The following is a 55,824-nucleotide window of genomic DNA, read 5'->3' on the forward strand; positions in this document are numbered from 1 at the left end:
CCACGTCACTCGACGCGACGTCGGTGACGATGACCGGTTTACGGGCGTCGGCCACCCGGCCGGCGAAACCACTGCCGATCGCGAGACGGAACCCTTGACGGACCTCGTCTTCCAGGCCGCGGGCGGCGGTGGTGACCAGCTGGCCGGCGTGGGCGTCGAGCAGCAGCACCGCGGCGGTGTCGGCGGCCAGCAGATCGATGACCCGGTCGAGCAGTTCCTCCAGCAGGTCAGGGGAGTCGAGCTGAGACAGCGCCGCATCGGTGACGGCTTCGATCCGGCGTAGCCGCTCACCATCGCGCAGTCCCTCAGTCACACCCGAAGCCTAAGGCGACATGGGCCGGCCGGTCATCATGTTCCCTTCGGACGGTCCTGGTCGCCCCCGCTGCCGAAGCCGCCGTCGACCAGGCCTGCTGCCTGATGCGGCTGCCCACCGTGCGTAACGGAGTCGGTGAGCTGATCGCCCTTGCCGAGAAAGAACAGCCGACCTCGACGCGTGTGTTTGCCGGTCACAGATTGAGGAAACACGGTCATCGTCGATCGTGCTCGTCGCAACCGACCCAAGCACCAGCATCCTGCGCGGGTCCATACCGGCGAGCCCTTGAACCCCCGGTACTTCACCGGCATCTCCAGGACTTCAGACACTCACCGAAGGGCACATAATGTCGTTCATCTGGGCCATCATCGCCGGTTTGATCATCGGTCTCATCGCACGAGCGATTCTGCCGGGCAGGCAGAACATCCCGATCTGGTTGACCATCATCCTGGGCGTGATCGGCGCCATCATCGGCAACCTCCTCGCCACGGCTCTGGGCGTCGAGGACACCGGGGGCTTCGACTGGATCCGCCACATCCTCCAGATCGCCGCCGCCATCGCCTTGGTCGCCATCGTCGCCCCCCTGTGGGCCAAGCGCGTACGCCGGTAACGCGGCTGCCTGTTCGGCGCGTTGGGTGCTGGACACCTTCGACAAGGTCGAGGACGACGTTGCCCTCATGGCCTTCAGCGTGCCCGCCGGCCCGCGGCATCCCGGCCCCTGATGTTCAGCATCGACGAGCCTGGCCGGTGCGGATCCTTGGTGGATGGAGCGCGCCTGCGTGCTGAGCGCCGACCTCTGCGACGAGGACGAGGAGAACTTCCTTGTGAGCCATGTTGCTCCTTCTCGAAGGGAAACCGCGTTCAGACAACCGCCGCGCCCATCGGTGGAGAAGATCGACGAGGCCGAACACCAGCACCTCACCGACCTGGCCCGCACCATCGGGCGGGCTGCCCGCCCCCGGCGCAGGCCGCCCGCCGCGCAGGTCCGGCGCAGCGTTACCCGGGTACTCGAGCTCTTGACTGACGTGCCCGCGTTCGTCGGCAACGGGCGCGGCGACATCCTCACCGCCAATCCGCTTGCCGAGGCCCTCTACGCGCCGATGTTCGACGATCCCGTACGGCCCGTGAATCACGCCCGGTTCGTGTTCCTGAGGCGACCTCGACCTGCACATCGAAATGGTGCATCTGATCGCCGACCCCGGCCTGAACATGGCAGTGCTCACCGCCCCGGCCGGCGATGACGCCCTGCGTCTGCTGGGCAGCCACCCGCCAGGCTGACGCGCGCACGACACCTCCGCCGGTGTGAACCGGCCCGGTGGGGCACCGGCGCCGCCCTTCCGTGGAAGCCGGCTTCGCTCGGTGCAAGGTTGCCGGTACGGCAGGGCAATGTGGCCGTGGGCTCCACCACCCGGCTCTTAGGGTTTGTCGTATGGACACTCTCCACCTTCTGGCTTCCGTGTCCGGCGTCAGGGTGCCGGTCTTCGTGGTCGCCGGCTCGCATCCGGCGGACGGCGTGTCGGTGGCCGAGTCGTCTTCGGTCCGCGAGGGCGAGCTGCTGATGATGGTGCCCCGGTGACGGCAATCCCCGACGACGCACGGGTCGCTGTTATCGGCGCAGGGTTCGGTGGACTGTGCATGGCGGTCGCCCTGCGCGAGGCGGGCTGCACGTCGTTCGTGGTCTTCGAGAAGGCCGGCGAGGTGGGCGGGATCTGGCGTGACAACACCTACCCGGGCTGCGGCTGCGACGTGCCCTCCCACTTGTACTCGTTCTCGTTCGAGAAGTACCGCAGCCGGAACGTGCGGTTCCCGGGGCAGCCGCAGATCCTCGACTACCTGCGCGGTGTGGCGGACAAGTACGGGTTGCGCGGGCACCTGCGCACGAGCACCGAGATCGTGGCGGCCGAGTACGCCGAGGAGACCGCCTCGTGGACGCTTACGACCGCCGCCGGTGAGCGGATGGTCTTCGACGTCGTCATCTCCGCGGTCGGCCAGTTGCACCGGCCGCACGTCCCGGTCATCGCCGGGCAGGAGAGCTTTGCCGGCCGTGCCTTCCACACGACCGGGTGGGACCACGGGCTGGAGCTCACCGGCAAGGACGTCGCGGTGATCGGCACGGGCTCCAGCGCGGCACAATTGCTGCCCGTCGTGGCGGAGCGAGCCAGACATGTCGACGTCTACCAGCGGACCCCGAACTGGGTGATCCCGAAGCCGAAGGCGGAGTTCGGCAGGGTCACCCGCTGGGCACTGGGCCGCGTTCCTGCCCTGCACGACGTCGTCCGAGCCGGCACCTATCTCGCGGCGGACCTGGCGCTGTCGCCGGTCATCAGCCGGGGATGGTCGTTCCGCCCCGCGCGGTGGGCGGCGCTCGCGCATCTGCGGCGCCAGGTGCCACAGGCCGAGCTCCGCCGCCGGCTGGTGCCGGACTACCCGATCGGATGCAAGCGGATCGTCATCGACAACGGTTTCTACCCGTCGTTGACCCGGTCCAACGTCGACCTGGTGACCGACGGCATCGAGCGGATCACGCCGAGCGGGCTGCGCACCGGCACGGGTGAGCAGCGGCGCGCGGACGTGATCGTCTATGCCACCGGCTTCCGGGCGACCGAGTTCCTCGTACCCATGAAGGTCGTGGGCCGCGGCGGACGTAGCCTGGGCGACCAGTGGTCGCACGGGGCGGACGCCTACTACGGCATGGCTGTGCCCGGCTTCCCGAACTTTTTCCTGGTGCACGGGCCGAACACCATCCTGGGCCACAACTCCAACGTCTTCATGATCGAATGCCAGGTCAGGTACATCATGAAGTGCTTGAGCCTGCTGCCCGGCGCGGTCGAGGTGACCGAGGCGGCGATGGCCGGCTACGGCCGCTGGCTGGCCCGCCGGATGCGCCGGACTGTCTGGTCGGCGGGGTGCTTGAGCTGGTACAAGACCCCTACTGGCCGGGTCACCAACCCATGGCCCGCCGCCACTATGCGTTACTGGTGGCTGACCTCGCGCAACCCGCGCCCGGCGTTCACCCGAACGGGCATCAGGTGACCTGCATCTTCAGGCGTCCCGGCTGGCGAGGAACCCGTGACCGATCGATCATGAGTCGACCGCTCCACGGGCTGACCGGCTCGGCGGGTGTTCTAAGGTTCCGTCCGGGGGGCGATGGCGACCAGCAGCTCGAACTGCGACGCACCCGGCACGCTGGTGGCTTGGAACTCCTCGATCACCTCGAGCAGGGCGTCGCGGAACCGGCCGGCGCGCTCCGGTGACATCGCGGAGGCGGAATAGCTGACCACCACTCGTTTGTCGTCCGGCGCCTCCCGGTGCATCACGGCGCTGCCGGACCGGAGTCCGGACAGGACGTTGGCGCGTGCTCCGTCGAACATGGTCGTGACGAGGGTTCCCATGTCGTCGTCGGGGTCGGGATGGTCGGCGCCGCGCTGGAACCGGATGCTCTCCTGAGAGGCTGCGTAGTGCTTCTCGATGATGCCGTTGATCACGGCGGTGTCACGCACGTGGAGCAGGTCGCGTTGTTCCAGCAGGCCCAGGTGATAGTAGATCTTCTTGATCGGCATCTGGATGGCGGCGGCGAGTTCCTTGGCCGTCCACGTGCGCGCCTGGTCGATCATCATGATCTCGAGGATGTTGAGGCGCGCCGGGTCGGCGAGGGCCTTGAGCGTCTCGACATCCTGGACGATTCGGGCGGAGATCATGGGCAAATTCCTCTGCGGGACGGGCAGCTGCTCAGCAAGATCCTAAACCTGAACGTCGTACTCGACCTTGACAGCCGAATTTATTGAGATGCTTGACTTTGTTGAAGCGTCTGGCAAGCTTTGGACATCTCGATCACGCTACCAAGAGGTGACCCGTGCTTTTCGAGTCCTGGTTGGTACTTCACGCGGCTGATCTGGTTCAGCAGGCCGCTTCTCACATCGCGATCACCGTCCACACCGTCCACACCGAGGCGGGTCTCCTGCTGGACGAGATCACTCAGCGACCCACCGATCTCCTGCAGGGGCCCGGTGGCACCAACGGGGGCTGCCAGGAGTCCTGATCTCTTCCCGGCCGATGCGACCCAGTCGATACGCCCTGGTCAGCGCGACCGTCTTCCGTCACCCCTCCGGGCGGGTCGTGCGTCCCGTCCTTCATACCCGGACCGCCCGGGTGTTCCTCGCGGATCTCGGCACGGCCGCCCGGCTCGAGGCGGCGACCGGGACGGAGGGGGAGAGCGGAGCGGAAGGGGAGCGTCGGCTCGCCGCGGCCGGTCTGCTCGTCGAGGCGGAGCGGGACGAGGCCGCCGAGGTGCTGGCGGCGGGCCGCGACGACGCCCGGGATCGGCGGGTCCGCGAGTTCGTCCTGATGCCGACCGCCTACTGCAACATGGGGTGCGGCTACTGCGGTCAGCGGCACGAGCGGCTCGCCGCCGGCGCGGCCCACAGGTCCGCGGTGGCGAGGCGGGTCGAGCGGGCCACAACCTCCGGCCGGTACGACACGGTGGCGGTGCGATGGTTCGGCGGTGAGCCGCTGATGGGCTACGCGGTGCTGCGGGATCTGTCCACCTGCTTCGTGGCCGCGACCGAGGCGGCCGGGGTCGGCTACACGGCGAAGCTGATCACCAACGGCACGTTGCTCGACGCGCGCAAGTTGCGGGTGCTGCATCGGCAGTGCCGGATCGATCGGATCGAGGTCACCCTGGACGGCCCGGCCGAAGTGCACGACGCCGCCCGGCCGCTCAAGCGCGGTGGCGGTTCGTTCCGGCGCATCGTCGAGGTGCTCGGGAGCGCGCTGGACGATCCCGAGCTCGGTGGTCTGCGGTTCACGGTGCGTACGAACGTGGGACGACACAACGCCACACTGGCGGAGGAGTTCGCCGCGACGCTGGCGACGGCCGGTCTCGCGCACGACCGCGTCCTCTGCTATCCGGCGCCGATCCACTCGTGGGGCAACCAGATCGACGACGTTGCCGTGACCGGCGAGGCGATGGCCGCCGTCGAGCTGGAGTGGTTTCTCGCGTACCGACGGCACGGGCTGCGCTTTCCGCTGCTGCCCTCCGGCCCGCGTACGGTCGTGTGCGCGGCGACGACGCGGCACAGCGAGGTGATCGCGCCCGACGGGCGGGTCTACGGCTGCACCGAGCAACCGCTGGTCCCGGGGGCCGGCGACGATCATCTCGGGCACGTGTCCGGGATGGACGCGGCTGCGCCCCGGCCGACCGGCGCCTACGACGATTGGTACGACGCGGTGAACGCGGGCGAGACGCCGTGCCGTACGTGCGCGATCCTTCCCCTGTGCGGTGGCGCCTGCCCGAAACTGTGGCGCGAAGGTAAGTCGCCCTGTCCTCCACTGCGCGACAATGTTCTGCAGCGGCTCGACCTGTACGCCTTGGACGCCGGGTACCTGCCGATCGTCGGTTCATGAGCGCCGGACCCGAGTGTCCGCTCGTACCAGGAGAGCGCGCAACAGGTTCGGCAGCCGCAGGGTGGTGACCGGTTCGCCGTGTGTGGCCTGGAGCAGGCCGCGCCCGACGAACAGATCGAGAGCGTCCACGACCTGATCCAGCGGGCGGCGCAGGACGGCGGCCGCGCCGGCGACCGTCCACGTGCCGTCGTCCTGGGCGAGCCGCCGCAGGATCGTCTGGCCCTGGGTGTCGAGCTGCCGGACCGTGGCGCCGATCAGGCCGCCGATCGTCGCGGACGGCTCGCCCGGGCGAGCGGGGACGGTCAGGTCGAGGAGGTCGGGCACGGGCATGTCGAGCAGGTGGTCGAGCCCGAGCACCCGCCCGCGTGCCGCCACGGTCTCCAGGGCCAGCGGCAGCCCGTCGAGCCGGCGGCACATCTCCGCCACGGCGCTCGCGTTGGCGGCGCTGAGCGCGAAGCCGGGCCGTACGTCGGTGAACCGGTCGGCGAACAGCCGGACCGCGGGCGTGTCGCGAGGGTCGCCGGCGTCGGGTGTGGCCAGAGGGGACAGCACCGTCGCCTGTATGCCCGGCACGTGCCAGGGTGCCCGGGACGTGCTGAGCACGTGCAACGCCGGGTAGCGGGCCAGGAGGCCGGCGGCCAGCACGGCGAGGGGTTCGGTGGTCATGCTGTCGAGCACGAGGAGGGCGGGCTGGTGGATGACGGAGTCGAGCGAGCCGGACATGTCGAAGGCGGGAGCGTCGGGGCCGACCCACAGCACCGGCCACTGGGCTTCCTCGCCGAGCCGGGCCGCGACCTCGGCGGCGACCCGGGTCTTGCCCACACCGGGCAGTCCGGACAGGCAGATCATGCGCCGCGCGCCGGACCGCAGCGCCGTGACGATCACCCGTACTTCGTCGTCGCGTCCGAGGAGAGCGTCGACCGGCTGGGGAGCGGTCGCGCCGCATCGGTCGCATGGACTGCTGCGCCGGCTCAGGCTGGCCTGGACGAACTGCTCGCGGGCCGTGCCGCGCAGACGCAGGCCGTCGGCGAGCAGGTGAATGGTCTGCGTCCGGGCGTTCGCCCGGCCCGCCTCGAGATCGCGGATCGTCCTCGGGCTGACCGTGGAGAGGTCGGCAAGAGTGCGCTGGGTGAGCCCGCTCCGGACGCGGTGGTGCCGCAGAAGGTCGGGAAAGGAGGTGCTGGCGGGCGGTAAGCCAGGGGGTTCGAGAAGGGAAGGTTCTCCGGCGAGCGGCATCGGCATGGTGCCTTCCTCCGGCCACGTGAGCGATCCTCAAGAAATGCGACATCCAAATTATCTTGGATGATGGGTGCGGGGGTCAAGACTCCGGGGCGGCCCGCTCGAGCAGATCCAAGGAGACCCCGAGCAGTGCCACCGCGAGCGGATCGGTCGAGTCCATGGCCGCGTAGTCGGACAGCCGCTCCACCAGGCTGCCGATCGGCGGCACCACCCGATTGACCTGCCGCCGTCTCAGCAGGGCCAGGCCCAGCGCGGCTTGGACGGCGAGCAGGTCCAGCATCTCCAGGTCATCGAGGTCGCGACCGCTCCCGTCGGTGCCGGTGGCGCCCCGGTCCAACACCTCGAGCACGCCGATGCACTCGCCGTCCACCAGCAGTGGCGCCGCCATGATGCTGGACGGCAGGAAGCCGGTGGACGCGGCCGCGTCCCGGGCGAACCGATCGGTCCGGGACACGTCGTCGGCGATCAGCGTCTGGCAGCTCGAGGCCACCCAGCCCGCGATGCCGGTGCCGGCCGGGAAGCGCATGCCGACAAGGCCCTGCTGACCCGTGCCGGCGACCGCCGCGAAGGTCAGCTCCCCGGTGTCCCGGTCGACCATGAACACCGACGAGGCAGCCGCGGCGTACACATGCCGGGCCACACCCACCACGGACTGGAGCAGGCGGCGTTCGGTGATCCCGTCAATACTGTCGTTCGACACGGACTTCATCGTCTTCCCCCTGGGTCGAGACGTTCGCGGCGCAGTGGTAGAGAACGGACTTGAGCTGAAAAGGCGTCAGCCACGGGTGTTTGCTCAGCGCGAGCGCGGCTATCCCGGCGATGTGCGGCGCCGCGAAGCTGTTGCCGCTGTTGCGCATTGTTCCTCCGCCCGGGGTCGCCACCGGCACCCGGACACCGCGCGCACAGAACTCCACCGGCGGTGCCGGGTTGTAGTAGAACCGCATCGGATCCGGTTCGGCGTGGCTGGCTACCGAGATCACCGAGGCGAAGTTCCACGGGAAGCTCTCGATCGGCAGGTTGTGCGCTGCCACCACCAGCGTGCAACGGCGGAAATAGGCTCGGTCGCACAGTTCGGAAAGCCGGCCGCGATACTCCGGCCGGGCCGTCGACAGACTCATGTTGATCACATCGAAGCCCTCTTCGACGGCGTGGTGCAGGCCGGCGAGCAGCGCCGCCGCGGAGCCGGAACGCCCACCGGCGAGCACCTTCATCGAGCTCAGCGACACCCTGGGCGCGAGCTGCCGGATGATGCCGGCGCAGGCGGTGCCGTGGCCCGCGTCGTCCCCCGGTTCGCACGGGCGCACCCGCGGCACCCGGCCCTCCTGGGTGACCACCTCCCAGGCCTGGTCGATCGGGCCGACCAGCGGATGCTCGCCCACACCGCTGTCCAGCACGCAGACGCGCACACCGGACCCGTCCGCGTCGTCCAGTGCCCAAGCCGGGCCCACCCCGCCGAAGAGGTTGGACCGCAGCGCGTGCGTCAGATCGTCGGCGGCCGGCATGCCCCAGGCGGGCAGGCCCGGCACGTGGCGCGGGCGTGGCCGCCGCCACGGCACATCGGTCAGATCCATGCCCGTACCGCCTCCATCGGCCGGGTCGCGCCGATCACGGCGTAGCTGTCGGTCGCCGCCGCGGCGAGGCGCCCGGCCTGCGTGGCGTCACCCCGTTTCCGGTACGCCCGGGCGAGATCGAACAGCACGTCGCCGCGCAGCCCAGGATCGTCCGTGACGGCCAGCAACTGCTCGACTCCCTCCGGAGGCGCAGCGCCCGTACGCGCCGCGACGGACAGGCTGAGGAGCCGCCCGCGAAAGTCCATCTCGGACATCCGGCCGAGCAGCGCCGCCAGTTCCCCGTCCCGCACCGGGTGCTCCCGGACCGCCTGGACCCGCAGGGTGAGCGCGACCGGCGTGTGGCCCGCCCGGTCCAAGGCATCAGCGGCGCGCCGGTACAGCCGTGCCGCGCGCAGGTGCGTGCCGTCGAGCGCCGCCGCCAGCCCGGCCACCTGATCGATCAGCACACGGCCCATGTGCAGGCGCAGCTCCGCGACGGCCACCTCCGCCTCAGCGAGCGCGGCGCGGGCACCCGGGCCGTCGCCGAGCAGAGCCAGGCACCGTGCCCGGGCGGCGAGAACGGGCACGAGCAGCACCCGGTCCCCGGCGAACCGCGCGGCCAGCTCGGCGCAGGACACCAGCTGGTCGGCGAGCCGGGTCGGCGCCCACTGCCGGATCTCGCAGAGCGCCACCAGGAGACGGTCCTGCTCGTACGAGTCGTCCATCGCCCGAGCCTCGGCCAGCCCGGAAAGGCAGGCGTGTTCCGCCGCGCCGAACCGGCCCTGCTCGAGGTGGACGAGCATCCGCACCTGGGCGAGACGCGTCCGGGCAAGCGGACCCTGCGTCTCGTCCGGCCCCCTCTCCGTGTGCGTTCGGCCGAGCGAGTCCGGCCCGTTGTCCGTGTGCGTTCGGCCGAGCGAGTCCGGCCTGTTCCCGAGGCGTACGTCGAGCAGCCGCAGCTGCGCGGTGCAGGCATCGCGTACTCCCGGATCGGCGGTGTCACGGGCAACCGCTGCGACCACCTCCATCGCCCGCCGGGTGTCGCCCATGAGCAGCAAGGTGTCGCTGAGCCGGATGGCCGCGACCGCCCGGTCGGGGCCGTCGGCCGCGTGCCGCACCGCCCGGTCGAGCAGGCCGGTCGCGGTGGGCAGGTCACGTTGCCGCAGCACCGCCGTGCCCTCGCGGAGCAGCGATCCGGCCGCCGCCGCGGCGAGCTCGCCCATGCCGGGATCGTCCGGCCGGATCGCGGCGAGCAGCCTCAGCGCGGCCTCGAGGTGTAAGGCGGGACTGACGCCCCGTTCCGCGAGTTCCCGGTGCCAGGCCAGACGCTGGCTCTTCTCCAAGCGCCCGTACGCGACCTCGTGCATCGGCTGCTGCACGAAGACGTACCGCCCCGCGCCGTCCGGCCGGATCACCTGCCGGGTGACGAGGTCGTCGAGTACCGCTGCCGGTGCCGGCACCCCCAGCAGTCCCAGCCCCGTCTCGTCGAAGACCGAGCCGATCACCGACGCCGGCCCGAGCAGGTCACGTGCCGGCCCGGGCAGCCGGTCGAGCAGGGCGCCCACCACGGCGGTGACGGTCGGCGGCACGGTGCCCGCGGCCAGGTCACCGGCCGACTCCACAAGGAGGCGGAGCAGCAGCGGGTTGCCGGCGCTCTGCACGATCGCCCGGTCCAGGTCCGCGAGGTCGTGCGCCTGCACCTCCGCCGAGATCCCGGTCAGCATGCCGGCCAGCCTCTGGCAGTCGTCCGGAGTCAGCGCGCCGACGTCGAGCGTCTCACCTGCGAGCAGCCACGCCGTGCCGCTGTCGACGGCTGGGCCGCCGGGCCGGTTGTTCCCGGGCCGGCCGGTGGAGACGGCCAGCAGTTCGGGGCGTCCCGCGCAGATGGTGAGCAGGGGGCGGTCGGCCAGTGCCGCGACCGTGTCGCCGAGGAGTCCGAGCAGCGACGGACCGGCCCATTCCAGGTTGTCCCACACCACCACCAGCGGCCGCTCGGTGGCGGCGGCGAGCAGTTCCCGCGCGAGCCGAGCCACCTCCTCCACCCCGGCGCCCGGCCCGGCCGTGTCCCGGCCGCCGCGGAGGCCGTCGAGCACCGCGGTCATCCGCCGGTCCGCATCGAGCAGAGCGCGTGCCGCCCCGGACGTCCTGGCCACGGCCTCCAGCACGTCGGCCAGCGCCGCGTGATCGCCGTCCGGTCCGCGTGGCGGGCAGACGCCGGCCACCACGGTCACCGCCCCCAGGCCGGCGAGAGCCTCCCGGACCAGCCGGGACTTGCCGATGCCCGGAGGTCCGAGCACCACGAGGGCCCGTGCCCGCCCGTCGCGGACGACCTGCCGGTACGCATCCTGAATCCGTCCGCGCTCGTCATCGCGGTCCACCATCGGCCCGTCCTGAGCCGCCGGCGTGCTGTCCGGCACCGGCCCGGACACCAGGAACGCCGGCACCGGCGCGGCCTTGCCCTTCAGCGACAGCGGCGCGACCGGGTTCAGCCGGACGTATCCCCGGACCAGCCGGGACATGGTCTCGTTCACCACGATCTCCCCGGCTGCCGCCGCGGACTGGAGCCGCGCCGCCAGATTGACCACGTCGCCGACCACTCGCATCCCGGCCCGCGGGGACCGCGTCACCAGGGCCTCCCCGGCCGCCAGGCCACAGTGGATCCGCGGCGGCCCCGTCGTGCCGGGCGTGACCAGGCCGGCCACGCCCGCCCGGATCCGGGCTGCGGCCCGTAACGCCCGCAGCGCGTCGTCCTCGTCCGCACGCGTCGCGCCGAACACCGCCATGACCGCGTCGCCGATGAACTTCTCGACCACGCCACCGTGCTGGCCGACCGTCACCGAGCAGATGTCGTAGTACTGCTCCAGCATCAGTTGCAGCGGCTCCGGGTCGACCTGTTCGGCGAGCCGGGTCCAGCCGACCAGGTCGAGAAACAGGACCACCACCAATCTGCGGCTCACCGTCGGCCGGCCCTCAGAGCATCTTCATGTCGTGGGCCACCACGTCGTCCTCGGCGTCGCGCAGCCGTTCCTGCACGGTCACGAGGACGTCCGTCTCCTTCTCGCTGAGCCCGGCCAGCACCGCTCGCTGCGGTTCACTGAGCTGGTCGACCGGTATGCCCGCGGCGCGCAACGTGGACAGTGAATCGTGCATGTCACTCATCTGCCATTCCGGGATAGTGGTACGGCGGAGGCCAGATGCCGGCGGGCAGCAGGCGGTGTACGTAGCAGTAGGCCACCAGTTCCGTCCGGTTGCGGCAGCCGAACCGGACGAGCAGGGCGCTGATCCCCTCACCGACCGTGTGCCGGCTCAACTGCAGCTGGCGGGCGGCGCGGTCGGTGGTGTGGCCGCGGGCCAGCATGGCCAGCAGCTGACGGTCCCGGTCGGAGAGCTGGTCAAGTGTCGGCGCGCTCATCGGCATGATCTCCCGTCGACGTCGTTCTGGCGAACAACTCCCGCACCATCACGGCGGCCGGAAGCGAGACGCCGTGCCATCGGGCGCGGCGTTCGAACCAGAGCCAGTCGCCGTCCGGGTTGGCCTCCAGGAACACCACCTCCGACGTCCGGGTGACGAGCAGATCGAACGCCGCGTACCGCAGGCCCCACCCGGAAGCCAGGCGCCGCACGACGGACGCCGCTGCGGGCGGGCACACCACCGGGGTGACCTCGACGCCGGCCGGGTCGGTCCACATCGCCGCGGGATCGTGCTTGGCGACCCGGAAGGCGCACAGCGTCCCGTCCAGGTGGTAGACGCGCAGCTCGTGGTCGTGCTCGATGTACTCCTGTACCACGACCGGCCGGCCCGGGGTGGCGGCTGCCACCTTCTCGGTGATCACCGGGAGGTACGGGGCCCAGCAGCGGGGATCCGGTTCGGTGAGGCGGAAGTCCGGGTGCTTCACGACCGTCCGCGGCGAGCCCGGCAGGCCGTCCGCCGGGCCGGTGGTGACCAGCGTGCGCGGTACGCGTACGCCGAGTCGCCGCGCCTGCGCCAGGTGCGGGTGGTGTCCGCGAGCCGGGCCGGGCAGCGCGGCGTCCGCGGCCGCGGTGAGCGCCGTGACCAGCCCGGACCAGGCGTCGGCGCCGGTGGCCGTGAGTGAGGCCCTAGCAACCAGCGTGCCCGGCGCGCAGTGCCGGGTCCAGACCACCGCCGGCCGGACCCGGCCGCCATCCACCGACAGCACCCCGGCCTCGGCGTCCCAGCAGACCGCGCTCCCCGCCAGCTCGGCCGGCCCGAGGAGAACCACCGGGATGTTCCAGGCGTCGGTGAGCGCATCACGGACCGCGCGGAATTCGTCGGCGCCGGCGCCGTCCACCAGCACCACGGCGCGACGCGCATCGCATTCCGAAATGGCCATAGCCGAATGCTAATTACCCGGACGCGGCCGCGATGGCAGATAAGAGGCAGCTTCGCGGCAGTTCCGTCGCACCACAGTGGAGTTCCCGTACGTTCCTCCCAAAGGTCGCGGAGAACGAGAAAGGAGGGATCGTGCCGGATGAAGTGGTGAGTGCGACAGCGTTGACCAAACGCTATCGCGGCAAGGCGACGCCGGCCGTGGACGGCGTCTCGTTCGGGATCGCCGAGGGAGAGACGGCAGGACTGCTCGGGCCCAACGGCGCGGGCAAGACCACCCTGATCAAGTTGATCTGCGGGGTGACACCGCCGAGTGACGGCAGCATCCGGGTGTTCGGCCGCGACCCCGCCCGCGAGCCGGTGCCCACCAAGCAGGACATCGGCGCCATGCATCAGACCGGACCGTACGACCAGATGCTGTCCGGTCTGGACAACTTGCGGATCGCGGCGAGGTTCCGGGGTCTGTCGTGGCGGGAGACCGAGCCCTGGGCGGCCGAGGTGGCCGATTATCTGGGGCTCACCGAGGCCCTGCCGCGCCTGGTCTTCCAGCTTTCCGGCGGCCAGCGGCAGCGCCTGCAGCTGGTCCGGGCATTGCTCACCATCCCGAGGCTGCTGGTGCTGGACGAGCCGTCGGCCGGCCTGGACGTGGCCGGCCGCCACCAGGTGGAGCGCTTCGTGCACTGGCTGCGCGGTGAGCACGGTGTGACCGTGCTGTGGACCAGCCATCACATCGACGAGATCGAACGCAACTGTCAGCGGGTGCTGGTGATCAGCAAGGGCCGGTTGCTGCGGTTCGCCGAGCCGCGTGCGCTGGTCCGGGAGTACGGCGGCGGCCGCCTCGTGGTGACCGGCGCCGACCAGGTGGCGGCGAAGGCCGTCGCCGCGTGGGCCGAAGCGGCCGGGCTCCGGGCCACGGTGGACGACACCGAGGTCGGCATCGACGGCGCCATCGGCAAGGACGTGATACCCGCCGTCGTCCGGCACTGCGCGGAGGCCGGAGTGACACTGACCGGCTTCGGCACGGTCGCCGACTCGCTGGAGAACGTGTTCCTGCGGATGACCGAGAAGGGCTGACCGTGTCCGAACTGTCTTTCACACATGCCGCGCCGGCCGCGCCGCGCCGGGCCGCAGACCTGTCCGCGGTGTTCTACCGCGAGTACGCCCTGCTGGCCCGCAACCGCGTCAACCTGATCTTCGGTCTCACCCCGACGCTGGTCTACCTGCTGCTGGTGAACACGTCGCTGGGCAACGTGGTCGGTGCCATCGAGTACCGCGGGGTGACTCTGCCGTTCGAGGTGTTCCTGCTGCCGATGGTGCTGGCGATGTCGGTGGTCAGCGCCTCCGGCACGGCCGGGATGGCGCTGTTCCAGGAGGAGATGAGCGGGGTGTCCACGCAGTTGTGGTCGTGGCCGCTACGCCGTTCCCGGTTCCTGCTCGGCAAGATCCTGGCCGGCGTGGCTCTGGTGTTCGCGCAGAGCATGCTCGCGCTGGTGGTGGCCGCGGTGCTGTTCCACTTCCCGTTTCCGGCCTCGCACTGGGCGGCGCTGCTGATCGCGCTGCTGCTGGCGGCGGTCGCGTTCAACGGGCTGTACCTGGCCGCGGCCGTCCTGATCCGCGACTACCGCACCTTCAGTGTGCTCAGCAGCGTGTCGACGCTGGTGCTGGTGTTCGCCGCGCCGTCCTTGTCGCCGGCCGAGCAGCTGCCCGTCGTGCTGCGCTGGATCTCGGTGGTCAATCCGGTGACGTACGCGATCGAGGGCATGCGCGACGCCATCGTGCTCGGCTTCGGCTCCGCCTGGCCCGACATGCTGATCCTGGTGGCGATGGCGGTGGTGGCCAATGTGGTGGCCGGCCGGGCGCTGCTGCGGCGTGCGGGGGATCTGTGATGCGCGCCGCCGTGCGTACCGAAAACGCCCTGGCCTGGCTCGCCACCGGCCCGGACCGAGAATCGGTCCTTTTGCCCGGCACCCGCCGGGCCTGCCCACCCGCCGCCACGGTCGCGATGGCGGAACGTGCCGCCGCGGCGGTGGGTGTCACCCGGGTCGCGGACATCACCCGGCTGGACACCATCGGCATCCCCACCTATCAGGCGATCCGTCCCCTGTCGACCACGCTCGCGGTCTCCCAGGGCAAAGGAGTGACCGCGGAACTGGCACGTGTCTCGGCGATCCTCGAGGCGGTCGAGATCTGGCACGTCGAGCAGCCGCTGCCACCGTGGCTGACCGCGCCGCCCCGGGAGGTGGCCGACCGGCTCGGCTACGACGTCACCGCGCTGCCCCTCTCGTCGCCGAGCCTGCTGCACGACGGCCTGCCGATCGGGTGGACGGGCGCGGTGTCGCTGGCCGACGGCGCCGAGACACTGGTGCCGGTCGAGGTGGTCCGGCTGTCACTGGAGCAGCGCACCGGGTGGCGCCCGCCCGCGTTCCTGGCCTCGACCAACGGTCTGGCCAGTGGCAACACGCGAGTCGAGGCGGTGCTGCACGGCCTGTACGAGGTGATCGAGCGGGATGCCACGACGGCCACGATCACCGGAGCGGCGTCGGGCGTCCGGGTGGACCCGGGGACGCTCGGCTCGCCCGTGGCCGATGATCTGTGCGAGCGGATCACCCGCGCCGGGGTCGTCGTCGAGGTCACGCTGCTGTCGTCGCCGACCGGCCTGCCCTGCTTCCTGGCCTGGCTGGCCTGCGATGACTACCCGGCCGCGATGTACGGCTTCGGCTGCCACCTCGATCCCGAGATCGCGTTGACCCGTGCGCTCACCGAGGCCGCACAGACCCGGCTCAGCTACATCGCCGGCGCCCGCGACGACCTGCGCGACGACATCGACGGCGGCGGCACCGCTCGCCGCAGGGAAGCCGCCGGCCCGGCCGCGGATCTGTCCGGCCTGCTCCCGCCGCCGATCGGGCACACCAGCCTGCTGGACGACCTGGCCGAGGTGGTGCGGCGTGCCACCGACGCGTTCGGACACCCGCCGCTGGTCGCCGACCTGACCCGCTCGCCGATCGGCGTGCCCGTGGTCAAGGTCGTGGCGCCCGGCAGCCGGATCACCCCGGAGGTGCTGTGAGATGAGCGGATCGGCGGTGGTGGTCTACACCGGCCCGACGATCTCGGCGGACGAGGTGCGGGCGGTGCTCCCGGACGCGGAGGTCCGCCCGCCGGCCGCCCGCGGCGACCTGCTCGACCGCGCATGGCGGCCCGGGGAGGTCGCGGTGCTGGTCGACGGGCACTTCCGGGAGAAGAGATCGGTGGGGCACAAGGAGGTTCTGCGACTGCTCGGCAGCGGCGTCGAGGTGGTTGGCACGGCCAGCATGGGCGCGCTGCGCGCTGCGGAACTGGCCGGGTGCGGGATGCGCGGCCTCGGCGAGGTCTTCGCGATGTACCGGTCCGGCGAGATCGACGGCGACGACGAGGTCGGGATCCTGCACGGACCGGCCGAGCGGGGCTATCCGGCCCGGACCGTGGCGCTGGTCAATCTGCGGCACGCCGTCGCCGCCGATGCGGTGCCGGCCGAGGCGGGCGCCCGGATCGTGGCCGCCGCGAAGGCGTTGCCGTTCACCTTCCGGTCCTGGGACGAACTGGCCGCGGTCGTCGCGGAGAGGGACCGTCCGGCGCTGCGGACGCTGCGCGACGGCATCGAGTCCGGGCGGTGGGACGTGAAGCGGCAGGACGCGGTGGCGGCCCTGCGGGCGATCGCGGCCGGCCTTCCACCGGCGCCGGCGCCGCCGTCGGTGACCTTCCCCGGCATCAGCGATCATCAGGTGCTGGTACGCAGATCGCGCCGGGAGTACGCGCCCGGCCGGTGGATGTCGGACATGGACGTCCTGAACGCGGCCCGGCTGTTCGACCCGGACCACCCCGCCCGTCACGAGCGGGTGCTGCGCCGGCTGCTCGACGAGATCGCCGGTCTGCCGGGCGCCGAGGCCTTCGCGCGGATCGAGCTGGGGGTCGACGGCCCGTTGCCCCCGGCGCTCGCGGCCTGGCTGACCGACGCGGAGAGGGCCCGGCTCGGCCCAGGGGAGCAGGCCACGACCGTCCTGCTGCGAGTGTGGCCGGTCTGGCAGTCCGCCGACTGGCGTCCCGCGATCCTGGCCGACCTGCGTGCCGGCCGGGACTGGGAGCGCTGGCGCGACCTGGTGGTCCGCGCCGACGCCGCCGCCGAACAGGCCCGGTACCGGCTCGCGACACCGCCACCGGCCGCCTGCGCGCACCTCTTCCTGCGCCATTGGCGGGCACCCGGCACCCGGCCGGAGATCGAGATGGCACGACGCGGATTCGCCGGGCCGGAGGAGCTCGGCGAGGTCGTACGCCGGTTCTTCGCGCTGGACATCGCCTCCCGGAGGGGCAGATGACCACCGCCGCGGTGTTCGACCCGGCCGCGGCACGGCATCGCCCCGACCCGCACCCGATGCTGCGCCGCATGCGGGAGCAGAGGCCGGTCTACCCACACACGAACCCGGGAACCGGCCGGGTGTGCTGGTACATCACCCGGTACGCGGACGTCCAGGCCGCACTGCGCCATCCGGATCTGGGCCGGCAGGTCGACCGGTTGCCACCGGACCTGGCCGCCGTGCACCGGCGGGCGATCGGCGACCCGCTGGCGATGCTGCGGCGCAACGTCTTCCACCTCGACCCGCCCGACCACACCCGGATCCGGCGCCTGCTGGCTCCGGCGTTCAGCGCCCGCAGCGCCGCGGAGATCGACCGGCACGTGCGTGCCGTGGTCGACGAGCTGGTCACGGCCATGGCGCGGGAGACCGGGCCGGTCGATGTGATCACGGCGCTGGCTCTGCCGCTGCCCGTTCTGGTCGTCGCCGAGCTGCTCGGCTTCCCGCTGGACGACCGGGACCTGCTGCGCCGGTGGAGCGACGAGATAACCCGCGGCGAGGACCCGCGCCGGGTGCACCTGGCCGGTGTCGAGTTCACCGCGCATCTGTGGCGGGCGATCGCGACGCACGGCGACCGCGGCCTGCTCGCCTCGCTCGTGCGGGCACAGCGGGAGGGCGTCCTGAGCCGGGCCGAGCTCGTCGGTGGCGTGTTCCAGCTGCTGCTCGCCGGCGACGAGACCAGCGTCAACCTGATCGGCAACGCGGTCCTGGAACTGCTGCGACACCCTGCCCAGCTCGCCCGGCTGCGTGCCGAGCCCGACCTGATCGACTCCGCGATCGAGGAGGTGATCCGGTTCAACGGACCGGTCGGGCACACCGGCCTGCTGTACGCCATGGCCGACCTGGAGATCGGCGGGGTGCCGATTCCCCGCGGGGACGCGGTCGTCCCGGTCCTGCTGGCAGCGAACCGCGACCCGGCGGTCTTCGCCGATCCGGACGTGCTGGACATCGGCCGCCGGCCCAACCGGCATCTCGGGTTCGGCCACGGCGCGCATTTCTGCCTCGGCGCCGCGCCGGCCAGGTCGCAGGCCCGGGCCGCGGTCGGCGCGCTGGTGCACAGGTTCCCGGCCATGCGGCTCGCGGTCGAGCCGGGCGAGCTGCGCTGGACGCGCGAGCTGTTCCTGCACGGCGTACGCGATCTGCCCGTCCTGCTCGGGCCGGAGAGGGGCGGCAGCCGATGACGTACACCGCACTGACCCGGATGGTGTTCGGCCACGTCGACGCCCGGGTGGTGTACGCCGCCGTCCGGCTGGGCGTCGCCGACGCGCTGGCGGCCGGCCCGATGCCGGTGGAGAAGCTGGCGGAGACACTCGACTGCGACCCGGACGGGCTGGCTCGGCTGATGCGTGCCCTCGTGGTGCTGGGCCTGGCCGAGGAGCCCGAGGCGGGCCAGGTCGCGCTGACCGGCCTGGGGCGGCCACTGTGCGCGGATCATCCGGAATCGCTGCGTTCCGCCGTGTTGCTGACCGGACATCCGGCGACGTGGCGTGCCTGGGGCGCGCTGACCGACGCGGTACGCGCCGGCGGGTCGGCGTTCCGGCACGCGCACGGCCGCCCGCTGTTCGATCACCTGCCCGGCGATCCGGACCTCGCCGCGGCATTCCACACCGCCATGGGTGACGGGACCGGCCAGGTCACCGAGGCGGTCGTCCGGGCGTACGACTTCGGGGCCGCCCGGACCGTGGTCGACCTGGGCGGGGGTGACGGCACGCTGCTCGCCGCCGTGCTGGGCGCCGCGCCGGACGCCCGCGGGGTGCTGCTCGACCGGGAGGACGGCGCCGCGCGAGCGGCCGAGACCCTGCGCCGGGCCGTGCCTCCCGGCCGTTGGTCGGTGCGGGCCGGTGACTTCTTCACCGCGGTGCCGGCAGGCGATCTGTTGCTGCTCAAGGGCGTGCTGCACGACTTCGGCGACCGGCGCTGCGTGGACCTGCTGCGCACGTGTCGCCGGGCGATCGCCCCGGACGGCCGCCTGCTGGTGCTGGAGTCGGTGCTGCCGCCCCGGTCCGCACCGGACGCCGCCGCGGTCGTGCTGAGCGACATCGCGATGCTGGCCTGGACCGGCGGCCGGGAACGGACCGTGGCCGGATTCCGTGACCTGCTGGCCGCCGCCGATTTCACGCTGTCCGGTGTCAGCCCGCCGCTGGCCGGCACGCCCACGCGCATTCTCATCGCCACTCCGTCCTGAATTCATCGCGTATCACAACGCTCACTGAAAAGAAACATCACCCACATTCGTGGGGTTGCTGGAAAGTCATTCCACTCAGCATTCTCAACGTACGACTCCCCGTTTATCGGGCGAATGGAGAGGAAACGAAATGGCTTACAACTCGGCGCAAGCCCTCCGCGAGGCCGGCATCATCAGCGGCCAGCTTCCGGCGGAGCTCGAGGAGTTCTACGGAACCCTCACCCAGCAGGAGACCGAGGTTCTGATCTCCACCCGCAACCGCCTCGTCGCGCTCTTCCCGGACGTGGTCACCCACAGCCAGCAGTGGTCCACGCCGGTGGCGGCCGAGCAGGCCTTCGACGCCACGATGCTCTGCGCGTGCGGCGCCTGGTCGGGGTCCGGCCAGAACTGACCACGAGTGCGCCGGCGCGGCCCACCGGGCCGCGCCGGCGCCGATCAGGAAGGAGTCGTCACATGCGCGGGCACCTGAGTCACCAACGCTCGCTGTTCGACGTGCCGGAGGACCTGACCTACTTCGTGCACGGCGACACTCACCTGGTGGTCAACCCCGAGGTGGGCGCCCGGTGCGTGCTCACGCCGGCCGAGTTCGGGGTCCTCCGGGCCTTGGCGGCCGGACCCGCATCCCCGCTGCCGGACGGCTCGCAGACCGAGCGGGCGCTCGCCAAGCTGATTCTGAGCTGGGTCGTCTACTTCAACGGCCACCGGCCCACCGTCACGGTGAGCGAACCGCCGCTGTCGATCGCCTACTACGCCATCACCGACGGGTGCAACCTGCGATGCCCGTATTGCTACGCCTCCTCGGAGAAGTGCCTGCCGGGCGAGCTGTCTCACGCCGAGTCGCTCGACCTGGTCTCCCAGATCGCCGCGATGGGCACCCGGACCCTGGTCTTCACCGGCGGCGAGCCAATGCTGCGCAAAGACCTGTTCGACGTCGTCGAGCATGCCCGCACCAGTGGCCTGCTGCCCCGGATCATCACCAACGCCACCATGATCCGTACCCCGGAGACCGCACAGCGATTCGCCGACCTGTTCGACGCCGTCACCGTCAGCCTCGACGGCGGCACCGCCGAGACGCACGACCGCACCCGTGGCAAGGGCGCCTTCGACAAGACCTTCCGTGCGCTGCGCCTGCTCAACGACGCCGGCGTGGTGCCCCGCATCAACCACATCGTGACCTCGGAGAACATCGAGGAGCTGGAGGACTTCGCGCGGTTCCTGGAGACCGTCGAGGTGCACAGCGTCCGGCTGATGAACCACAATCAGCTCGGCCGCGGCGTCCAGGACGACTACGACTTCGGCTGGAACGACCACCTGCGGGTGCAGCAGATCGTCTGGACCTCGCCGATGGCCGGTACGCTGCGGCCGGACGGGCCGCGCCCGGTCACGCCCTGCTCGGTCAGCGGCAACTGCGGACTGGGCGGCAACGAGATCTACATCAACTCGCTCGGCGACGTCTATCCCTGCAAGTTGGTCACCGAACGGCCGCACCACGCCGGCAACGTCCGCCGGCAGCCGCTGCACGAGATCTTCGCGAGTCCGGTGCTGGCCGGAATGCGCCGCAGCACCGTCTACGGCGGCGAGTTCCACGGCGACTGCCGCAGCTGCTACATCCGGTCCAACTGCGGCGGGGGCTGCCGCGCCACACACATGTCACTCTCCGGCGACCTGCGCCACAACGACCGGCACTACTGCCGCATCCTGCGCCACGGCATGGTCACCCAGCTCTGGCAGGAGAGCGGGGTGAGCCGGGCCGAGATCGCGGCCGGCGACCTGGCGATGACGGTGCCACGGATGGTCGCGGACGGCTCCGTGCACGCCGCTCACGAGCAGTGGCGGACGTACGTTCCGCCGGCCGTGCCGACGATCAGCCCCGGCAAGCTGCTCCCCATCACCCCGGTGACCAGGAGGTCGGACAATGTCCCTGCACATCAGTGAGAACGTGATCTGGCACGAGATGGCCGACGGTGTCTCGCTCTACCACATCGAGAGCGGCGAGTTCCGGTCGCTCAACGCGACCGCCGCACAGATCTGGGCACTGGTGGCCGACGACGGCGACCGCCACGCCGTGGCCACCAGGTTGGCGTTGATCCACGCGGCCGGGAACGGCGCCATCGCCGCACGCATCCGGTCCGATGTGGATGCCTTCGTCGACGCCATGGTGGAGCAGGGCATGCTCGTCGAGGCCGTACCGGCATGACGTCGCCGGCCGGCACCCGCGCGGTGGTCCTCGGCGGCGGCTTCGCCGGGGTGCTCGCGGCCGGGATGCTGGGCCGGCACGTCGACGACGTCGTCCTCGTCGAGGCGGGCCGGTATCCCGGCGGGCCGGCCGTCCGGACCGGCGTTCCCCAGGCACACCACAACCACATCCTGGTCGCCGGTGGTGCCCAGGCGCTGGACACGCTGTTACCGGGTGTGGTGGGGGAGTTGCTCGCGGCCGGAGGGCAGCGTCGTGGGCTGACCGGTGACGCCCTGATCCGAACCGCCGGCGGCTGGCTGCGGAGGCAGGAGACCCCGGCGTACGTGGTCTCGGCGAGCCGATGGCTGATCGACCACGTGGTACGCCGGCGGGCGCTCGGCGTCGGCGCGGTGACCGTACGCGAAGAAACCCGGGCCGTAGCTCTCACCGGAACCACCGCCCGCGTGACCGGCGTCGTCCTCGACGACGGTGAGGTCATGTCGGCGGACCTCGTGGTCGATGCCACCGGCCGGCGGTCCCGCACACCGGCGTGGCTCGCGGACCTCGGCGCGGACCCGGTCGACGAGGAGACGATCGACTCGGGCCTCTGCTATGCCACCAGGATCTACCGCGCTCCCGCCGAGCTGGTCGCGGGCATCCCAGCGATCATGCTGCATCCGCGGGTGGACGACGGACGGGAGTCGCACGGTGCGACGATCTTCCCGATCGAGGGCGATCGGTGGATCATGACGCTCACCGGGACGCAGGGCAACGTCCCGCCGGCTGATCCGGCCGCCTTCACCGACGCGGTCGCGGCACTCGCCCCGATCGTCGCGGGCCTGGTGGACGCGGCCGAGCCGCTGAGCGGGGTGCGGCCGTACCGGATGACCGCGAATCGCCGCCGCCGGTTCGAGCTCGGCGGGCACCCGGCCGGGCTGGTCGTGCTCGGCGACGCCGTCTCCGCGACCAACCCCGTGTACTCGCACGGCATGTCCGTGGCCGCGCTGAGCGTGCTCCGGCTGGTCCGGGAACTGGACCGGTACGGACCGGACCCCGGCGCCTGTCCGCGGTTCCAGTCGGCGGTGGCCGACGAGGTGGACCTGCCCTGGCGGATGGCGACAGCAGGCGACCGCGGGCCGGCGGCGCCCGCGTCGTTCCGGGACCGGCTCGCCCGGAGCCCCGAGCTGATCGCCGAGACGTTCCGCGTGCAGACCCTGATCGGCGCGCCCGCCGATCCGGCCGCCACACTGCGGCGCGCCCTGGCCGGGACCGTGCCGCCGCCGCTCGGCCCGGACGATGCGGTCGCGCAATTCCCGGAGCTGTCCGGGTGGTGGGGTTCCGGCCCGTCGAGGAGGTTCGGGTGATTCCGTACGACGTGCTGTTCGGCAATCCGGCGTACCTGAAACCGGAGCTCTCCCCGGACGGCCGCGACCTGTTCTTCCTCGCCCCGTTCGAGGGCGTGCTCAACGTGTGGACGGCCCCGGTCGACGCGCCGTCATCGGCGACGGTGGTGACCCGCGATCGGGGACGCGGCGTACGGACGTTCGGCGTGTGCCACGACGGGCGGACCTTGTTCTCGCTGCGGGACACTGACGGCGACGAGAGCTGGCGGCTCCACCTTGTGGATCTGAAGACGGGCGTGGAACGCTGCGCCACCCCGCTCGACGGCGTTCAGGTCCGGGTGCTCGCACATCACCGCGGGCACCCGGACACCCTCCTCCTCGGCATCAACGCCGCGCGGCGCGACCTGCACGACGTTCACCGGCTCTCCCTGTCCACAGGGGAACTGTCCGAGGTCGCCGCGAATCCCGGCTATCTGAGCTGGATCGTCGACGCCGACCTGCGGGTGCGTGGCGGGAGTCGGATGCGGCCCGACGGCGGGGCGACGATCTGCCTGGACGGGGACGATGCGTGGCTCGAGGTTCCGTACGAGGACGTGATGAGCACACGCGTCATCGGCTTCGCCCGCGACGGCGCCACCCTCTACCTGCTCTCGTCGATCGGCGCCAACACGACCCGGCTGTACGCGGTCGACGTAGCCACCGGCGAGCACACCCTGCTCGCCGCCGACCCGACGTACGACATACGGCACGTCGAGTTCGACCCTGCCACGCTGCGGCCGCAGGCGGTCGTGTTCGGCAAGGACCGCGACCACCGGGTGTTCCTCGACGACGATCACGCCGAGGAGTGGGCCCGGATCAGTGCCGCCCTGCCCGACGCGGAGGTGTACGCCGATCGCGGCGACGAACGCTGGATCCTCTCCGTGGTGACCGGCGCCGACCCGGTCCGCTACTACCGGTACGACCGCGCGCCCGGCCGGCTCACCTACCTGTTCAACCACCAGCCGGAGCTGGACCGCTACCGCCTCGCCCGGATGGAGCCGTTCGCGTTCACGGCCCGCGACGGCGTGCCGGTCAGCGGATACGTCACCTGGCCACCGGGCGTCGCCCGGCAGGCGCTGCCCGCGGTGGTCAACGTGCACGGCGGTCCCTGGACGCGGCACCGGTTCGGCTTCGACGAGGAGGCCCAGCTCCTCGCCGACCGCGGCTACGCCTGCGTCCAGGTCAACTTCCGCGGCTCCTCCGGGTACGGCAAGCGCTTCCGCAACCTCGGCGCCAAGCAATGGGGCGCGGCCATGCAGACGGACCTGTTGGACGCGGTGGACCATCTGGTGGCCTCGGGCGCGGTCGACCGTTCCCGGATCGGGATCATGGGCACCTCGTACGGCGGGTATGCGGCCCTGGCGGGCGTCGCCTTCAGCCCCGGCGTCTTCCGCTGCGCGATCAGCCTGTGCGGGCCGACCAGCCTGCTGACCCTGCTGGCCGGGGGGCCGCCCTACCGCAGCCCGCTGGCGGCGTTCATGCGGGCGCAGGTGGGCGATCCCGAGACCGAGTCGGACATGCTGTGGGAGCGGTCGCCGCTGTCCCGGGCCGGCGACATCGACGTGCCGGTGCTGATCGGGCAGGGTGCCAACGATGTGCGGGTCACCCCGGACGAGGCCGCACAGATCGTCGAGGCGCTGGCGGCGAAGGGCCTGCCGTACGAATATCTGCTTTTCCCGGACGAGGGCCACGGGCTGGCCCGGCCGGAGAACCGGCGGACCTATTACGCGGCCGTCGAACGTTTCCTGGCCACCCACCTCGGCGGAGAGCCCACCCCGTGACCGCACGGGCCGACACCGACCCGGACTCCCCCCCGGGCCGTCACATTTTTACGGCTTCGAGGAGGACGGCAAACGGCTGGTCGAGGTGGTCTTGCCACCATTGTGGGCCGGGGTGGTCATGACCCTCCGGTGAGAGCGTCGGCATGACCCAGCGGATCTCGCCGAAACCAGCCTCGGTGAGGGCCTCCTCGAGCGCCGCGCGGCTCCAGTAGTAGACCGTGAAGTACGGGCTCTGAAAGCCCGTCACATTGATCCGGAAGGCGAACGCCTCGCCGTTCTCGAGCGGGCCGTCGGACCGAAGTAGAAAGTCGGCACCGTACTTGAGGTAGTAGCCCGGGACCTGTGAGATATCGGGACTGAGCTGATAGGCGACGAACCTGCCGCCGGGGCGCAGGCTACGGCCGATGTTCCGGCACATGTCATGGAGGTGTTCCACCGACTCGCTGTAGTGCAGAAGGTAGACGCCCAGCGCGCCATCGAACCGGCCGACGTCGCCCAGCGCACCCACATCCGCGACCTGGTACTCCACACCGGATGGCCGCTCTTGCTCCGCGTCCCGCGCAACCCGGATCATCTCCGGCGACAGGTCGACGCCGAGCACCCGGCTCGCCCCACGACGACGCAGCTGCCGGGTGTACGCCCCGGTCCCACAGGCGACATCCAGCCAGGCTTGCTCGGTCACATCGCCGACCAGTTCCATGATGGAGTGCGCTTCCACGTACGTGCGTAGCGGCACCAGTTCGAAGGTCGTGTCGTACCGATCCGCGAACGTGTCGTACTCGGCCACTCCTGTTCCCTCGCATCACGTCTCTGACGTCGATCGTTCTCGCTCAACACAACCGGCCGGCCACCGGCGGACGCGCTCGGCGGCTCCAGGGTTCGCCGCCGAGCTGGAAGGTCTGCTCCGACGGTAACCTGTCCGTCCTGTGTAGGTGTCGTACGTAGTGCGGCGACTGATGCCGCCGGTCAGTCCGGGCGTTGGTCGTCCATCGCGACGACGAGTCTGCGGCCGCGCTGGGTGCGATCCCAGGCCGTCCGGACGTCGGCCAGCGGAACCGCTTCCACGTCCACGCGTAGATCGCCCGTCTCGACCCGTCGCAGGTACTCAGGGATGGCGAGGAGGATCTGTGGCATCGGGACGCTCCCGCCCCCGCTGCCCAGCATTTCCAGGCCCGTACCGCGCAAGGTGTCTGCGGTGAGGGTGACGGTGGAACCGGCGCTTTCCCCGAGCTGGATGTACCTGGTCCGCGCCGTGCCGCGGCCGTTGAAGGACTTCGCGAGCCTCGCGAGCAGGACTTCGGCCGGCTTCCCCCACAGGTAGTCGAGAATCACGTCGTAGTGCTCGTGAGGCAGTTCATCGGGGTCGAGTCCCACGGCCGCGTCGGCACCGAGATTCGCCAGGCCCGCCAGCGCCTCACGGTCGCGGCCGGCGGCGGTCACATGGCCGGCGCCGAGCGCCTTGGCGGCCTGGATGGCGAGGCGCCCCGCCGGCCCCGTGGCTCCCAGCACGAGCACGCTCTGTCCTGTTGTCAACGGTGCCCGGATCGTCAGGGCCAGCCAGCTGGACAGGCCGGGACTCATGATGGCGGCCCCGACGGTGGTGTCTACACCCGCGGGTACCGGGAAGCAGGCAGCCGCGGGCGCCACGGTGAGTTCCGAGAAGGTGCCATAGGGCGCGCGGGGGCTGAGGAAATAGACCCGGCTTCCGTCTTCGAGGTGCCCGATCCCGTCGACACCGGGGATCATCGGGAGCAGGCCGTCGGCGGTGTAGGAGAGTCCGGCGGCGCGTGCCTTGACCAAGGGGTGAAGGCCGGTCGCTGCGACTCGGACGAGGACCTCGCCGGGGGCGGTCTCCGGGTCGGCGAATTCCTCGTAGCGGGGCGCCTCATCGGCGGAGTGGATTACGGCGGCTTTCATGCCTGCACCGTGCCTTTCGGTTCGATTCTGTCGTGGGTCGGCTCAGGCCAGGCCGCCCGTACGCCGAGCACCTGCCTGATCAGTAGCCAGTTGAACGAGGCGTAGGCGGCGAACGCCCCGGCGTAGATGAGGTAACTGATCGCGAGCGCCGCCGGCCACGGCATGCTCTTCGTCGCGCTGACGGCGACACCGTGCAGCAGGAACGCCAGGACGTAGGTGATCGCGTCGATGAACGGAACGATCAACGGCACCTTGCCCAGGTTGCGCCGGCGCGACCGGCGTCCGCCCGACCAGTGGTACGTCCAGAGATTCTGGACGACGCCGAGCCACTCGACGAACAAGCTGTGGACCTCGTGCGCACTCTGCCGCGCATCGTGTCAACTCCTCGTGTGGTACCTGGTGAACCGGAACGGGCAGCGGCGGGGAAGGACCGCGCCAGGCCTCCGGATCACTGGTTGTTCATGGACGTGAAAACCGGTGAGGAGACCGAGCACCCAGTTTCGGCTACGCTGTAGCCGAAATTGACTGTAGCAGGGTCTGATCTTCACGAGGCGGGTGATCCACGCCACGCACCCGCCGCGGAACGGGTCGAGCCCGCTCGAACGGCTTATACGTTCATACTTGCTTTCGTGTCGTCACCCACCACCGCCAGCGCCGCCGCCGGGCAGGGCCGGCCCGCCGCGACGGGCCGGCGCAGCCCGGGGCGCCCGCCGATGTCGCTCGGCCGCATAGTGGACGCCGCCATCGAGCTCGCGGACGAGCACGGCGGTGAGGCCCTCACCCTGCGGGCGGTCGCCCAGCGGCTCGGCTCGAGCACCGCGACCCTCTACCGCCATCTCGACGGCCGTGCGGCGCTGATCGGGCTCGTGGTGGACAGAGTGCTCGGCGAGGCCCTCGTCGACGAAACCGCTCTGGCCGCCTTGAGCTGGGAAGACGCCTGCCGGCGGCTGGCCGTCGCGATGTTCGAGGCACTCTCACGACACCGGCGGTCAGTGTCCCTCATGACTGAGCAGACGCCGGTCGGGCCGAACATGATGGCGCTACGTGAACTCAGCGTCTCGACCCTCCTGCACCACGGATTCCCTCCTGAGACGGCAGCCCGCTTCTCGGTGATACTCACTCGATACGTGCTCGGCTTCGCGATGCAGGTCCGCGACGACAAGCCGGCATCGGGTTCCGTCATGACCTCCGAGGTCCCGGACGCCGACCGGTACCCCGGCATCGTCGCCGTGGCGTCATACTGGCCGACCCCGTTGGAGGACGAGTTCCGGTACGGCCTCGACCTACTCATCCTCGGACTGCCCCGACACCCCTGACCGGCACAGCAGAGACGTCGTCTTCATGTCAGCCGAAGGCCGGTCCGCCAACTGGCGACAGCTCAACCTTCCAACCAGTCGCGCCGACCGTGCTACTGCGGCCGTAGTAGGAAGCATTGTCCATGTCCGGAGGACGCGGGAGTCCGGCGATCAGGGGATCGTTGTCTCATGATCGCGGTCAACGAAGTCCCGCAGCGGCACAGTGACGAGGGTGCCGTCGACATCCTGTCCGCCATTTCGAAACTCGGCACGGTGCGGGAGGCCGGCAGCGTCGGCATCTACCCCCGTGTGCTTGATCAGGACTCGGACGGGCCAGACGCCGGCACGGCCGAAATCGGCGACGGTCAGTGGCTCAACCTGGTCGTTGTTCTCGGTCCGACCGGAGTGGGGAAGACCGTCCGCGCCCTCGATCTGGCGCGGAAGGTCGGCGCGCCGATCATCGTCCTGGACCGCGTGCAGTGCTATGCCGAGCTCGCGGTCGGGTCGGCGCGGGACTATGGGGCCGGGCAGGACGACAGGATCTTTCTCGACGAGCGCCGGGTGGTGGACGGCATGCTGTCCGCGGCGCAGGCGTACCGGCGGCTCTGTCATACGCTCGAAGAGCGCCGCGCCGAAGGGAACCGGGTTGTGGTGCTCGAAGGCGGGTCCACCTCGCTGATCGCTCAGATGGCGGCCGACTCGACGTGGCGGCGTCACGCTCGGGTGTCGGTGCGGTGGCTGTCACCCGGCGCCGGTTACCGCGAACGGTTGTCCCGCAGGGTGAAGAACATGCTGAGCGGTACGCCGTCGATGGTGGACGAGGTACGTGCGCTCTGGCCGGACCCCAGAACACATGCCGTGCTCGCGGAGATCACCGGATACCGTGAGGTGATCGCTGCGATGCGCACCGGTGGGACACTCGATTTCGATCCGGCCACCATGAACACGTTGATCGAGGACGTCACCGCTGCGCATGTGGCTTACTCGCAGCGGCAGCGCCATCAATTCTCCAGCATGCTGCCCCTGCTCGGGTCGAGGCCGTTCGCGCCACGACGGACACGACCGTGACGACGACTCGACCGGCCGGCCTCGTGCCGGGTCCCGCAATCTACGAGGACCTCCGCCGGCTCGCCGGCTCCGGTCCGGTCGTCAAGGTCCTGCTGCACGGGCGACTGCCGGCATGGCTGCTCACCAGGCCGGAGGACATCGCTCACGCCGCCGTGGATCCTCGGCTGACCAGCGACGGCTCGTTCCTGAGCGACGGCACGTCATCGGTCAAGTTCGGCTTCATGGGTGTCGACGGAGCGGCGCACGCACGGCTGCGCCGGTCCGCGACCTCAGCACTGTCGCCACGCCGAGTCCGCGCCCTGCGCCCCTATCTGCACAGGATCACCGATGACGCTGTCGGCGCCGTCCTACCGGCGGGTCATGCCGACCTTGTCACCGATGTCGCGTTGCCCATCGCGATGCGCGTCATCTGCGAGTTGCTGGGCGTTCCCGTCGACGAGCGCGACCACTTCCAGGGCGCCGCCAACGAGATGCTCGTCCCCTCGGGGGACAGGGCTCCGGCGAGGCTCCGCCTGTTCGACTACCTCACCACACTGGTCCGAGACGAGCGGCCCGAGTGCGGCGTGCTGCCCGCGCTCGCCGCCACGGACGCCCTGAGCGAGTGGGAGGTGGTCGAGACCGCGGCTCTGTTGCTGGTCGCGGGCTACCAGACGACCGCCGACCTCATCGGCTCGGCGATGCTCGCGCTGATCGAGCATCCCGAGCAGCTCCGTGCGCTGCGTGACGGCACGTCCACAGCGGACAAGGCGATCGAGGAACTGCTCCGGTATTGCGGGCCGATGGCGATCGGCGTGACGAGATATACCAAAGAGGCTGTCACGCTGGCCGGCACGACGATCCCGGCGGGCGAGCGGGTCGTGCTGGGGCTCGGCTCCGCGAACCGCGACCCGCACCGGTACGCCGGCTCTGACCGGCTGGACCTCACGCGCGAACCGGCAGGCCACTTCTCGTTCGGCCGCGGCCCCCACTACTGCCTCGGTGCCTCTCTCGCGCAGCTGGAGGCGGAGGTGGTGATCACGACGCTGTGCCGCAGGCTGCGGGGACTGCGACTGGCGGCAGAGCCTGTTTGGCACACGACGATCTTCTCCGGCGTCGCGCATCTCCCGGTCGCGTTCACCGCCGTCCACGGCGCCTAGCCACCTGGAGCTCGGTCTGGAGCTGCGGGCGAGGGCGACTGCTTCGCGTTGGTCACGCCTCCACCGTCTTGCGGAGAGGGGCGGGCAGGAAAGCTCGTACGGCGAACCGGTCGTCCGCGTCGGGACCGGCGTTCAGCGTCCCGCCCACCGACGCGGCCCGTTCACGCATCCCGGTCAGGCCGTGCCCGGTGCGCGAGCGCGCGCCGGCCGAGAATCTGGCCCGGTTGTCGACGGCGATCGTGAGCCCGCCCGACGTGTAGCTGAGCCGCAGATGTGCGGTGGGGTCGCCGTGTTTGCGGACGTTGGTCAGCGATTCCTGGACGATCCGGTACGCGGCGAGGTCGACCGCTGCGGGCAGCGATCTCGCTTCGCCGTCCTGCTGGTGCGCGACCCGCAGACCGGCGGCCGCTACCGAGTCGAGCAGCCCGCCGAGCTGGTTCAGGCCGGGTGTCGGTTCGGTGGTCGCTTCCGGATCGTCGGGGTGGCGGAGCACGGTGAGCACGGTGGAAAGTTCCTCGAGCACGGTGCTGACGGCCCGGCGAATGTGTGTCAGGGCTTCCTCGGCCTGGTCCGGTCGTGGCCGCAGGACATGCGCGGCCACGGTCGCCTGCACGTTGATCAGGGCGATGTGGTGCGCCACGATGTCGTGCAGCTCACGGGCGATACGCAGCCGCTCCTCGGCTACCCGGCGGCGGGCTTCCTCTTCGCGGCTCTGCTCGGCCCGCTCGGCCCGCTCCTCGACCGCTGCGATGTACGCCCGCCGGGTTCGAAACGCGTCACCGATCGCGACAGCCATCCCCATCCAGGCAAGATCCTCCAGGGTCTCGGAGGAGTCCCACACCTGTCCGCCAAACATCACAGCGGCGAGGAAGACGATCAGGGCGGCGGCCACACCCGCACTCCACGCGATCGTCCGCCTCCGGCGGGCGGCAACGGTGTACGCACAGATCACCGATACCATGGTCAGCGCGTAGATTTCTCCGGGATCAGCCACCGCCGATGCCGCAGCGATGGTCGCGACCGCCAGGACTGCCACCGGCCACCGGCGCCGCAACGTGATCAGGAGGCCCGCAGTTGCCGCAACCACAACATCCAGCGCCGTCAGGTCGCGACCGGGGATGCCGCGGGGACCCTCCAGCACCGAGAGCAGGGACAACACGCCGATGAGCACTCCGAGCAGCGCGTCCACCATCTGAGGGTGGCGCACCGCAGCAGCCCAGGCACGCGGGAATCGGGTACGCAACAGGACCATGCCGGTCACCGTACGCAACCAGCGCCTCGCTGACGTCGTGCACGTGTAGTACGGCTCCACACGCCTCGGCTACCACGTCGGCGGTAGTGCTCGGTGACCACATCCTTCAGGACGCGGACAGCACCCGAGCAGATCATCGTGGTGACCACACGTTCAGCGGCTCAGCGGACGGCCCTCGGAGGCTCAGGACGGGTCATTGACGAGCCGCAGCGCCAGCGCAGGGCAACGGTCGACGGCGCGCCGGGCAACGTCCTCAAGATGGCGCGGGACCGTGGGCTGAGTCTTCCCGTGGCGGGCAACCGGATAGCCCCAGTCGTCCTCAGCCAGCAGTTCCGGCAGCAGCTCCGCACACAAGCCGCGTCCGTCGCAGGCAGTCCAGTCGATGTGCAGGTGGCTCATCGCCTCACCCCTCCGCTCGCCGAAGCCAGACAGCGGCCCGCAAGATGGGCGGCCACATCCGCCTCGAAGGTGCGCAAAGCGCTGATGATCATGCGCGCCGTACCGTCCGGGTGCCGGCAGGCGCCGCGGCCGGTGACCATCGCGGCAAGCCTTGCCACCTCGGCCGGCAGGCCGGGTCTCGCCCGTTGCCGTGCCAGGTCCGCCATCGTTCCGGCCAGCCTCGGGAGTCCGTTGATGCAGGGGCCGCATTGCCCCGCGACCTCTCCGGCGAGGTAGCCGGCGATCCGTGCGGTCTCCACCAGGCCGCATTCGTTTGCCGGCAGCGCTCGCACGATGCCTGCGCCAGGCGAAGCTCCGAGAGGTGCGAGGGCTGCCCGGCTGATCTCCAGGTCCCGCCGGGCCGGTGCCCAGCCGCCGTGATAGCCGCCGATCAGCACCGCTTGCAGCGGCGCGGTAGGCCCACCGGCCGCGGCAATCAGCTCGCCCAGCCGGACGCCGTGGCCCGCCTCGACCACGCCGGGGTCGACGACCGCCCCGCTCACCGTCGCCAGGAAGGTCCCCGGTTCGTCGGGAGTGCCCGCGGACCGGAACCAGTCGGGGCCGTGCCGGGCGATCAATGCGATCTGAGCGAGCGTCTCAACATTCTGGACCAGGGTCGGCGCGCCCCCGACGCCTGCCTCGGTGATCCGGCGCTGCTTGTCGGCCGGAACCGCGGGCCGCCCGGAGACGGCGGCGACCGCGGCCGACTCCTCTCCTGCGATGAAGGTGTCCGGTGCCACGGTGACGGTCACCGGGATCGGGTCCAGTCCGGTGCCGCGCCGGGCGGTCAGGGCGGCCCGGACGCCGTCGGCCGAGGCGGGGCCGGTGTACAGATGAGCAGTACGCGCGCCGAGCGCACGGGCGGCGAGCTGGAGACCGTCCAGGACGAGGTGCGGTTGGTACGTAAGCAGCGCCCGGTCCTTTCCGCTGAACGGTTCGCCCTCGGCGCCGTTGGCCACGACCACCGGCGTCCCGCCGGCGCGTAGCACCGCGTCCACCTTGCGCCAGGTGGGGAAGCCGGCGCCGCCGCGTCCGGTCAATCCGGCGGCTCGCAGCTGGGCGACGAGCTGGGGTGCGTTCAGGACCGGCGGCCTGCCGTGATGGTCGAGGTGAGTGTCCAGTCGCCCGTCGGCGGGTCCGTCCAGCAGGTTGGTCATCGGGTCTCCTGGAGGGCGCGGACCCGGCGGGTGACGCGAGCGGGGAACTGGGTGAACGGCGATGAGAGCCGCCAGGCAACGGCGGCGAGGACCAGAGCGGCGCAGAGAGCCAGCACGGTACGCAGCCACCAGCTGTCGCCGTCCGAGCCGGTCTGCAGTCCGTGCATGAGCGCGACCGGCCAGCACAGGTAGGCGAGCCAGTGCACGATCCGCCAGCTGCGGGCGCCGAGCCGATGCCGCAGCAGACTGCTGGCGACCAGAGCCAGTATCAGGTCGAAACCCAGGGTGCCGAGGCCGAGCCAGAACGGCCGGTAGGCGCCGGTGAACGGCAGCACCACATCGACGAGGCGTAGTTGCGCGTACGGGTCGAAGTAGAGACTGCCGACGTGCCCGGCGAGCAGCACAAGGGCAAGCAACGCCGCGTTGCGGTGCAGCATGTTGACGGCGAAGCGGGGCAGCCCGAAGGCTGTACGCCCGGAGCGCGCGCCGATGCCGAGCGCGACCACGATGGTGAGCAGGACGAGCGATACGACGCCGGTGCCGCGCCCGGCGTACCACAGCGTCTCGGTCATGCCGGCCACCTGCCCAGCCGCAAGATCTCGCCGGTGGCGGTCACCAGCCGGGCCGGCACACCAGCGAGAAGTCTCGGTGCGGAATGTCCTCGAACCACTGCTGCGGTGCTCAGGGTGTTGGCCCGCAGGCACGAGGGTGCGGCAACGGAAACCGTGCGCCAGACGCGGGACGCGGGCCGGCCGGTGCGCGGGTCGAGGATGTGGTGCAGGGGATCGCCGGGGGCTCCCCAGGCGCGGGCCACCGTGCTGGAGGTAGCGAGCGCCGCGCCGCCCGGCAGCCGCACGGTGCAACGTGGGTCGCCCGGCCGATCTTGCACCAGTACCCGCCAGCCGCCCGCGGGGGCCGGGCCGGCGGTGGCAATGTCGCCGCCGAGCGCGACCAGCACGCCGGTGCCGAGCCGGTCGGCGACCAGCACCGCGGCCCGGTCCGCGGCGGCGGCCTTGGCGGTAGCGCCGAGGTCGAGCAGGACGCCGTGGGGCACGGTGAGCGCGCGGTCATCCAGCCGTACGGCCCGCCAGTCCGGTGCCGGGAAAACCCGGACGGCCGAGGTCGCCGTGCGACCGGTGATGGCGGCGAAGTCGCGGTCGTAGCCGAGCCCGCACAGCGCCGCACCGACTGTCGGATCGACGTCGCCGTCGCTGGTTCGGGCCGCTTCCAGGGCGGCACCGAGGAGATCGGCGAGCAGGGGGCTCACCGTGACCGGCCGCCCACCGGCCCGGCAAGCGGCAGAGAGTTCGGAGTCGGGACGGAACCGGCTGCACGCGGCGTCGACAGCGGACAGTTCTGCCCTGACCATCATGGCTGCTTCAGCCAGCAGCGCGGGGTCAGTGACCACGATGCGCGCCACGGTGCCCCAGACGGACCACTGGGCGGTGTCCGGCCCGACCGGAAGGGTCTCGGCGAGCGGCATGTCACGACCCACCGGACGTTGCCTGGCCGGAGCCGTCGTCGCCGGGCGACAGCGTGGGCGAGTTCGAGGTGCTGCCGCTCGACTCGCTTTCGCCGTCGGTGTCAGAGCCGGTGGTGGCTCCGCCGGTGCTCGAGCTGGCGTCGTCGGTGGGAGTGCTTGTCGTCGTACCGGGGGACTCCGCGTCGCGGGCTACGAGGCCGATCGCGAGAGTCCCGCTGAGGCTGGCCACGACCAGCGCTCCGGTGATCGTCGTGGTGCGGCTCAGCCCTGTGTCCCTGTCCATCGGATCAGTCTCCCCAATCATTCATTTGTTCAGTTCGGCGTCTGTGCGGCGACGGCACGCGTCGCCGGGCTGCCGGCCCGGTCGTGGAGCTCGTTCTCCCCGATGCCGGCGTCGCTCGATCGGCCGCGATGTCCCGGAGCAGATCTGGTACGGCGCGCCGAAGGCCAGGCGAGCACGAGGATCGCGGCGATTTCCGTACCCGCCATTCCCCGCTCGATCAGCCCTAGCGGGATGACGGTCCACCAGGCCGCTCCACCGGTGAAACCCTGATAGGCCATGGCCACGACCATCGGCACGAACCAGGCCAGCGACGCGATGCCCAGCCACTGGGCCCACGGCCGGCGATCGGCCGTGCTCCGGGCGACCAGGAGCACGGCGATCGGCAGGGATACGAAGGCGACGAAACTGGCGTACCGGTGCACGTCGCCGCCGATGCCCTCGGGGGCTGCGTAAGGCGCCTTGGGGACCAGCACGAGCACGATCAGACCTGCCGACCAGAGCGTCGCGAACACGCTCGCCGGCGACAGCAGCGGCATCCGGCGGCTGATCACCGCGGCGGCGAAGAGGCTGAACGATGCTCCGGCCAGGATCAAAATACCGAGTCCGAAGGCCCAGCCGGAGCTGGCGAGTGCGTACTCGCTGATGGTCAGGTCGACAGGTGAGATCGCGGCGGTCGGACCCACCACGTGCATCAGCGCGATGATCAATGCTGAGACGCGGACGCCTCCGAGCCCGATCGCGGTCGCCCAGAACGCCAGCCTGCGGCGACCCGGTGACGTCGCCAGATCAACCTGGCTTTCGCTCTGCGCGTGGACTGTGGTCATGCGTCAAAGGATGGCCGCCGCAAGGGTGTTGCACGTCGTACGCAGGTGGTGAACGGCAGCTACTACAACAGTGGTAGAACGCTCTACGGACCTACCACGGCTGCACGTAGTCGCCGCCGGCTCCTGGCCAGTTCCAGGCACGGCGAGGTTCCGGAGCCGTCGTCGTTCGCGCCCGGCGCACCGACCACTGTGTCGTCATGGCCGCTCACCATGGCCGGCGGTCCGGTCAGGCCCGTCGGTGAGCTCACATCGCCACACCGCACAGAAGTCCTGCACCGGCTGCCAGGATCGCCAGGACCGCCAGGGTGTATGACCCGGTAAGGGTGCGGATGCGCTGCCGGCGCAGCTCCCTCCGGCCGTTGTCGAGGATGGCGTCGGCCCATTCTCGATCCTGCTGGGCCGCACTCGGCGGGATCGCGGCGAGCAGCGCTCCGAGCTCATGCTCGAGATGCCTTCGGTCCTCAGGCCCAGCCGGCTCCTCCTCGGACTGCGGGCGACCGGCGAGGCGCGACAGCGCGCCGGTGGTGCAACGCCCGGAGCGGACTCGCGGACCTCTGGTGTGGTGGTTCTTGGTCACATCTCGTAGACGTGTATCGAAACCAGGAAGGTTGCATCGTTCGGTCCGTGGGACGGCATCCGCCATCCCGTGCACCAGATCATGCTCATCGCCGTCCGTCCCAAGAACATTGGCGTGCTAGATCGTGCGTGATCTACTCCGCGGTCAATAGTTGCTGACCTCATCGCTGTGTCGAGAGCGAACCCGTCGGCACGCGATCTCGCTCATCTGTACAACGCCGGTAGGCGGTTCGGCGTCTCGACCCGCAGAGCTACTACAGCGGTGGTACCCCGCATTGTCCCCAGCTGGAGGACGCGCCGCACGGCTCGCACGACAATTGTTTGTCTGGCAGCGATCGATGCCCAGCAAACTCCATGAACGGCACGGACCTGGCGCTGAATCGTCCCCTGGGTTCCAGGCCGTTCTCCCCGCCGTTGCGACCACGGTCCGCGACTCACAGAACGGGAGTAATCCGTGAACCGAACACCGGCTGCGCCCTTCACGGGCACGACCGTCGGGCGATGGCCGCGCTATCGCATCGGCAGTCTGGAAGTCGCCGGTGGTCTCGGCCTGCTCGTCCCGCGTCTGACCGTCCTCGTCGCTGTCGTCGCATGGATCCGCCGTGACGACCTGATCGAGTTCATCGGACGACGACCCGGCGGCACGGTCGCATCGGGTGGACGCTGACCCGTTCGCCGATTTGTTCTCCACCATTCTTCGATCGGCAACACCACATTCTAGGAGATTGATATCTGATGGCTGGTTTCTTGTATCGCGTAGGACGGTTCGGGTTTCGCCGGCGTGGGTTCGTTCTGGTGGGCTGGTTGTTGGCCGTAGGTTTGTCGGTCGGCGGTTTCATCATGTGGTCGGGCACGCCGACCAATGGTCTGGAGGTGCCGGGCACCGAGGCGCAGGTGGCGATCGACACGCTGCGGCGGGAGTTCCCGCAGGCGGGTGGCGAAGGCGCGTCGGCGCAGGTGGTGGTCTCTGCGCACGAGGGGCAGAAGCTCACCGATCCGGCGAACGCGGCGGCGGTGTCCGAGCTGGTGTCTCGACTCGGTGGGTCGCCGCAGGTGGTGGACGTCGCAGCATTGGACGAGCGGTCGACCAGCCCGGACGGCCGGTTCGGGATCATCGACGTCTCCTACGGTGTGGACGGTGATGAGCTCACCACTGCGGCGCAGGATGGTCTGACGGCGGCGTTGGAGGGCGCCCGCACCGCCGGGCTGACCGCCGAGGCCGGCGGTAACGCGGTCGAGGGCGGGCAGCCCGAACTGGGTAACGCGGAGATCATCGGCGTGATCGTCGCGGCTCTGGTTCTGCTGCTGACCTTCGGGTCGATGGTGGCAGCCGGTCTGCCGCTGCTGACCGCGATCCTGGGTGTGGTGATCGGTTTCACGGGGATCGGTCTGGTGTCGGCGGTGGTGGACATGCCGTCGGCGGTGAGCACGCTGGCATTGATGCTGGGCCTGGCGGTGGGCATCGACTATGCCCTGTTCATCACCTCGCGTTACCGGTCGGAGCTGGCGAAGGGCCACGACCCCGAAGAAGCTGCCGGCCGGGCGGTCGGGACGGCGGGTTCGGCGGTCGTCTTCGCCGGCCTGACGGTGATCATCGCGCTGGTCGGGTTGATGGTGGTCAACGTTCCGTTCCTGACCGTGATGGGCCTGGGCTCGGCGGGTGTTGTCGCCGTGGCCGTGCTGATCGCGTTGACGCTGCTGCCGGCGCTGTTCGGTTTCGCCGGTCGCCGGATCTTCGGCAGGCGCGCCCGCCGTGCTCCCGCTGTTGTGGCGGGCGAGCAGAAGATGACGCTGGGGCGTCGCTGGGTGATGATGGTCCTGCGCCGCCCGGTGATCGCGGTGGTGGCGGGCGTTGCGGTGCTGGGTATCGCGGCGATCCCGGCGATGGATCTGCGGCTGGGCCTGCCCGATGACGGGACGGCGGCGGCGGATTCCTCACCGCGCAAGGCGTACGACCTGACCGCGCAGGGGTTCGGACCGGGCTACAACGGTCAGCTCACCATCGTGGTGGACGGCGCGGACGCGGATGCGGTCAGCGCCACGGTCGCCGCCCTGCCGGGGGTGGCCGGGGTGAGCCCGGCCCGGGCCTCCGAGTCGGGCACGGTGTCGATCTTCCAGGTGATTCCCACGACCGGCCCGAACGACCCTGCCACCACAGATCTGGTGAACGCGATCCGGGCGGCGACAGCGGATGTGCCGGGCGGGGATGTCTCGGTCACCGGGATCACCGCGGTGAACATCGACGCGTCGGCGACGATCAGCGATTCGCTGCTGCCGTACCTCGCGCTGATCGTCGGGCTGGCGTTCCTGTTGCTGCTGGTGGTCTTCCGATCCGTGCTGGTGCCGATCAAGGCGACGCTGGGCTTCCTGCTCACGATCGGGGCGACGTTCGGCACCATGGTCGCGGTGTTCCAGTGGGGCTGGCTCAACGGCCTGCTCGGGGTGCCCGCGACCGGGCCGATCGTGAGCATGATGCCGATCTTCATCATCGGGATCGCGTTCGGCCTGGCCATGGACTACGAGGTGTTCCTGGTGACTCGGATGCGGGAGGAACACGTGGCCGGCGCCGAACCGCGGGCCGCGATCATCGACGGGTTCTCCGCCAGCTCCAGGGTGGTGACGGCCGCCGCCGTCATCATGATCAGCATCTTCTCCGGGTTCATGCTCTCCCCGGACCTGCAGATCAAGATGCCCGGTCTCGGGCTGGCCACCGCGGTGCTGGTCGACGCGTTCCTGGTCCGGATGACCATCGTGCCGGCCGTGCTCGCCCTGCTCGGACGCTCGGCCTGGTCGCTGCCCGCCTGGCTCGACCGGATCCTGCCGAACCTCGACGTGGAGGGCAGCGCCCTGCACACCCCCACCCCGCCTGTTACCGAGGAGGAGGACAGCGCCCCGGCCGTCGAGCTCGCGCGATAGGCCTGAGCGACGACCGGCTTGACCGTCCACGTCCCCGCGAGCAGGCACTCGCGGGGACGTGGACGGTGCGTCGTCAGCCTTGCAGCCTGGCGACCGCGACCCCGTACCCGCCCAGGACGAAGGTGTCGCTGGTGGCCCGCTCCTCGCGGATGGCGCCACCGGCGGTCTGCTGATCCACGATCCGGACGAGGGCCCGGCGCAGGCCGTCGATCTCGACGGTCACGGCGGTGTTCGTCTTGTTGATCATCAGCACCTTGCGGCGTCCCCGGTCGCGGACGGCGAGGGCCCAGAGCGTGCCCGCTTGCGGCTGGTCCGGGATTTCGATGAGTTCGCAGCCGGGCCGGATCTCCGCCAGGATCAGTTGCAGCACGTGGTAGCGGGCGTTGGGCTCACCGGTCGTCCAGTCCACCATCGTGACCGACGGGAACTGTCCCGGGTGGCCCACCAACTGGCTCTCGCCGACGATGTCGATGCCCAGCAGCGCCAGCCGGGCGAACACGTAGGCGTAGATGCCGGCGGAGAAGTTCCAGTAGGCGTCCGGTATCGGCGCGGGATCGGGCTGGGTGGACGACTGCGGCAGGATGGTCCCGACCTCGTTGACGGTGGTGCGCACCGTGGGCGCGATGCTCCGGCGGATCGCTTCGATCTGCGCGACGGTCGCGATGAAACGCTCGGCCTGCGAGAAGCCGTCCGGGCCCAGCTGGTCGACCGTGTCGGCCGGGTTGGGCTGGGCGTAGAAGTGGTAGCTGATGAGATCGAGCGGAACGCCCGGCCGGTGATTGTCCGGGTTGAGGAAGTACCGGTAGTAGTCCAGACTCGCCGCGTTGCCGAGCGACAGCCCGACGAATTTGGTGTTGGGCGACACTTCGCGGATGCCGGTGACGATCGCGTCGTACAGCGCGGTGTAGAGCTGCGGGCTGATCGCGTGTTCGAAGTCGATCTCGTTGAGCACTTCCCAGTAGGGCAAAGGGTAGTGGTGGCGGGACCGGTGAAACTTGCCGTACTCGTCGGTGAATCCGCCGGCGGTGTACCACATGACCAGGCGCTTGAAGTAGTCGGCGACGAACTCGACCGGAACGGCGAGCCGCGAGCCCGCCGAGTACCCGAAGTCCGCTTGGTCGGGGTCCTGCGGATAGGCGATGGGAGGCGCCCATCGAGACAGGCCGCCCGAGAAGTCGTCCGCGAGCACTGTCTCACCGCTCGCTGTCGTGACGACGACATTGTCGAAGGTGGCTGATTCGGTGTCGAACTCCCGGAAACCGATGGTTCCCGAAGGGTAGGTGTCGTCGTGGACCGTGAGGACGTCGGCGCCATCCACGGTGACCGTGAGGTCGGCGCCGGCCACCGTCGTTCGCACCTGATAGGTACGTCCGTGTTCGACCGCGAACGGCAGGGCGGTGGGACGAACGCTGACCGGTTGACCGCCTCGAAGGAGGACGAAGACGATGTACCCGGTCGCCGCAGGCGCCGAGTAGGCGAAGTTGGAGAGCAGGAAAGCGTAGCCGTTGTCCGGGTCCTGCATCCGCGAGAGCCATCCCGCCTGCGCGTAGGGCGGTGTTCCCTGCGGCCCGGTTGCCAGCGGCGTGACATCGACGGCGAAGGTGTAGTCCGTCCAGTCTTTCCCGGTCGCGGCAATGGCGTTGTCACCGCCGGCGACGTGTAGTGCTCCGTCCCGGATCGTCCACGGGGTGGGCTGCCACATCCACTGCGGGATCGTGCTGAAGTTCAGCATCGGCGACTTGCCCCTGGTCGCCTGCACGAAGTCTTCGACGAGCGGATCGATCAGGGAGAAGTCCCAGCTGGTCCGTCCGCCGGACGGGGGCTCGAGCTCGGCCACTCCGAGCCTGGGGTACGGGAACCAGGGAACGAAGCGCACGTACTTGGTGTCGAGGTCACGAAGCGCTCGGTAGGCAGCTTCGACGATCGGGGATCCTCGACGGACCAGAGGGTTCACGACGACCTGCAGCGTCGGTGTCGTCTTGGAGATGAGGGCGGCGCCTTGCCAGTCGATGGTTATCGGCACGCCGGCACCGTTTGCCCGGGCGGGAGTGCCGGACAGCAGGGGAGAAGCTGCGGCGACGGCTCCCGCCGCGCCGAGCGACCTCAGGACGGTTCGGCGGTCTGGTCGGGAAGGGTCGCTGTGGTGGCCTGATGTTCGGATCACGGGACTCCCATCGGGGTCGCCTTCTGATCAGGGCGGCAAGACGTGACGCGGGTTTGCCAGGGCCCAAGAAGTCCTTACCCTGGAAGACAGCGCGGGCTGAATCGTTTCAGATGACTGGAGTTCGACGTTACTAATCGGTTTCCGACGTGTCAAGATAGACGAATGTAACTGCGTCAGAGCGCGGAGCGCGATCAGTTGCCCGCGCGACGCGCAACAACTCCGCCTCCGCCGGAGTGTCGATCATGGGTCGGGACCGGCGGCAAGTTTTTTCGCGAGCCGATCGAACTAATCGCGCTCCGTGCGCACATGTGGGTATGGAACTCTTCGCTACGACACGGGCCGGCCGGATACAGGGACGGCTGTCGTCCGCCGGGGTGGCTTTCCTCGGCATCCCCTACGCGGCTTCGCCGTTCGGGCCGAACCGGATGCGGCCGCCGCGACCGGTCACCGCGTGGGAGGGCACACGGCGAGCCACCGCGTACGGCCCGACCGTCCCCAAAGGAACGTATCCGCCGCCCTACCGCCCGTATTTTCCCGAGGTGGACAACCCTGGCGCGGAGTGCCTGAACCTGAACGTGTGGACGCCCGATCCCACCGCCAGCGGTCTGCCGGTATTGGTCTGGATACATGGGGGTTCGTTCACGAACGGCTCCGGGTCGGTGAGCGGATACGACGGCAGCGCCTTCGCCCGCGACGGTGTGGTGTGCGTGACCATCAACTACCGGTTGGCCGCCGAAGGTTTCCTGTATCTGCTTGACGGATCCCCGAATCTCGGGCTACAGGACCAGGTGGCCGCGCTGCACTGGGTACAGGAGAACATCGCCGCCTTCGGCGGCGACCCGGCCCGGGTCACCGTGGCGGGTGAGTCCGCGGGCGCGATGAGCGCCGTCACGCTGCTTTCGATGCCGGCAACCAAGGGCCTGTTCGCCCGGGCGATCGCCCAGAGCGGGGCCGCCGCGAACACGCTTACCGCGGAGCAGGGGCTTCTGGTATCGGGCCACCTCGCCGATGCGCTCGGCGTGGCGCCTACCCGCGACGCCATCGCGGACGTGCCGCTGAACAGACTGGTCAGCGCGGCCTCCGACCTTGTCACTGAGGTCCAGACCGCCCCCGACCCTGCGAAGTGGGGCGCGATCGCGGCGAGCCAGACGCCGTTCGCCCCGGTCATCGATCACGGCGTGCTCGAAGACGCCCCGCTCGAGTCCCTCCGGCACGGTGTCGGTGCGCAGGTCCCACTGCTCATCGGCTTCAACCGTGACGAGGCCCGGCTCTTCCTGATCGCGCCGGGCACGTGGCAGAGCATCGACGACTCGATGCTGGCGAACGCCGCCTCAGGCTACGGTCTGACACCCGCGCAGACAGCGATCTACCGAGCCAACCGGCCCGGGGCGTCGGCAGGAGACGTTCTTTCAGCCATCGCGACCGACTGGTTCTTCGGCATTCCGGTGCAACGGGTTGCCGAGGCTCGGCACGGGAACACCTGGGTCTATCGCTTCGATCACCCGGAGCCTGCTGCCAACGGAGGGCTCGGCGCCTGCCACGGCGCCGAAGTCCCGTTCGTGTTCGACACAGTCGACGAGCCGGACGCCCGTCCCCTGATCGGCGATGACCCCTCCCGAACGGTGGCCGACACCACACACGGTCTCTGGGTCTCGTTCATCAGCGGGTCCGCGCCCGGCTGGGCGCCCTACCTGATCTCAGACCGGACCATCGCGCTGATCGCTGACCGGATAGACGAGGTCCGCGATCCGGCCCCGGACGAATGGCGGGTGTGGAACGGTATCCGTTGACCGGCACTCAGTAAAGCAAAGTGTGCGCCTACTCGGGTTTGTGTGGGTGACCGGCGGCTATTGGTAGCTCTGCAAGGTCGACGGCGCCGCCGAGAACTTCGTGGAAGGCATGTAATGCTGGACGGCGTCGGCTGCCGGAAACACGCGGCAGCCGCGCACCAGAAATGAACGCGAGTTGTGGCCGGCCGTCCTTGGCCTTGCTCGACCGGCCAGACGACGTTCGCGAGCAAGGAGCATTCGATGCAGCACACTCGCCTCGGTAGCACCGGCCTCAGGGTCAGCCGACTCGCTCTCGGCTGTATGAGCTACGGCGACCCGACGACGCCGGATGCACATCCTTGGGCGCTGACCGAGGACCAGGCCGAGCCGTTCTTCCGCCAGGCCGTCGAACTCGGCGTCACCTTCTGGGACACCGCCAACGTCTACCAGCGGGGCACCTCGGAGCACATCGTCGGCCGCGCCATCACCCGCTATGCGCGCCGCGAGGACATCGTGCTCGCGACCAAGGTCCGCGGAAAGATGCACGACGGCCCCGGCGGGTCCGGGCTGTCCCGCAAGGCCATCCTGGAGCAGATCGACGCGTCCCTGACCCGGCTCGGAACCGACTACGTCGACCTGTACCAGATCCACCGCTTCGACGACGACACCCCGGTCGAGGAGACGATGGAGGCCCTGCACGACATCATCAAGGCCGGAAAGGTCCGCTACATCGGCGCATCGTCGATGTACGCGTGGCAGTTCGCCAAGCTGCAGCATGCCGCGGACCTCGGCGGCTGGACCCGCTTCGTGTCCATGCAGAACCAGTACAACCTGCTACGCCGGCACGACGAACGCGAACTCATGGCCATGTGCGGCGACATGGGCGTCGGTCTCGTCCCCTAATCCCCGAACGGCAAGGGTCGCCTCGCCCGGCCGGCCGGCGAACAAAGCACCCGCTCCAGCACCGACAAGGTCGTCCAAGCCTTCGACTCACCCCACGACGAGCCCGTCATCAACGCCGTCGAGAACCTCGCCCGGACACGCGGTGTCAGCATGGCCCAGATCGCCCTGGCCTGGGTACTGCGCAACCCTTTGGTGTCGGCACCCATCGTCGGAGCGACCAAACCTCACCATCTCACCGAGGCCGTCGCCGCGCTGGACATCCGCCTCACCGACGACGAAGCCGCCGCTCTCGAAGAGTCGTACGTCGAGTACGGCCCCTCCTGGTATTGATACCGTCCACGACGTTCCGGCGCACCCCGCATCACGCTGGGCTTACCGCAGCATTCGACCGGATCCTTCAGCTGAGTAGTCGCACAGGTGTAGCACAGATGTGAGCTGTCTACTGCAGCCGTGGTATCCCGCATTGTCCATGGCAGGAGGACGCGGCTGGTGCCCCGCCGGGGGATCCTGATGCGGTGACCGAGTCATGGGTTCGGTCCGAAATCGCCGCATCAACTCACTCCCAGCCCACGGCTGAACACCTTGGCGCTGAAATCGCCGCGTCCAGCGGCATCCGCTCGTCGATCTCACATCAACGTCAGGAGGGCTCGTGAACAGCGCATCGACCACGACAAGCGAGACCGGCACGCGTTCCAAAGCAGCCAACATCGCACTCTGGGTCTTCCAGATCGCTCTTGCGGCATTGTTCATCATCAACTTCGGGCCCGGGAAATTGCTGGGCAGCGACCAGGCCGTGCAGACCTTCACCGAGATCGGCGCCGGGCAATGGCTGCGGTACGTGACGGGCGCGCTGGAAGTGGCCGGCGGGATCGGCCTGCTCATCCCTCGCCTCTCTGGGCTCGCCGCGCTGGGGCTCGCCGGGGTGATGTCCGGCGCGGTGCTCACCGAGGTCTTCCTGCTCGAAGCCGACGTGGTCATGCCGCTGATCCTGCTGGTCTCCGTCGCGGTGATCGCATGGTTCCGGCGCGACCGCACACGAGCGCTGATTCAGCAGGTGCGCATGATGCGCGCACCGGCCGAACGCTGAGGTCCGCGTCACCGGGTGAGGGTTCTGGGCGACATCACCCAGGAACTCCGAGACTTCTTCGGCGTGAACCACGGATTCACCGAGTTCCGTAGCGTCGTCGCTGATCCGGACCGCGCGGGCGGCCGCCGCGCCGGGGCCGCCCGCAGCTGTACGCCTCGAGCCGAGAGGCATACAGATGACATACCGGCGAACGTACGGGCCAGCCACTGGCTTCTCAGGCGGCTGACCGAAGCTCAGGCGTGCCGCAGCGCCGGTCCCGGCAGTGGCGGCAGGGCGACGAGCCAGGCCGCCAATTCCCCGGCGGTCATCGGTGATGCCAGCAGGTCACCCTGCGCGGCTGACGCGGTGGTCCGCCGCAGCCGGGCCAGGTACTCGGCCTCGGTGACGCCCTGCACGACGGTGTGGGTGTCGAGCACCTCGCCCATCGAGAGCACGAGATCGAGAGCGTCCTCCGATCCGGTGAGGAAGCTTGAATCGATCTTGAGCTGGTGTATCGGGAACGAGCGCAGGGACGCGAACGAGACGTACCCTGTGCCGAAGTCGTCGAGGGCGATCCACACGCCGTGCCCGGCCAGCACGCGCAGTTGCTCGTGGGCCGCCGGGTCGTCGATCTGCTCCGCCTCGACGATCTCCAGGGTGACCCGGTCCAGACTCAGACCGCCGGCTGCCACGGCGGCGAGCATCCCGTCGGCGAATCCAGGCAGCAGGGAATGAGCGGCGACGTTGATCCCGATGCGAAGCCCGTCGCCGGCCGGGAGCTCGGCGAGCTCGGCGCAGACCTTCCGGAGCACGTACCCGCTGACGCCAGCCAGGTCGCCCGTGCGTTCGGCGACGTCGGACAGCTCCTGCCACCCGATCGTGCCCAGCACCGGGTGCGCCCATTCGGCCAGTGCCTCCACGCCGGTGCAGGCGCCGGTGTCCAGGTCACGGTAGGGCTGATAGCGCACGATGATCTCGTCGCGGTCGATGGCATGCGGAAGCTGGTCCTCGAGCATCCGGTGCCGGGCGACGTTGCCGTGCTCGCCCGGGGTGAAGAGCCTGACGCGGTTCTTTCCCCGAGCCTTCGCCGAGTACATGGCGATGTCGGCGCGTCGAGTCAGCTCCGTCGCGGTGACGGCGTACTCGGTGACGGCGACGCCGATGCTCGCGCCGACGCGCACGGTGACATCTGCCAGCCGAAGCGGCTGCACGAGCCGGTCGCATAGTGCCTTGGCGATCGTCTCGGCCTCCGTCGGGTCGTTGAGGCTGGTAAGCAGCAGCGCGAACTCGTCTCCGCCGAAGCGGCTCGCGACGCCCGCCGGGCCCGCGGCTTCGCGGAGGCGGAACGCCACCTCGACGAGAAGCTCGTCGCCGGCGCTGTGACCGTACGTGTCGTTGACCTTTTTGAAGTCGTCCAGATCGATGTTGAGCAGAGCGACAGTGCCGGGCGGGCGAGTCTCGACAGCCTTGAAAAGGTGCTGGGTGAACAACGCGCGGACGGGCAGGCCGGTGAGGTGGTCGTGGTTTGCGCGGTGATCGAGGTCGGCGTGCGAGCGGCGGCCGGTCTCACCCAGCAGTACCTGATTGCAGAGGCTGCGGAGCACGTCGAAGACGTGATCGGGGACCGGCTTGACGCCGCCGACCAGAAGGCGGCTGTCGACGGCGAGATCGTCGATACGCCAATGCTGGAACTGCGGCGCGACGTCAGCGAACAACGGGCCGGGACCGGCGGGCAGCGCATCCGGTACCACTCGGCCGACGACGTCTTCCGGCAGGCCGGTGACGAGGGCGACAGTCAGCCCGTCCGCCCCCGGCTGGCGTCTCAGAATGATCATCGCAAATCCGGGGTTCAGGGCCAGGATCTCGCCGGCGGCCTGGTTCCCGATCTGGTGCACGGTCTCGACGTCGGGCGCACTGAGCAAAAGGCTGCCGGTGCGAGCCAGGATCATCGCCCGGGCGCCGGCTCGTTCCTGACTGCGGATCGCGACGTAGATACCGCGCAGCACCACGGCCACCAGCAGCATCTGCGGCATATCGGCCAGCACCGCCCAAGAGTTCCACGCCGTCATCCGGTCAGCGGAATACGGTGAGATCGCCACGGCCGTGGGAATCGCGATTACGCAGCCGATCGTCCGGATCGTCCAGGACCGCGTCGAACCGTAGAACGACTGGACCGCCGCGATGCCCGAGGCGAGCGTGATGAGGTCGAACGACGGGACCATGGCGATGCCGCTGACCAGGACCAGCGGAGGTGTGACCAGCGGCTCCCATCGCGGCGGTCGTCCCCTTACCGAGGTGGTCACCAGCATGGTCGCGATCAGAACGATGGTCGCCCCGGTGACGGTCTGCCAGGCATTCGACCATCCCGCGCCGCCGATATCGACGAGCTGGTAGACGAGGAAGAGGCAGCTGAGGGTCACCATGGCGAGTCGGATGCGGCCGAGAGTCGTGGCCGGAAGGCGATGCCGTAGACCCATCACGATATGACGTTCGGCCGGGCGGGGCCGGATGTAAGGATAAGGCGTGAGCCCCCTGCGGTCAGCCGATGCGTTCCGGCACAGCGGGCACAGCAGGCACAGCGGGCACAGCGGGCACAGCAGGCACAGCGGGCCGGCCGTGATGACGTGGTGGTGTGAGGTCCGGCGCGCTTCGTACCACCTTCGTAGTAGACACAATGTCTCCACTGGTAGGACGCTCGTCAAACGGCCTCCACGGCAGGCTATGAGCATGAATCGTCTTCCGCGTATCGATCCGAGGCCTGTGGCAGTCACCGGAATGTGGGTGTCGCGGTGCTCGGCGTCGGGCGACACCCTCGCCTCGTGGTCGGCAAAAGAGGGGCTCGTTCCGGTAGCGGCGACGGTTGGCACCCCTTGAGTCACCGGCTTCAACGCTTGCGCCGCGATCACCGCCTCGACAGCAGGCGGCGACGATGACATCTCCGTTGCACACGCAGCTCGGTGGTCTCACCGAAGCTGAAGCGGCCGGCCGTCTCGCCCGTGGTGAGGCAAACACGACCTCGACAGGCACGTCGCGCTCGTACGGAGTAATTCTTCGCGCGAACGTATTCACCTTCTTCAACAATCTGCTGTTCGGCATCGGCGTGGCGTTGCTTCTCCTCGACCGGACCAACGACGCCGTTATCAGCGTCGGCCTCGGCCTAATCAACTCCGTGATCAGTTCTGTGCAGGAAATCAGGGCGAAACGCAAGCTGGACCAGCTCAAGCTGCTGCACCGCGCGAGTTGTCTGGTCGTCCGCGGCGGCGTCGAGCGAGCCGTGCCGCCGGAGCAGATCGTTCGCGGCGATCTGATCCACGTACGCCGCGGTGACCAGATCGTCGTTGACGGCCCGCTGGTCGCCGGCAGCCGCATCGAGTGTGACGAGTCGTTGCTGACGGGCGAGTCGGAGCCCGTCGTCAAACTCGAGGGCGGTGTGCTTCTGTCGGGCAGCTCATGTCTGTCCGGGGACGGCTTGCAGCGCGCGGATGCCGTCGGCGCGGCCAGCTACGTGCAGAACCTCACGGTGGTGGCACGCGGCTGGACGAGCGAACCGACCCCTTTGCAACGCCGGATCAACCAGATAGTCCGCGCGGTGATGTTCACGGTCGCTCTGCTGAGCGTGACCATTCTGGTCCAGGCGGCGCTGCTCGACTTGACCGTCCTGCAGATGGTCAAGGATGCCGCGGTTCTCTCCGGTCTGATCCCGTACGGACTTTTCCTGCTTGTCGCAGTCGCCTACGCGACCGGCGCCGCAACTGTTGCGGGGCGTGGAGCGCTGGTGCAGCGGGTCAGCGCGGTCGAAGCACTGAGCAACGTCGACGTGCTGTGCACCGACAAGACCGGCACGCTGACGACAGGCAGGCTTCAGGTGGAACAGATCCATGTTCTGGAGGCGGGCACAGTCGACGATGTGAACAGCAGGCTCGGATCCTTCGCGCGCAGCGTGAGCGCCGGTAACGCGACCATCACCGCGTTGATCGAGGCCCTTCCCGGAGAGGCGTTCGCGACACGCGAGGAAGTTCCTTTCTCCTCCGTACGCCGCTGGAGCGCAGTGTCCGGCCAGCACCAGTACGTTCTGGGGGCGCTCGACCGGCTCACTCCGGTGCTGTCCTCATCCGAACCGCTGGAAGCGCTGGCGGCCGGCTGGGCGAGCCGCGGCTACCGCGTACTGATTTTTGCCGAAGCCGCAGACCCTGCGCAGAGCCTTTTCGACCTCTCCGGCGAGTCCCGGCTGCCGAAACTCGAGGCTCTGGCCCTTGTGGTGCTGCGCGACGAGTTGAGGCCGCACGTTCAGCAGGTGCTGAGTACTCTGCAGGACACCGGAGTCCGGGTGAAGGTGATCTCCGGAGACGACCCCAATACCGTCGCCGCTCTCGCCGCCCAGGTCGGACTGCTCGACAGCGCGCCGGTCGCCGGCGACGACCTCGACGGCATGAGTCCGGCGGAGTTCGATCTGGCGGTCGACCAGCGCTCGGTGTTCGGCCGCATCGCACCCGACCAGAAGCACGGAATCATCGACTCCCTGCGTCGCCAGGGCTACTACACGGCAATGATCGGCGACGGCGTCAACGACATACCATCCCTCAAACGCGCCCACGTCGGCGTGGCCATGCAGAGCGGCAGCGCCGTCACCCGAGACATCGCCGACCTCGTCCTGCTCGATGACTCCTTCGCCGCACTGACCGCGGCGCAGGACCAAGGCCGCCGCATCATCTCGGGCATCAGCACATCGCTGAATCTTTTCCTCGCCCGTGTCGCCACGTCGACCCTGATCATCATCGTGGTGGCAGTGATCGGCCTCGGTTTCCCGTACGAGCCGGCGCAGGTTGCCCTGACCCTGTTCACCGTGGGCCTGCCGACGTTCTTCCTGACCCGGTGGGCGCCCGCGCGGCGCTTCGACGCTCGGATGATAGGCAGCCTCGCCCGCTTCGTCGGGCCGGCGTCTCTGACCACAGCTGCCTTCGCGGCGGCCATCTACGTCGTGGTCTACCAGCTGGTCGAAGTGGGCATCGGCCGCGGTGAGGTTCCGTCCGAGGTCCTTGAGAGGTTCAGCGCCTACACCGGTGTCGACGGCTCTGAGGCAGGTTTCGTCGATGCGGCGGCCACCATCACCGCCCAGACCGCGTTGTCGACATTCACCTCCGTCACGGCGTTCATCCTGATCCTCTTTCTGGCCCCTCCGCGGCGGTTCTTCGCCGGATGGACCCGACCGGTCAAGGACACACGTCCGGCTCGGCTTGTGCTGTGCCTGTTCGCAGCGTTCGCGATCATCCTGGCGTTCCCGCCGACCGCGCACTACTTCGCTCTGCTGCCCTCGTTCAAGGTGCTCCTGCCGGTCATCCTGATCACCGTGCCGATCTGGTTCTTCTTGCTGCGCGGCATGTGGCGGCACCGACTGCTGGAACGGATTCTCGACCTCCCTCCAGTTCCGTCGGCGGCTACCCTTGAACCGTGATCGACATTCCGGCGGACGCGGAGTTGTTGCGCCTCGCGCGGGCGGGTGACGCGGCCAGCCTCGGCATGCTGCTGCAACGTCACGAAGCGCGGATGCTCGCGACGGCCTATGCCGTTCTCGGCTATGGATCGGACGCTCGGGACGCCGTTCAGGAGGCCTTCCTCGTCGCCGTCTCACGGCTTGCCGCGCTGCAAGATCCGGGATCCGTCGGCCCCTGGCTGCGAGGCATCGTCCGTAACATCTGCCGGGCGTCGCAGCGCAGGCCGGCTCCCATCCCGCTCGGGGATCTCAGCGGGGACGTGGCTGCGGCCGATGCCGACCCCGCCGTGTTGCTCGAGCGGCAAGCGTTGCGCGACTGGGCGTGGCACGCCATGGAACGGTTGACGCCGAACCTGCGCGTGGTGGCGATGCTTCGCTACTTCACCGAGGCCAACGCGTACGCGCAGATTGCCGCGCTGTGTGGCGTCCCCGTCGGCACGGTGCGCAGCCGCCTCAGCGAGGCACGGACCAAACTCGCTGAACACCTCCGGGAGACCGCCGGCCTCGCCCATCCCGACGCCGCTACGCGCATGCTGCGGTCGCGCCGGGAGGCCGAGGAGGCGTTGGCCGCGATGCGGGCTGGGTCTGCCGCCGCGGCGCTTGCCAGGACGTGGTCGCCGTCCGCCGTCGCGGTCCTGCCCGATGGGACTCGCCATCAGGGTCATGGCCGGCTGGCGCAGGCCATCACGGCCAATCACGAGGACGGCGTCCGCTATCAGCTCACGAATGTCGTCGCCGGCGGCGACATCACCATCTGGGAGACGGATTTCCTCAACCCCGCCGACAAGCCCGCGCACTGCCCGCCGTCGGGTGCCTGGTTGCATTTTCTGAGTGCCGGCCGGATACAGGGCTTCCGGCTCCTTCACACCGCCCGGCCGTAGCCCACTCGTCTTGGCAGTGGCCGGCCCGGGATCTGTTGTCGACCTCGCTGATCCGTTCTCACCCTCCCGTCAGCGCTGCGGCGGACTGTCGCCCGGCCGGACCAGACCGCTCTGGTACGCGATGACGACGAGCTGCGCCCGGTCCCGTACGCCCAGCTTGGTCATGGCCCGGTTGACGTGGGTCTTGGCGGTCAACGGCGACACGTACAGCCGTTCGGCGATGTCATCGTTCGACAGCCCGGCCGCAACCAGCGCCAAGGTCTCGCGCTCCCGAGCGGTCAGCCCGCTGAGCTGGTCCGGTGAAGGCAACGACATCGGCTCGGGCGTGTCGAGGAACCGGGCGATCAGGCTCTGGGTGGCCTTCGGCGACAGCAGCGCCTCCCCGGCGGCTACGACGCGGACGGCGTCCAGCAGGTCGGACCGCTGAACGCTCTTGCTGAGGAAACCACTGGCCCCGGCGCGCAGAGCCCGCAGCACGTTCTCGTCGATCTCGAAGGTGGTCAGGATCAGCACCCGTACGCCGGCCAGGTCCTCGTCCTCGATGATCAGCCGGGTGGCCTCGATGCCGTCCAGTTCCGGCATCCGGATATCCATCAGCACGACGTCGGCGCGGGCGCTGCGGGCGAGGGCGACCGCCTCCCGGCCGTTGCTGGCCTCGCCGACGACCTCCATGTCGGGCGCGGAGTCGATGAGCACCCGGAACCCGGCTCGGATCAGGGCCTGGTCGTCGGCGAGCAGCACCCGGATCGGGTTGGTCACTTGGAAACCTCCTGGCTGACCGGTGCGGGCAGGACGGCCCGCACCGCAAACCGGCCGCTGGCATCGGGACCGGCGGCCAGCGTCCCGCCCACTGAGGCGGCCCGCTCGCGCATACCCGTCAGACCGTGCCCGGTGCGCGTGCCGGTGGGGGAGGGGCCGGCCCGGTTCTCGACGGTGATCACGAGCCCGTCCGGGGTGTAGGTCAATCGGACCTGGGCGTTCGGGTCGCGACCGTGTTTGCGGGCGTTGGTCAGGGACTCCTGCACGATCCGGTACGCGGCCAGGTCGACCGCCGAGGGCAGCGACCGGGCCTCGCCCTCCTGCTGGTGCTCGACGCGCAGACCGGCGGCGGCCACCGAGTCGAGCAAGCCGCCGAGGCGTTCGAGGCCGGGTGTCGGTTCGGTGGAGGGCTCCGGGTCGTCGGCACGACGCAGCACGGTCAGCACGATGGAAAGCTCATCGAGTACGGTCCGGACCGACTGCCGGACGTGGGACAGCGCTTCCTCGGCCTGATCCGGCTCCTGCCGCAGGACATGCGACGCCACCTCGGTCTGCACGTTGATCAGGGCGATGTGGTGCGCCACGATGTCGTGCAGTTCGCGTGCGATACGCAGCCGCTCCTCGGCCACCCGGCGCCGGGCCTCCTCCTCGCGGGTCTGCTCGGCGCGCACAGCCCGCTCCTCGACCGCCGCGACGTACGCCCGCCGGGTCCGCACAGCATCCCCGATGGCGATGGCCATTCCCATCCAGCCCAGATCTTCCAGTGCCTCGGAGGAGTCCCACATCTGTCCCGCGAACACCACGGCGGCCAGGTAGACGACCAGCGCTGCGGCAGCACCCGCGATCCAGGCGGTCGTCCGCCTCCGGCGGGAGGCAACGGTGTACGCGCTGATCACCGACACCGCCGTCAGCACGTAGATCTCGCCGCGGCCGGCCACCGCCCACGCCGCCGCGACGGTGACGACCGCCAGCGTCAGCACCGGCCAGCGCCGCCGCAGCGTGATCAGTAACGCCGCCATCGCGGCGACCAGCACGTCCAGTGACGTCAGGCTGCGCCCGGGGATGGCTCGGGGACCCATCAGCACCGATACCAGGGACGACACGCCGACGAGCACTCCCAGCAGCGCGTCGGCTACCTGCGGGTGGCGTACCGCGGCAGGCCAGGCGCGCGGGAGCCGGGTGGTCCAGAGGGCCATGCCGGTCACCGTACGGGACCGCGGCCTCGTTCACGTCGTCCACGCGCGGTACTACTGCGCCTTCCCCGGCTACGACGGCGGTGGTAGCGGTCGGCAACCGCTCCCGATGGATCGGTGCTGCGGATCGGGGCGACATCAGGCGTCTTGGCGCTTCAGCCGCCAGGCAGCGGCCCCACCGACGATCGCGAGATAGGCCAGGAGGACCAGCAGGCCGCCCCAAGGGGTGAGTTCGTTCTCGCCGCGGGTGACCGCTCCCATCGCCGCCCCCGCCGACTCCGGCAGGTATGGTCCGACGTTGTCCCGCCAGCTTTCCGGCAGCAACAACCCGACGATTCCGGACAGCAGGAACATCACACCGAAGTAGGTGCTGAGGGCGGCCGGGGTGGAGCGCAGCAACGCGCCCAGCGCCAGGCCGAGCAGACCCGCGCTCGTCAGGTACCCGGCCGAGCCGGCAATGGCACGGACGACGCCCGGGTCCGACAATGAGGCGCCGCTGTCGCCGAGGATCGCCTGACCGCCGAGAAAGGCGAGGAACGCGGACACGAGCATCAGTACGAAGGTCACGACGGCGAACACCATTGCCTTGCCCCAGAGCACGCCGAGCCGGCCCGGCACCGCGGCAAGGCTGGACCGGATCATGCCGGTGCTGTATTCGCCGGCCATGAACAGCACGCCGAGGGTGCCGACGATGAGCTGGGCGAAGTTCATGCCCGCGAGGCTCAGGTCGACGGGGTTGCCGGGTCCGTCGCCGTCCTCCAACTGGCCGCTGGCGCTCATCGACGCGGCGAGCAGACCGAGTCCGACGAAGAGGAGCACCGCGACGGCGAGGGTGATGGTGGTCGACCGCAGGGACCAGAACTTGATCCACTCGGATCGGATGACCCGGAGCTGGGTCACGCGTGGCCGCCTGGTGGCCGGGTCACGGCGATTGGCGAGGATGCTCATCAGGCGGCCTTTCCGGCTCCGGCGAACGGCCGTGCGGCCGTGGCGGTGTATTCGACGGCGTCGTGAGTGAGGGCCATGAAGGCCTCCTCCAGCGAGGGTTGCCGCGGCGACAGCTCGTGCAGGGTGAGACCGGCGCGGGCGGCCAGTTCGCCGATTCGCTCGGCGTCGAGCCCGGACACCTCGAGGACGCCACGGTCGATGCTGGTGATGGCGATGTCCGGGCCGGCCAGCAGGGCGTGCAAGGCGGCCGCGTGCGGTGAGCGCACCCGTACGGTGTTCAGCGAGGCCTGCTGGATGAATTCGTCGACGGACACGTCGGCGATCAGCTTGCCGCGGCCGACGACGATGAGGTGTTCCGCGGTCACCGCCATCTCATTCATCAGGTGCGAGGAGACGAACACGGTCCGGCCATCGCCGGCCAGAGTCTGCATCAGGTTGCGAATCCACAGGATGCCCTCCGGATCGAGGCCGTTGACCGGCTCGTCCAGGATCACCGTCCGGGGGTCGCCGAGCAGGGCGGAGGCGATGCCGAGCCGCTGGCCCATGCCGAGGGAGAACCCGCCGGCCCGCTTGCGGGCGACCTCGTGCAGGCCCACGAGGTCGATCACCTCGTCGACGCGGAAGGCCGGGATGCCCGTCGTGGCGGCCATGGCCAGCAGGTGGTGGTACGCCGACCGGCCCGTGTGCACGGCGCGCGCCTCCAGCAGGGCACCCACCTCGTGCAACGGAGCGGCGTGTTCGGCGTACGGCCGGCCGTTCACCGTCGCCGTGCCTGAGCTGGGCCGGTCCAGGCCGAGGATCATGCGCATCGTGGTGGATTTGCCGGCGCCGTTGGGCCCGAGGAAGCCGGTGACGACACCGGGCTTCACGGTGAAGGTGAGACCGTCGACAGCGGTCTTGCTGCCGTAGCGTTTGGTGAGCTCATGCACTTCAATCATGTCGACCACCATGGCCCGCGGCGGATGCTGTCCGCGTCTTCCACATGTGGGCATTCCCGGCTACCACCACCGTAGTAGCCAAGCCCAGAATGCCGTACCGCTGGTTCATCAGAGAGGCCTGGTGGTTCCCCACCGTGACGGCCCTGCGTCGGCGCCAGGCCCATGCGGCGACTGCCGGGTCGGTGAGGAGGAGGCGCACGAGCCGCCGGGTCAGTCGGCGTCGCCCTCGATGACCGTGGTGCTGTAATTGCCGGTCCAGGACGCCCGGGCGCCGGAGTCGCCGATGAGATAGACGTCGTAGATCGCGGCACCCGCGACGATGGCGGCCACGACCCCGACGACGATGGTCACGGCGGTGTTCCGCGGGGCCAGGAAGGTCCGCCGGGATCCGGGCGAAGCGCCGGCGATCCGTACGGATTCGCGGTGGCGCCACCAGACCACCAGCGCCGCGACGGTCACCGCGAGGGCGGCGTACAGGGCGGTGTCACCGAGCTCGGTGTGGTCTTGCAGCAGTGGGGTGTCCCCGACGCGGTCTTGCAGCCACTGGCCGGCGTCCATGGTGACCGGCACCAAGACCAGCATGGCCGTCGACAGGATCACGTTCG

General features: G+C 69.9%; 55 protein-coding genes and 1 pseudogene (2 of these 56 only partly in view). 27 read left to right on the forward strand and 29 right to left on the reverse strand.

Annotation, left to right across the window (positions count from 1 at the left end):
• Nucleotides 1-313 carry the 5' portion of a PP2C family protein-serine/threonine phosphatase gene (locus QSK31_RS06435; protein WP_285681901.1) on the reverse strand. The gene continues 893 nt to the left of window position 1, outside the view, so the window shows 313 of its 1,206 coding nt (coding positions 1-313); the start codon lies at nt 311-313; the stop codon falls past the left edge of the window.
• Between the two features lie 35 nt (nt 314-348).
• Complete coding sequence (locus QSK31_RS06440) at nt 349-642, reverse strand: hypothetical protein (RefSeq protein ID WP_285681902.1); 294 nt, start codon at nt 640-642, stop codon at nt 349-351.
• Nucleotides 643-659: 17 nt separating this feature from the next.
• Between QSK31_RS06440 and QSK31_RS06445 the strand changes: the two genes are divergently transcribed.
• The 4 genes from QSK31_RS06445 to QSK31_RS06460 all read left to right on the forward strand — a co-directional run bounded on the left by QSK31_RS06445 (nt 660) and on the right by QSK31_RS06460 (nt 3,346).
• Nucleotides 660-923: a GlsB/YeaQ/YmgE family stress response membrane protein gene (locus QSK31_RS06445; RefSeq protein ID WP_285681903.1), complete on the forward strand. Its 264-nt coding sequence runs from the start codon at nt 660-662 to the stop codon at nt 921-923.
• Nucleotides 924-1,077: 154 nt separating this feature from the next.
• Entirely contained in the window at nt 1,078-1,554 is a 477-nt protein-coding gene (locus tag QSK31_RS06450; protein ID WP_285681904.1) for an MmyB family transcriptional regulator, read from the forward strand.
• Between the two features lie 188 nt (nt 1,555-1,742).
• Nucleotides 1,743-1,889, forward strand: coding sequence for a hypothetical protein (locus QSK31_RS06455; RefSeq protein WP_285681905.1), 147 nt, complete (start codon nt 1,743-1,745; stop codon nt 1,887-1,889).
• Nucleotides 1,886-3,346 carry a flavin-containing monooxygenase gene (locus QSK31_RS06460; RefSeq protein ID WP_285681906.1) on the forward strand — a complete coding sequence of 487 codons (1,461 nt, stop codon included), beginning with the start codon at nt 1,886-1,888 and terminating at the stop codon, nt 3,344-3,346. The genes QSK31_RS06455 and QSK31_RS06460 overlap by 4 nt, the downstream gene beginning before the upstream one ends.
• A 92-nt stretch (nt 3,347-3,438) precedes the next feature.
• On the opposite strand, the gene QSK31_RS06465 is transcribed toward QSK31_RS06460, so the two are convergent.
• A complete protein-coding gene (locus QSK31_RS06465; RefSeq protein ID WP_285681907.1) occupies nt 3,439-4,011 on the reverse strand; it encodes a winged helix-turn-helix domain-containing protein in 573 nt (190 codons plus the stop codon).
• Nucleotides 4,012-4,166: 155 nt separating this feature from the next.
• On the opposite strand from QSK31_RS06465, the gene QSK31_RS06470 reads away from it, so the two are divergent.
• A complete protein-coding gene (locus QSK31_RS06470) occupies nt 4,167-4,352 on the forward strand; it encodes a hypothetical protein (protein ID WP_285681909.1) in 186 nt (61 codons plus the stop codon).
• Between the two features lie 14 nt (nt 4,353-4,366).
• On the forward strand, nt 4,367-5,716 hold the full coding sequence (locus tag QSK31_RS06475) for a radical SAM/SPASM domain-containing protein (RefSeq protein WP_285681910.1): 1,350 nt from the start codon (nt 4,367-4,369) through the stop codon (nt 5,714-5,716).
• Here the strand turns inward: QSK31_RS06475 and QSK31_RS06480 are convergent.
• The 7 genes from QSK31_RS06480 to QSK31_RS06510 all read right to left on the reverse strand — a co-directional run bounded on the left by QSK31_RS06480 (nt 5,711) and on the right by QSK31_RS06510 (nt 12,857).
• Entirely contained in the window at nt 5,711-6,958 is a 1,248-nt protein-coding gene (locus tag QSK31_RS06480; protein ID WP_285681911.1) for a helix-turn-helix domain-containing protein, read from the reverse strand. The two genes, QSK31_RS06475 and QSK31_RS06480, sit on opposite strands and share 6 nt — an antisense overlap.
• Before the next feature lie 76 nt (nt 6,959-7,034).
• Nucleotides 7,035-7,655 carry a GAF domain-containing protein gene (locus tag QSK31_RS06485; RefSeq protein ID WP_285681913.1) on the reverse strand — a complete coding sequence of 207 codons (621 nt, stop codon included), beginning with the start codon at nt 7,653-7,655 and terminating at the stop codon, nt 7,035-7,037.
• Nucleotides 7,636-8,457 (reverse strand): S8 family serine peptidase, encoded by an 822-nt coding sequence (locus QSK31_RS06490; RefSeq protein WP_285681914.1) that lies wholly within the window; start codon nt 8,455-8,457, stop codon nt 7,636-7,638. The genes QSK31_RS06485 and QSK31_RS06490 overlap by 20 nt, the downstream gene beginning before the upstream one ends.
• 59 nt (nt 8,458-8,516) lie before the next feature.
• Nucleotides 8,517-11,462, reverse strand: a complete 2,946-nt coding sequence (locus tag QSK31_RS06495) for an AAA family ATPase (RefSeq protein WP_285681916.1) — start codon at nt 11,460-11,462, stop codon at nt 8,517-8,519.
• Nucleotides 11,463-11,475: 13 nt separating this feature from the next.
• Nucleotides 11,476-11,655: an aroma-sacti cluster domain-containing protein gene (locus QSK31_RS06500; RefSeq protein WP_285681917.1), complete on the reverse strand. Its 180-nt coding sequence runs from the start codon at nt 11,653-11,655 to the stop codon at nt 11,476-11,478.
• Between the two features lies 1 nt (nt 11,656).
• Nucleotides 11,657-11,917 carry a response regulator transcription factor gene (locus tag QSK31_RS06505; protein ID WP_285681918.1) on the reverse strand — a complete coding sequence of 87 codons (261 nt, stop codon included), beginning with the start codon at nt 11,915-11,917 and terminating at the stop codon, nt 11,657-11,659.
• A complete protein-coding gene (locus tag QSK31_RS06510; protein WP_285681920.1) occupies nt 11,898-12,857 on the reverse strand; it encodes an MvdC/MvdD family ATP grasp protein in 960 nt (319 codons plus the stop codon). The genes QSK31_RS06505 and QSK31_RS06510 overlap by 20 nt, the downstream gene beginning before the upstream one ends.
• Nucleotides 12,858-12,988: 131 nt before the next feature.
• Here QSK31_RS06510 and QSK31_RS06515 point away from each other — a divergent pair, with 131 nt between their 5' ends.
• From QSK31_RS06515 to QSK31_RS06565, 11 genes are all read left to right on the forward strand, one after another.
• On the forward strand, nt 12,989-13,927 hold the full coding sequence (locus QSK31_RS06515; protein ID WP_285681922.1) for an ABC transporter ATP-binding protein: 939 nt from the start codon (nt 12,989-12,991) through the stop codon (nt 13,925-13,927).
• 2 nt (nt 13,928-13,929) lie between these two features.
• The gene (locus tag QSK31_RS06520) at nt 13,930-14,739 is read left to right on the forward strand and encodes an ABC transporter permease (protein WP_285681923.1); all 810 of its coding nucleotides are present in this window, start codon (nt 13,930-13,932) and stop codon (nt 14,737-14,739) included.
• Complete coding sequence (locus QSK31_RS06525; protein WP_285681924.1) at nt 14,739-15,917, forward strand: YcaO-like family protein; 1,179 nt, start codon at nt 14,739-14,741, stop codon at nt 15,915-15,917. The genes QSK31_RS06520 and QSK31_RS06525 overlap by 1 nt, the downstream gene beginning before the upstream one ends.
• 1 nt (nt 15,918) lies before the next feature.
• Entirely contained in the window at nt 15,919-17,202 is a 1,284-nt protein-coding gene (locus QSK31_RS06530; RefSeq protein WP_285681925.1) for a TfuA-like protein, read from the forward strand.
• Nucleotides 17,199-18,419 carry a cytochrome P450 family protein gene (locus QSK31_RS06535; RefSeq protein WP_285681927.1) on the forward strand — a complete coding sequence of 407 codons (1,221 nt, stop codon included), beginning with the start codon at nt 17,199-17,201 and terminating at the stop codon, nt 18,417-18,419. Before QSK31_RS06530 ends, QSK31_RS06535 begins: the two co-directional genes overlap by 4 nt.
• The gene (locus QSK31_RS06540) at nt 18,416-19,423 is read left to right on the forward strand and encodes a methyltransferase (RefSeq protein WP_285681929.1); all 1,008 of its coding nucleotides are present in this window, start codon (nt 18,416-18,418) and stop codon (nt 19,421-19,423) included. The genes QSK31_RS06535 and QSK31_RS06540 overlap by 4 nt, the downstream gene beginning before the upstream one ends.
• 130 nt (nt 19,424-19,553) lie before the next feature.
• Nucleotides 19,554-19,814 (forward strand): StsA-related sactipeptide RiPP, encoded by a 261-nt coding sequence (locus QSK31_RS06545; protein ID WP_285681931.1) that lies wholly within the window; start codon nt 19,554-19,556, stop codon nt 19,812-19,814.
• Between the two features lie 62 nt (nt 19,815-19,876).
• Complete coding sequence (stsB, locus tag QSK31_RS06550; RefSeq protein ID WP_285681933.1) at nt 19,877-21,358, forward strand: StsB family radical SAM/SPASM domain sactipeptide maturase; 1,482 nt, start codon at nt 19,877-19,879, stop codon at nt 21,356-21,358.
• Nucleotides 21,339-21,620, forward strand: a complete 282-nt coding sequence (locus QSK31_RS06555) for a PqqD family protein (RefSeq protein ID WP_285681935.1) — start codon at nt 21,339-21,341, stop codon at nt 21,618-21,620. The genes stsB and QSK31_RS06555 overlap by 20 nt, the downstream gene beginning before the upstream one ends.
• Entirely contained in the window at nt 21,617-22,963 is a 1,347-nt protein-coding gene (locus tag QSK31_RS06560) for an NAD(P)/FAD-dependent oxidoreductase (protein WP_285681937.1), read from the forward strand. The genes QSK31_RS06555 and QSK31_RS06560 overlap by 4 nt, the downstream gene beginning before the upstream one ends.
• On the forward strand, nt 22,960-24,762 hold the full coding sequence (locus QSK31_RS06565; RefSeq protein ID WP_285681939.1) for a S9 family peptidase: 1,803 nt from the start codon (nt 22,960-22,962) through the stop codon (nt 24,760-24,762). Before QSK31_RS06560 ends, QSK31_RS06565 begins: the two co-directional genes overlap by 4 nt.
• A 40-nt stretch (nt 24,763-24,802) precedes the next feature.
• Here the strand turns inward: QSK31_RS06565 and QSK31_RS06570 are convergent, their stop codons facing one another.
• The 3 genes from QSK31_RS06570 to QSK31_RS06580 form a co-directional block, all read right to left on the reverse strand.
• Nucleotides 24,803-25,549 carry a class I SAM-dependent methyltransferase gene (locus tag QSK31_RS06570; protein ID WP_285681941.1) on the reverse strand — a complete coding sequence of 249 codons (747 nt, stop codon included), beginning with the start codon at nt 25,547-25,549 and terminating at the stop codon, nt 24,803-24,805.
• 179 nt (nt 25,550-25,728) lie between these two features.
• Nucleotides 25,729-26,679 carry a quinone oxidoreductase family protein gene (locus QSK31_RS06575; protein WP_285681943.1) on the reverse strand — a complete coding sequence of 317 codons (951 nt, stop codon included), beginning with the start codon at nt 26,677-26,679 and terminating at the stop codon, nt 25,729-25,731.
• Nucleotides 26,676-27,020 (reverse strand): hypothetical protein, encoded by a 345-nt coding sequence (locus QSK31_RS06580; protein WP_285681945.1) that lies wholly within the window; start codon nt 27,018-27,020, stop codon nt 26,676-26,678. The genes QSK31_RS06575 and QSK31_RS06580 overlap by 4 nt, the downstream gene beginning before the upstream one ends.
• A gap of 288 nt (nt 27,021-27,308) precedes the next feature.
• Here QSK31_RS06580 and QSK31_RS06585 point away from each other — a divergent pair, with 288 nt between their 5' ends.
• The 3 genes from QSK31_RS06585 to QSK31_RS06595 all read left to right on the forward strand — a co-directional run bounded on the left by QSK31_RS06585 (nt 27,309) and on the right by QSK31_RS06595 (nt 30,178).
• The gene (locus QSK31_RS06585) at nt 27,309-27,995 is read left to right on the forward strand and encodes a TetR/AcrR family transcriptional regulator (protein ID WP_285681948.1); all 687 of its coding nucleotides are present in this window, start codon (nt 27,309-27,311) and stop codon (nt 27,993-27,995) included.
• Between the two features lie 252 nt (nt 27,996-28,247).
• Nucleotides 28,248-29,042 (forward strand): isopentenyl transferase family protein, encoded by a 795-nt coding sequence (locus tag QSK31_RS06590; RefSeq protein ID WP_285681950.1) that lies wholly within the window; start codon nt 28,248-28,250, stop codon nt 29,040-29,042.
• Nucleotides 29,039-30,178: a cytochrome P450 gene (locus QSK31_RS06595; RefSeq protein WP_285681951.1), complete on the forward strand. Its 1,140-nt coding sequence runs from the start codon at nt 29,039-29,041 to the stop codon at nt 30,176-30,178. The genes QSK31_RS06590 and QSK31_RS06595 overlap by 4 nt, the downstream gene beginning before the upstream one ends.
• Before the next feature lie 52 nt (nt 30,179-30,230).
• Here QSK31_RS06595 and QSK31_RS06600 read toward each other — a convergent pair whose 3' ends face one another.
• The 9 genes from QSK31_RS06600 to QSK31_RS06635 form a co-directional block, all read right to left on the reverse strand.
• Complete coding sequence (locus QSK31_RS06600; protein WP_285681952.1) at nt 30,231-31,430, reverse strand: sensor histidine kinase; 1,200 nt, start codon at nt 31,428-31,430, stop codon at nt 30,231-30,233.
• Nucleotides 31,431-31,613: 183 nt separating this feature from the next.
• The gene (locus tag QSK31_RS06605) at nt 31,614-31,829 is read right to left on the reverse strand and encodes a ferredoxin (RefSeq protein ID WP_285681954.1); all 216 of its coding nucleotides are present in this window, start codon (nt 31,827-31,829) and stop codon (nt 31,614-31,616) included.
• A complete protein-coding gene (locus QSK31_RS06610; RefSeq protein WP_285681956.1) occupies nt 31,826-33,025 on the reverse strand; it encodes an NADH-ubiquinone oxidoreductase-F iron-sulfur binding region domain-containing protein in 1,200 nt (399 codons plus the stop codon). Before QSK31_RS06610 ends, QSK31_RS06605 begins: the two co-directional genes overlap by 4 nt.
• Entirely contained in the window at nt 33,022-33,597 is a 576-nt protein-coding gene (locus tag QSK31_RS06615; RefSeq protein WP_285681958.1) for a ferric reductase-like transmembrane domain-containing protein, read from the reverse strand. Before QSK31_RS06615 ends, QSK31_RS06610 begins: the two co-directional genes overlap by 4 nt.
• Entirely contained in the window at nt 33,594-34,508 is a 915-nt protein-coding gene (locus tag QSK31_RS06620; protein WP_285681959.1) for an FAD:protein FMN transferase, read from the reverse strand. Before QSK31_RS06620 ends, QSK31_RS06615 begins: the two co-directional genes overlap by 4 nt.
• 1 nt (nt 34,509) lies before the next feature.
• Nucleotides 34,510-34,791, reverse strand: coding sequence for a hypothetical protein (locus QSK31_RS06625; protein WP_285681961.1), 282 nt, complete (start codon nt 34,789-34,791; stop codon nt 34,510-34,512).
• A 29-nt stretch (nt 34,792-34,820) separates the two neighbouring features.
• Entirely contained in the window at nt 34,821-35,615 is a 795-nt protein-coding gene (locus tag QSK31_RS06630; RefSeq protein ID WP_285681962.1) for a DUF998 domain-containing protein, read from the reverse strand.
• 83 nt (nt 35,616-35,698) lie between these two features.
• Complete coding sequence (locus tag QSK31_RS48765) at nt 35,699-35,827, reverse strand: M28 family peptidase (protein ID WP_352244377.1); 129 nt, start codon at nt 35,825-35,827, stop codon at nt 35,699-35,701.
• 32 nt (nt 35,828-35,859) lie between these two features.
• The gene (locus QSK31_RS06635; RefSeq protein ID WP_285681963.1) at nt 35,860-36,192 is read right to left on the reverse strand and encodes a hypothetical protein; all 333 of its coding nucleotides are present in this window, start codon (nt 36,190-36,192) and stop codon (nt 35,860-35,862) included.
• A gap of 453 nt (nt 36,193-36,645) precedes the next feature.
• On the opposite strand from QSK31_RS06635, the gene QSK31_RS06640 reads away from it, so the two are divergent.
• Both QSK31_RS06640 and QSK31_RS06645 read left to right on the forward strand, forming a co-directional pair.
• Nucleotides 36,646-36,858, forward strand: coding sequence for a hypothetical protein (locus QSK31_RS06640; RefSeq protein ID WP_285681964.1), 213 nt, complete (start codon nt 36,646-36,648; stop codon nt 36,856-36,858).
• Nucleotides 36,859-37,031: 173 nt separating this feature from the next.
• Nucleotides 37,032-39,107 (forward strand): MMPL family transporter, encoded by a 2,076-nt coding sequence (locus tag QSK31_RS06645; protein ID WP_285681965.1) that lies wholly within the window; start codon nt 37,032-37,034, stop codon nt 39,105-39,107.
• 73 nt (nt 39,108-39,180) lie between these two features.
• On the opposite strand, the gene QSK31_RS06650 is transcribed toward QSK31_RS06645, so the two are convergent.
• Entirely contained in the window at nt 39,181-41,130 is a 1,950-nt protein-coding gene (locus QSK31_RS06650; RefSeq protein WP_285681966.1) for a 3-keto-alpha-glucoside-1,2-lyase-like domain-containing protein, read from the reverse strand.
• A 455-nt stretch (nt 41,131-41,585) separates the two neighbouring features.
• Here QSK31_RS06650 and QSK31_RS06655 point away from each other — a divergent pair, with 455 nt between their 5' ends.
• The 3 genes and pseudogenes from QSK31_RS06655 (at nt 41,586) to QSK31_RS06665 (ending at nt 45,030) form a co-directional block, all read left to right on the forward strand.
• Nucleotides 41,586-43,061: a carboxylesterase/lipase family protein gene (locus QSK31_RS06655; RefSeq protein WP_285682053.1), complete on the forward strand. Its 1,476-nt coding sequence runs from the start codon at nt 41,586-41,588 to the stop codon at nt 43,059-43,061.
• Nucleotides 43,062-43,301: 240 nt separating this feature from the next.
• Nucleotides 43,302-44,273: pseudogene (locus tag QSK31_RS06660) on the forward strand (aldo/keto reductase).
• Between the two features lie 319 nt (nt 44,274-44,592).
• On the forward strand, nt 44,593-45,030 hold the full coding sequence (locus QSK31_RS06665; protein WP_285681967.1) for a DoxX family protein: 438 nt from the start codon (nt 44,593-44,595) through the stop codon (nt 45,028-45,030).
• 233 nt (nt 45,031-45,263) lie between these two features.
• Here QSK31_RS06665 and QSK31_RS06670 read toward each other — a convergent pair whose 3' ends face one another.
• On the reverse strand, nt 45,264-47,945 hold the full coding sequence (locus QSK31_RS06670) for a putative bifunctional diguanylate cyclase/phosphodiesterase (protein ID WP_285681968.1): 2,682 nt from the start codon (nt 47,943-47,945) through the stop codon (nt 45,264-45,266).
• 5 nt (nt 47,946-47,950) lie between these two features.
• Between QSK31_RS06670 and QSK31_RS06675 the strand changes: the two genes are divergently transcribed.
• Complete coding sequence (locus QSK31_RS06675) at nt 47,951-50,461, forward strand: HAD-IC family P-type ATPase (RefSeq protein ID WP_285681969.1); 2,511 nt, start codon at nt 47,951-47,953, stop codon at nt 50,459-50,461.
• Complete coding sequence (locus tag QSK31_RS06680; protein WP_285681971.1) at nt 50,458-51,381, forward strand: RNA polymerase sigma factor; 924 nt, start codon at nt 50,458-50,460, stop codon at nt 51,379-51,381. Before QSK31_RS06675 ends, QSK31_RS06680 begins: the two co-directional genes overlap by 4 nt.
• A 69-nt stretch (nt 51,382-51,450) precedes the next feature.
• Here the strand turns inward: QSK31_RS06680 and QSK31_RS06685 are convergent, their stop codons facing one another.
• The 5 genes from QSK31_RS06685 to QSK31_RS06705 all read right to left on the reverse strand — a co-directional run.
• Nucleotides 51,451-52,140, reverse strand: coding sequence for a response regulator (locus QSK31_RS06685; protein ID WP_285681972.1), 690 nt, complete (start codon nt 52,138-52,140; stop codon nt 51,451-51,453).
• Complete coding sequence (locus QSK31_RS06690) at nt 52,137-53,336, reverse strand: sensor histidine kinase (RefSeq protein ID WP_285681973.1); 1,200 nt, start codon at nt 53,334-53,336, stop codon at nt 52,137-52,139. The genes QSK31_RS06685 and QSK31_RS06690 overlap by 4 nt, the downstream gene beginning before the upstream one ends.
• A gap of 135 nt (nt 53,337-53,471) precedes the next feature.
• Nucleotides 53,472-54,281 carry an ABC transporter permease subunit gene (locus tag QSK31_RS06695; protein ID WP_285681975.1) on the reverse strand — a complete coding sequence of 270 codons (810 nt, stop codon included), beginning with the start codon at nt 54,279-54,281 and terminating at the stop codon, nt 53,472-53,474.
• Nucleotides 54,281-55,219: an ABC transporter ATP-binding protein gene (locus QSK31_RS06700; protein WP_285681976.1), complete on the reverse strand. Its 939-nt coding sequence runs from the start codon at nt 55,217-55,219 to the stop codon at nt 54,281-54,283. Before QSK31_RS06700 ends, QSK31_RS06695 begins: the two co-directional genes overlap by 1 nt.
• Before the next feature lie 210 nt (nt 55,220-55,429).
• Nucleotides 55,430-55,824 carry the 3' portion of a DUF2231 domain-containing protein gene (locus QSK31_RS06705; protein ID WP_285681977.1) on the reverse strand. 130 nt of this gene lie beyond the right edge of the window, so 395 of the gene's 525 nt are visible here — the last part of the coding sequence; its start codon lies beyond the right edge, outside the window; it ends in the stop codon at nt 55,430-55,432.

The sequence above is a fragment of the Actinoplanes sp. NBRC 103695 genome (genome assembly GCF_030269485.1).
Classification (GTDB): domain Bacteria; phylum Actinomycetota; class Actinomycetes; order Mycobacteriales; family Micromonosporaceae; genus Actinoplanes.

What these genes read in the sequence shown, in the direction of transcription:
- QSK31_RS06445 (WP_285681903.1), top strand. Translation starts at nt 660, where the DNA reads ATGTCGTTCATCTGGGCCATCATCGCCGGTTTGATCATCGGTCTCATC.
- QSK31_RS06450 (WP_285681904.1), top strand. Translation starts at nt 1,078, where the DNA reads ATGGAGCGCGCCTGCGTGCTGAGCGCCGACCTCTGCGACGAGGACGAG.
- QSK31_RS06455 (WP_285681905.1), top strand. Translation starts at nt 1,743, where the DNA reads ATGGACACTCTCCACCTTCTGGCTTCCGTGTCCGGCGTCAGGGTGCCG.
- QSK31_RS06465 (WP_285681907.1), bottom strand. Translation starts at nt 4,011, where the DNA reads ATGATCTCCGCCCGAATCGTCCAGGATGTCGAGACGCTCAAGGCCCTC.
- QSK31_RS06475 (WP_285681910.1), top strand. Translation starts at nt 4,367, where the DNA reads ATGCGACCCAGTCGATACGCCCTGGTCAGCGCGACCGTCTTCCGTCAC.
- QSK31_RS06480 (WP_285681911.1), bottom strand. Translation starts at nt 6,958, where the DNA reads ATGCCGATGCCGCTCGCCGGAGAACCTTCCCTTCTCGAACCCCCTGGC.
- QSK31_RS06490 (WP_285681914.1), bottom strand. Translation starts at nt 8,457, where the DNA reads ATGCCGGCCGCCGACGATCTGACGCACGCGCTGCGGTCCAACCTCTTC.
- QSK31_RS06500 (WP_285681917.1), bottom strand. Translation starts at nt 11,655, where the DNA reads ATGCACGATTCACTGTCCACGTTGCGCGCCGCGGGCATACCGGTCGAC.
- QSK31_RS06505 (WP_285681918.1), bottom strand. Translation starts at nt 11,917, where the DNA reads ATGAGCGCGCCGACACTTGACCAGCTCTCCGACCGGGACCGTCAGCTG.
- QSK31_RS06510 (WP_285681920.1), bottom strand. Translation starts at nt 12,857, where the DNA reads ATGGCCATTTCGGAATGCGATGCGCGTCGCGCCGTGGTGCTGGTGGAC.
- QSK31_RS06525 (WP_285681924.1), top strand. Translation starts at nt 14,739, where the DNA reads ATGCGCGCCGCCGTGCGTACCGAAAACGCCCTGGCCTGGCTCGCCACC.
- QSK31_RS06530 (WP_285681925.1), top strand. Translation starts at nt 15,919, where the DNA reads ATGAGCGGATCGGCGGTGGTGGTCTACACCGGCCCGACGATCTCGGCG.
- QSK31_RS06535 (WP_285681927.1), top strand. Translation starts at nt 17,199, where the DNA reads ATGACCACCGCCGCGGTGTTCGACCCGGCCGCGGCACGGCATCGCCCC.
- QSK31_RS06540 (WP_285681929.1), top strand. Translation starts at nt 18,416, where the DNA reads ATGACGTACACCGCACTGACCCGGATGGTGTTCGGCCACGTCGACGCC.
- QSK31_RS06545 (WP_285681931.1), top strand. Translation starts at nt 19,554, where the DNA reads ATGGCTTACAACTCGGCGCAAGCCCTCCGCGAGGCCGGCATCATCAGC.
- stsB (WP_285681933.1), top strand. Translation starts at nt 19,877, where the DNA reads ATGCGCGGGCACCTGAGTCACCAACGCTCGCTGTTCGACGTGCCGGAG.
- QSK31_RS06555 (WP_285681935.1), top strand. Translation starts at nt 21,339, where the DNA reads ATGTCCCTGCACATCAGTGAGAACGTGATCTGGCACGAGATGGCCGAC.
- QSK31_RS06560 (WP_285681937.1), top strand. Translation starts at nt 21,617, where the DNA reads ATGACGTCGCCGGCCGGCACCCGCGCGGTGGTCCTCGGCGGCGGCTTC.
- QSK31_RS06575 (WP_285681943.1), bottom strand. Translation starts at nt 26,679, where the DNA reads ATGAAAGCCGCCGTAATCCACTCCGCCGATGAGGCGCCCCGCTACGAG.
- QSK31_RS06600 (WP_285681952.1), bottom strand. Translation starts at nt 31,430, where the DNA reads ATGGTCCTGTTGCGTACCCGATTCCCGCGTGCCTGGGCTGCTGCGGTG.
- QSK31_RS06605 (WP_285681954.1), bottom strand. Translation starts at nt 31,829, where the DNA reads ATGAGCCACCTGCACATCGACTGGACTGCCTGCGACGGACGCGGCTTG.
- QSK31_RS06610 (WP_285681956.1), bottom strand. Translation starts at nt 33,025, where the DNA reads ATGACCAACCTGCTGGACGGACCCGCCGACGGGCGACTGGACACTCAC.
- QSK31_RS06615 (WP_285681958.1), bottom strand. Translation starts at nt 33,597, where the DNA reads ATGACCGAGACGCTGTGGTACGCCGGGCGCGGCACCGGCGTCGTATCG.
- QSK31_RS06620 (WP_285681959.1), bottom strand. Translation starts at nt 34,508, where the DNA reads ATGCCGCTCGCCGAGACCCTTCCGGTCGGGCCGGACACCGCCCAGTGG.
- QSK31_RS06625 (WP_285681961.1), bottom strand. Translation starts at nt 34,791, where the DNA reads ATGGACAGGGACACAGGGCTGAGCCGCACCACGACGATCACCGGAGCG.
- QSK31_RS06630 (WP_285681962.1), bottom strand. Translation starts at nt 35,615, where the DNA reads ATGACCACAGTCCACGCGCAGAGCGAAAGCCAGGTTGATCTGGCGACG.
- QSK31_RS48765 (WP_352244377.1), bottom strand. Translation starts at nt 35,827, where the DNA reads ATGGTGAGCGGCCATGACGACACAGTGGTCGGTGCGCCGGGCGCGAAC.
- QSK31_RS06645 (WP_285681965.1), top strand. Translation starts at nt 37,032, where the DNA reads ATGTGGTCGGGCACGCCGACCAATGGTCTGGAGGTGCCGGGCACCGAG.
- QSK31_RS06655 (WP_285682053.1), top strand. Translation starts at nt 41,586, where the DNA reads ATGGAACTCTTCGCTACGACACGGGCCGGCCGGATACAGGGACGGCTG.
- QSK31_RS06670 (WP_285681968.1), bottom strand. Translation starts at nt 47,945, where the DNA reads ATGTCATCGTCGCCGCCTGCTGTCGAGGCGGTGATCGCGGCGCAAGCG.
- QSK31_RS06690 (WP_285681973.1), bottom strand. Translation starts at nt 53,336, where the DNA reads ATGGCCCTCTGGACCACCCGGCTCCCGCGCGCCTGGCCTGCCGCGGTA.
- QSK31_RS06695 (WP_285681975.1), bottom strand. Translation starts at nt 54,281, where the DNA reads ATGAGCATCCTCGCCAATCGCCGTGACCCGGCCACCAGGCGGCCACGC.
- QSK31_RS06700 (WP_285681976.1), bottom strand. Translation starts at nt 55,219, where the DNA reads ATGATTGAAGTGCATGAGCTCACCAAACGCTACGGCAGCAAGACCGCT.